This is a genomic window from Collinsella sp. TF08-11AT, from assembly GCF_003437035.1.
GTDB lineage: Bacteria > Actinomycetota > Coriobacteriia > Coriobacteriales > Coriobacteriaceae > Collinsella.
The window spans coordinates 385-58,055 of the sequence record NZ_QSRL01000012.1; the positions used below are offsets into that span (position 1 = coordinate 385).

The following is a 57,671-nucleotide window of genomic DNA, read 5'->3' on the forward strand; positions in this document are numbered from 1 at the left end:
TCGTAGCCCGAGACGGTCCCGGGCTGACAATTTCGACTGTAATGGACGTTCTTAAACGACTAGTCAAACAACAAGAACGTCCCCAACAACTACTTATAAACGGCAGACTATCCACTCTCATTCTGCGAGCACTCATTTAAGTCTGTCCCCAATGAGTGCCCTGGAGCAGGACAACTCCGCAGGTAGAGGACGGACAGCGAGCGCCGTCCAGAGCGTACAAGTTGGCATGAAAAAGGCAGGGCATTGACCTTCTGGTCATGCCTTGCCTTTTGAATGACAAATTGTCGCTCTGGGCGGCGCGCAGCGTCGAGCCGTTACGCGGGTTGGTAAACCCGCGTAACTAAACACGCTCCGCGATCTCGTGGATCAGATAGTCGGTCTTTTCCCAGCCCAGGCACGGGTCGGTGATCGACTTGCCAAAGACGCCGCCGTCGACCGGCTGGTTGCCATCCTCCAGGTAGGACTCGATCATAAAGCCCTTGACCAGTTTGGAGATGGATTCGTTGCGGCGACAGCTGTCGAGCACTTCCTTGCAGATGCGATACTGCTCCAGCGGGCGCTTGCCCGAGTTGTCATGGTTGCAGTCGATAACCGCCGCCGGGTTGGCGTAGCCGGCGTGCTCGGTATAGCGCTCGGCAAGGCGCTCCAGGTGCTCGTAGTGGTAATTGGGGTAAGTGCGACCGTCGAGACCGATGTAGCCGCGCATGACGGCGTGCGCGAGCGGGTTGCCGTCGCACTCGACCTCCCAGTTGCGGAAGATAAAGCTCTGGTGCGCCTGGGCGGCGTAGATGGAGTTGAGCATGACGGTAGTGGAACCGGCTGTAGGATTTTTCATGCCCACCGGCACCGAAATGCCGCTCGACACCAGACGGTGCTCCTGGTTCTCGACCGAACGCGCACCCACGGCGACGTAGCTCAACAGGTCGACGAGGTACTGGTAGTTGGACGGGTAGAGCATCTCGTCGGCAGTGAAGAAGCCAGTCTCCTCGATGACGCGCAAGTGCATGTGGCGAATGGCCTTAACGCCTTCGAGCAGATCGTCGGGCGCCTCGGGATCGGGGTTGTGCAGCAGGCCCTTGTAACCGGTGCCCTTGGTGCGCGGCTTGTTGGTGTAGACGCGCGGGATGATGATGAGCTTGTCCTTGACCTCCTCGGCGGTTTTGGCCAGGCGGTTCATGTACTCGAGGACCGAGTCCTCGCGGTCGGCAGAGCACGGTCCGATGATGAGCACCTTGCGCGCGTCCTCGCCGGTAAAGACCTTGGCGACCTCGGCGTCGAATGCCTGCTTCTTAGCAGTAAGCTCAGCGGACAGCGGCATTTCCTCGCGGATCTCCATGGGGATCGGCAGCCTGCGTTTAAATTCCATGGCCATGCGGGGCCTCCTCAATCAAAGAAGTCTAAGCTTGAATCGTCGAATGCTCGGCATTATCCGCTGTCGCACGCTAAAGTGCAAGCACGACCAACCAAAAAGGGAATGGATAACGCGCGGGTCGCTTACCACGAGAGTGGATAATCTCCCGTTTTTGGCCTAGGATCGCGCTGAAAGTGGGAGATTATCCACTCTCGTCGAGCAAGCGTCCGAAAATCCTCGCTCGTGGCCCCTTTTCCTCCGTCCCCGAGGGAACGGGACTCGTCTGCCGAATGATTGATGCGGCGACGGCGCGCCCATGTCACACTCAGAGGTGGCCTGACCCACCTTGGAAGGAGCCTCCATGAGCCTTGACAACGTAACCCTGCGCGCCGCCACGCTCGACGACCTGGCTGGCATCGCCGCCATCTACAACCAGCTGTGGTGCAACACGCTGCGCAACCGCGGTGACGTCGAAGCTGCCGATTTCTGCGCGCGCTTTAACATCACCATGCAGCTACAGCGCTCACCTATCGCGCTTGTCGCCGAGGCCGAGGGCCGCATTATCGCCGCCTGCTGCATCGGCATCTTCGAGGACGGCAAGCCGCGTACCAATCCCACGTGGGTGCCCTGCTACGACGAGATGTTCGCCCAGGCAACCGAGATGGCAAAGACCGCCGACGCCAAGCTCGAGGGCTCGCTCTTTGGCGACAGCCGCGAGAAGGCCACGGCCGACCGCTTTGCCGCCACGGGCAATGAGTATGCCCAGGGCCAGCTCAACCTCATCATCATCGTGCCCGAGTGGCAGGGCAAAGGGCTCGGCCGCGCGCTCATCGACCTTGCCCGCGCCGAGCTCGCCCGGGCAGGCTGCACCAAGTTCTTCCTGATGAGCGACTGCAACTCTGACTGGCAGTTCTACGAGCACCTCAACATGAAGCGCATCCTAGAAGATCACAGCCAAGACACCGGCGACGGCTTTATCGTCTACATGTACGGAGGCGACACGCAGGATTAGCCTGTGTGCCGCCTCATGGGCTTTCTCCAAGACAGCCCAAACCGGTCAGCCATACCAAATAGAGACCTGCCAAAAAGGGACAGGTTTATTTTGGCAGGTTTTATCTGGGAAAACACCAAGGCCGCCGCGAGGGAACTACTTTCCCTCGCGGCGGCCTTCTAACAGCAAAAACCAAGTGAGTAGATTTTTTGCAGGAATCCGAGCACACGCCAAATCGCCACAGCGCTGACCTGCAGTTTTACCGAGCATTTGTCGCGATGTGCTCGGTAAATCCAAAAAAGTCTACTCACTTGCATCTGAGGCGCACCGGATCGGCAAAAAACCGCCGCGAAAGGGATCCGGACCCTTCGCGGCAGTTGTTAATACGCCGAACTTGTTATCGCAAAAGCCAATCACGCGCCGAGACCACGCTACAGTCTTTCGACTCATACGTTGAATCCACGCGGGCCACAACATAGCGCGCATCTTTTGCAATGTCGATCTCATCGCATACAGCCTGTAAATGGCGGGCGTACTTATCGTGATACGTTCTGGATGATTTTATTTCGATAGCCTTGGGACTCCCTGAGTTTGTGCAGTCGAGCAAATCGATTTCTCGCTTGCCGTCGTCCCTATAGAAATACAACTCGGGATTCTCGCCCACGTTGAGATGGCTCTTCGCCGTTTCGGAAACGATGAGGTTTTCGAAAACTGCCCCCAGATAAGGGCTCTCCAAAAGTTGCTCCAGTGATCCAATTTTGAGCAAGTAGCAGAGCAGCCCCGTGTCGTAAAAATAAAGCTTGGGCGTTTTAGTCAAACGTTTCCTGGCATTTGCATAATAAGGCTGCAGTGAAAACGTCAGGTAGCTCTGCTCCAGGATAGACAACCAGCTTTTAATGGTCGATACGTTCACACCCGTATCTCGAGAAAGCGAAGATATATTAATGAGAGCACCGGCGCTCTGGGCAATTATGGACAGTAACTTATGAAACTCCGCTTTATTGCGCACGTCAAGCAAGCCCACAACATCGCGCTCAACATAGGTATCAATATAGCTGGGGAAATAAACCGAGGACGGCATTCCGGCGGAACGCAGGCGAGGGTATCCCCCTTCGAGCGCAAACAAATCCACTTCCAACTGCCCCTGCTGGCCCCTCTCCGCTTCTCGAAACGAAAATGGCAGCAATTTTAAGATCCCGACTCGCCCGGCAAGAGACTGGCCGATGCTTTTCATCATCAAAAAGTTTTGCGATCCCGTAAGGATGTATTGACCGGCATCTCCCCGCTCATCCGAAACAACCTGGATCATCGAGAACAAATCCGGGGCGTATTGCGCCTCATCGATGATGAGTCCGCCCTTTCGGTTGCGGATAAAACTCACCGGATCCTCCAAGGCCGCGCGCCTCGTTTGGGGGTCCTCAAGCGTGACATAGGAATAGTCGGGAAAGGCATGCCTAACCAGCGTAGACTTTCCGCTCTGCCTAGGCCCCGTCAACGACACAACAGGAAACCAACCCGCCATGCGAATGAGCAACTCATGCAAATCCCTGTTAATGTACTCGGCCATATCAACGCCCCTTATAACGCTGTTACCATAATCGTATAGTATCATTTGCCATAATCTCGCAGTAGCGTTTTCCATAATCTTGTAGTAGTGTTTTCCACAATCTTATAGTAGCCCAGTTCAAAACGTTATTTATAGAGCCGAAATCTCAGACCCTAAATAACAATAGCCACCACAATGGGAACTGTCCCCATTGCGGTGGCTTGCAGGCGAGTTGACTTATTCGACTATCGCGGGCCGGCCGTGTCCGAGTCTAGAGCGTGGCAAGTCGCTTGGATTCGCGGACGGCGAGGGCGATGGAGATAAGACCAGTGATGGCGTCAGCCGCCACCAAGGCAAACCAGACACCCTGAACGCCCATCATGTTGCCAAGCAGGTACATAAGCGGCACGGAGCAGATCACGTAGCGGAGCAGACCGGTGAACGTGGCGATACCCACCTTCTCAACCGCCTGGAAGTACATCGACATGGTCATGGCAAGATAGCCCAGGGCCACGGCCAGGATAACGATGCGCGTGGCGTTGGCGGCAACCTCGACGAGCGCCGGGTCGCTACCAGCAAAAAAGGCGCAGACCGGCGTTGCGGCCACCCATAGCACAGCAGACACCGCAGCAAGCGTCACGACCTGGTACTTAAGCGTGCAGGAGAGCGTTTCCTTGAGGCGCGCCCACGCCTTGGCGCCGGCGTTGAAGGCGGCAATGGGCTGCAGGCCGTACGAGAAGCACTGGGCGACCATCATGGTAATGTAGAGGATGTAGCCGTTGATCACACCAAAGGCCGCGATGTAGAGCGAACCCATGTCGCCGCCGAGCTGGCCAAGCAACGAGTTGGCAACGGTGTTGAAGATGAACGTGGCAGCTTGCACCAAAAAGAACGGGAAACCAATCTTAATGATCTGGCCGCAGATGGCCATGTCGAGTTTGAGGTCGGCGGCGCTGATCTGGAGCTGCGACTTCTTACCGCCGATGAACCAGAAGATACCGATGGCCCAGATACCGATGGAAAGACCGTAGTACACGCCAGCTCCCATAACGCCAAGCTTGAGCACAAACGTGGAAAGCGCAAGCCAGCAGATAGCGACGATGGCAGACACGGTCATGAGGTTGGCCTGGATCTGAACCTTCTCGTCCACACGCATGACGGCGGTGACCATCTGACCAATGACCGTGAGCGGCAGCAGCACGGAGAAGGTGCGCACGCCGGCAACGGTATCGGTCATGATGTCGGGCGTGGCGCCGAAGAATGCGCAGATGGGCTCGGTAAACACAGCCATCACCACAGCAAGCAGCACACTCACAATCGTGGTAAGCCAAAAACCCTGGCTAAACGCCTTGCTGGCGCCCTTAATGTCGCCGGCACCCAAAAGGTTGCCCACCACGGCGGGCACGCCGGTGCCAAACAGGTTGCCAAAGGCCAGGTTAATGTACTCGACCGACATGATGATCGAAACACAGGCCAGGCCGTGTGCACCCAGGCCCCAACCCATCACGAGGCCCTCAAGGACCACCATGATAATCTGGGCGAGCATACCCTGGCCGGTGATGATGGTGTACTTGCGCACCAGGCCGGGAATCGGCTGCGAGGCAAGCTCACGCTCCTCCTCAACAGCGGCGGTTGTCTCTTCTGCCATTGTTCTCCCCTTTCCATGAGAGATTGATGAATGGATGGATGAATGGATGGATGAATGGATGGGCGGCACGCACAGGCTGTGGCACCGCCCAGCGATGCAGCAGCCCCGCTAGGCCTCGTAGACCACCTTGCCGGCAATCATCGTGAGAGACGCCGTGGCCTCGAGGACCTCAGCCGGTTCGCAGTCAAAGAGGTTGCGGTCGAGCACACAGATATCAGCCTGTTTGCCGCATGCGAGCGTACCGATGCGATCCTCGGCATGCATGGCGTAGGCGCTGCCGTAGGTGTAGGCGCGCAGGGCCTCGGCCATGGTAATGCGCTCCTGGGGGAACCAGCCCTCGGGGTTGGAGCCGTCCTCGAGCATGCGGAAGACCGCGCCGTACACCTCCTCCATGGGCTCCAAGCCCACAACGGGGAAGTCGCTGCCCAAGTGCACCACGGCACCGCTGGCAAGCAGGCTGTGCAGGGGCCACGAAAGCGCTGCACGCTCGGGGCCCACGGCATCGTCCTTGGCAAGGTCAGCCATATCGAGCAGCATGTGCCACGGTTGCATGCCGGGGCATATACCAAGCTCCGCGTAGCGCGGCAGATCCTCGGGCTGAACCGTCTCGTTGTGCTCCATGGAGTGGCGGCAACCCCGCTTACCATGCAAGCGCTCGCCCTCCTCAAAGCAATCAAGCACAAAACGCACCGAGCGATCGCCGATCGTATGGACGCGCGTGTCAACGCCCCATTCCTGCGCCCTGACAATGGCGGCACGGATGCGCTCTGGATCCTCCGCGGGCTCACCGCAGGTATCGGGCGCATTGCTATAGGGTTCAAGCATCCAAGCGGTGTGGTCGGAGCACACGCCATCAAGAAACTGCTTAAAGCCGTGCCACTCGACCTGCGTACCCGAGAAGGCGTATTTCTCCTTGATCTGCTCGAGCGTTAAGGACTCGTTTTCGAACAGATCGGTGTACAGGAACACGCGCAGTGGCAAGTCGCCCTTGGCATTAAGACCTGCCAACACCGCATACGGGTTTTCCATGCTCACAAACGTAGGATTGACCATGCCGACCGTAGTGATTCCCAGGGCATTGGCGCGCCGGGCGGTTTTTGCAAACGACGCGTCAACAACCTCGGGCGCTGGGTCGTAGACCTCGTCCATAAAGAAGACGCCGGCGTTGTTGGAAAACACGCCCGTCAGATTGCCCTCGGCATCCTTAAGGATCTTGCCGCCTGCGGGATCGGGCGTCTGCGAAGTTACTCCCACCTTGTTGATGGCGCAGGTATTGGCACTAAAGGTATGCAGGTCAACCTGCTGCAGAAAGACCGGGCGGTCCGAGATGTACTCATCGATCATCGCGGCTGTGGGCATCTCGGGGACATCCCACTGGAACTGGATAATCTGGCAGCCCAGAATCCACTCGTTATCGGGATGGTCGGCCGCAAACGCCACGACACGTTCCATCGCCATCTCAAAACTGGTGCAGTCGATGAGGTTGACGGCAAAATCGGGGTCGGTCATAAACGCGCCCTGGGCAAAATGCGTGTGCGAGTCGATCAGGCCGGGCATGACGAGCTGGTCGCCAAAGTCGCGCACCTCGGTATCGGGACCGATAAACGGTGCCAGGTGAGCATCGTCACCGCAGGCAACAATCTTATCACCGCGCACGGCAACGCCGCCCTTAAACGGCTCGAGCCCATCGCCGGTAAAGACGGCGTTGCTCTTGATAACTACATCAGCCTTGTCCATGTGAGCCTCCTCAGGCATCTTTGGTTGCAACGCGGACGCACCGCCCGCGTGGGCACTCGGTTGGGAGCGTAGCGCTCCCGCATCGGCGCGTGCCTACAAGCCGTGCTCGGACGTCTGTCCCACGTCCGCGGCTTCGCGCTACACCCATTGATACACAGGGGCAAATCCGTGCCAAGGCCAGGGACCGCAAACGGTCAGTTTAAGCAGGTTTACACGCTTTACCTGCAGGTTTATTGTCTGAGATTATTACCGCGTCATTACGCCCAACGGCGTGCCCGCCCACACGGCAAGACCCGCATGCAAGAAAGAATAGGACTAGGAACGCCAAAAGGCATCTATGAGGTCATCTCGGTTGGAGACGCCGCTTTTAACGTAGATGCGATGCAAGTGTGCCTTGACCGTGCCAGGGCTGATGACCAACTCGCTGGCGATGTTTTGGGCGTCGTTGCCCTTCAGCACCAGCGTGAGCACTTCCTGCTCACGTCGCGACAGCTTGTGGGCATCGGCATAGATCACCACACGCGATGCGAGGTCGTCCCCAGAGCTTGCGCTCTGGGCCGCCACGTCCTCATCGGCACGCGGATGACGGGCATACACACGCAGGATATGGCTAAACTGGCAAAAGAGTTGGACCGCACATACCACGAGCAGCACGTTTTCGGAGATATTGCGCTCGGACAGATACCACAAAAAGAGGCTGATGACGGGGTTTTGAGAGTCGGGGCGGCAGAGCAAAATCATGTAGGTGTCCTCGGCGATTACGCAAAACGCAAGAACGAGTGCCACCTTCCAAAAGAGCTTTGAGCGGTCGAGGTCGAGTTTCTCAACACGCGTGGCCCTGTGCCGGTAATGCCAGGCGGCATAGGCAAGACATCCTACATTGCCCAGGTCACGCGTGAGCCAAAAGAGATACTGCTGCATCTCTCCGGCAGCACCGCTGCGAGGCACCAGCAGCAATTGCAAGATTGAAAACGGCACGATAGCAAGTCCGAGCATGCGCGACGTCGGCCTTTTGCGCAAGCGCGCAAACATCCATAGCACCACGCAGGCATAGATGGCAATACCAAGCACGCAGCGCAGCAAGGGGTGCTGCAGCGGCTCGCTAAAGGTAACGGCGTAGTCGTATTTGAGCCGATTGTACTCGTCAAAAAAGATGACCGACATATCGAGCATATAGAGCAAAAAACCCGCCGCGGCCACGAGGCTGTCGCGACGGCGCGTCATGAGCCAAACCACCAATGCCACGGCACTGGTCACCAGAGCCACACCCATGATAATCGTGGTGTAGATATAGAACGCGAAACTCATGCCCGCCTCCCCTGTCTAGATGCTGTGAGGATGTTGACAGATTCTTTGCCGCAAGATTAGACTCACCGATTAAACGTACTGTATCGTTTAGATAAACAAGCTGTGTCTCACCGATGAAAGGAGATGCCATGGCACCGATCGCTCTGCTCAAGATGCTCGTCGCGCCCGCCGCCAAGGCCATCACCCGACTCGGTTCTTCCATGACCTACGACGATGTCCCCTGCGCCGTTGAGGCGCGTTCGGACAGCTGCCCCTACCTGGGCCACGTCCCCTACTTTGCACCCAAGCTCGCATCTGATCCCGAGCAGCGTGAGCAGTAATCCAAGATGCAACTAGCGCCGCACAACTCGCGGCGCTACTGTTTTGGTGCAAAGCGACCTGTCCCCCTTGCGCCAACGCCGGGATTGTCGATGCTGCGGCCGCGGCGCGATATGAGGCGCGAAACCTCGCCCAGCAACACGCCGATCACCACACCCATGAGGATCGGCAACTTTGACATCTCGGCGGGCGAGCTGTTAAGCGGCACGATTGTCGCAACAATCGAAAGCACGAGCTCTACCACCGGCACCGCAAGCGCTACCGCAAGCACCTTGCCCTCGAAGGGCGCGCGGAACACACGCGGGCGACCGTCGTATTTACGCAGACGCCAAAACGCCGGGAACATCGGGATATAGCTCATGAGCAGAAAGACGACGTTCATCGAGAAGAAAACCCAAAAGACGTCGGAACCTTCGCCCAGCGGAATCTGAAGTAGCAGCACCAAGCTGGCAAAACAACCGTTAATGAGTGCTGAGCCGTTGGGCATGCCGGTCTTCTTGGACACCAGCGCAAAGGGGCGCGGCATGTTGCCGTGGCGCGCGGCATAGCTCGCCACGTTGTTGACGCCAAAACTCCAGCAGATCATGTTGGCGAACAGCGTCACCAAAAAGGCCACGCCCACGACCATCGTCAGCGGGTGAGCGCGCCCCACCATGGCGGCAACCGCGTCCACAATGCCCGAATCGAGTGAAAGCTGCTCGGTGGGAACCGCGGCTCCAATACCGACGCCACAGATAATGTAGATCGCCGCGATGGCAACGCCACCGGCGATAACCGCCTTGGGGATATCGCGCGATGGGTTCTTCATCGTGCTGGCAAAGGTCGCGACCACCTCAAAGCCCATAAAGTTGAATAGGATGATTGAAAGATACGTCAGTGAGTTAGTGTCTCCCAGATCGGGGACAAAGGTCTTAAACGACATATCGTTGGCAAAGCCGTTATTGCAGGCAAACCAGATACCGACGATTCCCACCACGGCGGTAATGAGCACCTTGATGACGGCGCCGCCATCCATGACCCAATCGGCCTCGGCCACCGGCTGCATTGCCATGACCGTGACGCCCCACACAAAGGCAAGCTCGATGGCAATTCGGACCCCAAGCGAAAATTCGATGCCCCATACCGCATTGATGACACTGGGGAACATGCAGGCGATACTTGCCACCCACAGTGGAAAGTTGACCCAATAGCACCAGGAGCAGCGAGCGCCCCAACGGTCGCCCAAGCCCAGGCGAGCCCAATCGTACAGACCGCCCTCGGAATCGAACGCCGTACCGAGCTCGGCCACCACCAGGCCATAGGGAAGCAAAAACGTAATGATGAGGAAGATCCACCAGAAGAACTGCACGTTACCCATGGCAGATGCCGGAGCGGCCGCCTCGATGGTAAAGACAACGCAGATAACCGAGAGGATGACCTCGAACAGGGAGAACTTTTTACCTGCCACGGCACGCTCCCCCTACAGCAAAAAGGATGGCATCTGTACCGAAGGCGCAGCCCAAGGTAGGGTTGCAGGCCGCGTCACCGGTGCAGGTGCCATCCCAAAGAGAAGAGAGGATGCAATTGTTGGACCAACGCTCGCGGAACAGGCGCGTGTAGATAACGATACGCTGGTACATAGATACTCCGATCAAAACGGTCGCGCTCGCAACCGGAAACTATCAGCAATTGAATACGCGTCTGACCTGGGAAATTCAAGCGAACAATTGGCCTAACCCGCAATAAATCCCAGATCAGACGCGTACTCAATCAAAGAGGCGGGCACTCCGAAGTGGAGGCAACGGAGTGCCCAAAGAAAAACCCAGCCGACCAAGACATCGAATAAACCGACCATCAATGCCCCGAGATGGTCCGATTCACCGACCGTCCGATTGATCGGCTGGGTTCCCGAAGCATCACGGCTCGGAAAGTCAGACGTTTACTCGGCGTGCTCAGGTGCGCCAGATTGGCGCGAACGAGGAGCGTAGCGTACTGACGCTACGTAAGCGACGAGTGAACGCCAAGGTGGCGTGCCTGAGTTACGCCGAGGGCTCCTGCTGGGTAATGCAGTGGATGTTGCCGCCACCGAAGACGACCTGCTCGGACTGGACGCCGACGCACTTGTAGACGCCCTCGCCCCAGACCTCGTCATAGATCTTCTGGAGCGTGTCGACGGCCAGCTGGTCGTTCTCGTCGCCGTACTGCGGGACGATGACGCCGTGGTTGGTGACCAGGTAGTTCATGTAGGACGCGATCAGCGGCTCGTCGGGGACGCGCGGCTCGGCGTTCTCGTCGGCGTCGATGGTGTCGCAGGAGGCCTGGTCCATGAACAGCGGGTTCACGGGCATGCAGAGCTTGTAGACCTTCATCTTGCGGCCCTTGGCGTCAACGGCGTTGGAGAGGGTCTCGTAGGCAGCGTGGCACTGCTCGTAGAACGGATACTCGGGATCGTCGGTCCAGATGCAGGCCATGACGCCCGGAGCGATGAACGTGGCAACGTCGTCGATATGACCGTTGGTCTCCTCGGGGTCGATGCCCTCCTTGACCCAGATGACCTTCTCGACACCCAGGTAATCCTTGAGGTGCTCGTCCATGTAGGCGCGAAGCTCCTCGCTCCAGGGCTCAAACTTCTTGTGGAACTTGGGCCAGATGGACTCGGGATCCTCTTCCTCCTCCAGAACCGCAGAGCAGGTGCGGCCCGGGGAAAGCAGGCACTGGTCGGTCACGACAAGGGTGCCCTCGCCGTCGACGGTGATGGAGCCGCCCTCGAGGATCATGTCGTCGGGACGATAGCGACGGCAGCCGGAGAGCTCAGCCATCTTGAGGGCGATCTGCTCGTCCTTGTCCCACGGGAAGTACAGGCCGTCGACGAGGCCGCCGTAGGCGTTGAAGTGCCAGTGGTTGGCGCGCTTCTCGCCCTTGCCGTTGATGACGTAGGTGGCGGCGGTGTCGCGGAACCAGGCGTCGTCGGTGGTCATCTCGATAACGGTGACGTTCTCGTCGTTCTCGAAGACGGCCTTGCAGTTGGCATAGTCGACCTGGTTGGCGCACATATAGACCGGGGTGAACTCGGAGATGGCGCGGGCGATGGCGGCATACTGCTTCTGAGCAGGCTTGGCGCCGTGGGCCCAGGTGTCGGTGCGGTGGGGCCAGCCCATCCACACGCGATCCTGCGGAGCGAACTCGGCGGGCATAAAGAAGCCGTCGGCCTTGGGGGTGGACTCGGACTCGGTGATCGTACGCATAAGATTTCCTCCAAATCGAACGATCGTTTGCCGCGGGCGGATTGCCCGCAGCCTAAAACCAAGAGATAGTGGGCGCCCGTCCCCCGGCAAAGGTCGGGGCGCCCGGTGCCGGTTTTCACGGAGCCGCACCGACGAGCGGCAACGTAACCAAGTGCGTGGAGACAAACGCACGAAGGATACGAGAGAGAGGTTGGGGCGGGCGGTGGTTACCGGAGCTATCGCTCGCACCCGCCCCAGGAAATAGTGAGCATATTTGTCGCTTTGGGCACGCCCTCGAAGAGGCTAGAGTGCCTGGAGTCGGGAGCGACAAGCCCGACGAAGCGTACTTTGGTACGCGAGGAGGGTTGGAGCCCCAGAACCGGGTGCTCTAGTTCTCCTCGGCCTCGGCGGCCTCCTCAGCGAGACGCTGAGCTGCCAGCTCGGGAGTGAGGCCCTTGTACTCGGTCTCGCGGCCCTTGGCGCTGACGACGCGGACAACCTCGCCGATGAGCAGAAGCACGATGAAGATAACGATCATCGGGAGCTTGTCGCCAATCTCGGCGGCGGAGAGCGGCACCAGCGTTGCAACGATGGCCAGGATCAGCTCGATGCAAGGGATGGCCAGCATGACCTTCATCATGGCACCCTTAAACGGGAACGTGAAGATGCGCTCGCGGTCGGGGTCGTTCTTGCGAAGGTTGAGGAACGCCGGGAACATCGGGATGTAGGTCAGCAGCAGGAAGACGACGGAGGTGCCGAAGAGCATCCAGAAGACGCCGTTGGAGATGGCGTCGATGGGAACGAGCTGCAGGCACAGCACCAGGGAGGCAACGACGGCGTTGACCAGGTTGGCGCCGTTGGGCATGTCATCATCCGAAATCATCGAGGCGAAGACCTTGGGCATGTTGCCGTGCTCGGCAGCGTAGCGGGCGACGGAGTTGACGCCGAAGGACCAGGCGGCCATGTTGGCGAACAGGGTGATCAGGAAGGCGATGCAGATGACCTTGAAGATCATGGAGTCGCCCACCATGGTCTGGACTGCGACAATCATGCCATAGTCGGGGTCGATGGAATCGGCCGGCACAGCAGCGCCGATGCCAAAGCCAGCGAACAGGTAGATCACGGCGATGGACAGGCCACCGACGATGATAGCCTTGGGGATATCGCGAGCGGGATCGGCCATGTCGTCGGTCATGGTGCAGATGACCTCGAAGCCCATGAAGTTAAAGATGATGATCGACAGGTAGCCGAGAGCGTTGGTGTTGGTAAGCTCGGGCAGGAAGGTGGCAGCGGACATGTCGTTCGCAAAACCGTTCTCCATGGCATACCAAATGCCCAAAGCGCCAACGATAACGGCGACGGCGACCTTGATGATGGCGCCACCGTTAAGGACCCACTCGGAGTCGGCCGCCTTGGAGCGGCCCATGAGGTAGACGATCCACACAAAGGCAAGATCGATACCCATCTTGGCGATCAAGTTGAACTCGACGCCAAAGACCATGCCCAAAATGTCGGGGAACATGGTAGCCAGCGAGGCGATCCACAGCGGGTAGTTGACCCAGTAGTAGTACGAGATGCGGGCGCCCCATTTGTCGCCCAGGCCATCGCGTACCCAGTCGTAAATGCCGCCCTCGCCGTCATAGGTGGTACCGAGCTCGGCAACAACCATGCCGTAGGGAAGCAGGAAGGTCAGGATCAGGAAGATCCACCAGAAGAACTGCTGGTTGCCAATGGCAGCAGCAGGAGCGGCGGCCTCGCAAACGAAGACGACGCAGATGATGGTCGAAATGACCGTCAAGAAGGAAAGCTTTTTCTTTCCGTCGCTCATGATGAGCTCCTTCGCTCAGTCTTGGACAGATCCGAGGCCCTAAGGTATTAAGGCAATTGCTTGGGCCTCGGTGAGCGGGCGACAGGAGACGAGCATCCGCCGCCCGCAAACGTGCTTTTAGAAGCCTTGAGGCTTAGAGCTGCTCGAGAGCCTCGAGAGCGGCGTGGAGCTCAGCCTTGGCGGAGTACTCGACACCCTCGTCGTTGAGCGGGGTGCGCTTGCCCAGGGCGGCAAGGAGAGCACGGATGGAGTGCTTGCGGTTCTCGGCCTCGACCCAGCACAGGGAGCGCTCGGGATCGTCCATGACTTCGTCGACGACCTCCTCGTTGCGGGTGGCCGGCAGGCAGTGCATGAACTTGGAGTTGGGGCCGGCAAAGTTCATCATGTCCATGGTGACCTGATACTTGGGATAGAACACGTCCATGTAGTTCTCGCCCGAGACCTCCTCGTCGTACAGGCCATACCACACGTCGGTGTAGATGAAGTCGGCGCCCTTGATGCACTCGATGTCGTCGGAGATGACGACAGAGCCGCCGGAGACCTTGCAGTTCTCCTCGGCGATGGCCATCATCTGCTTGCCGAACTCGGCGCGCTCCTCGACGGTGCCAACGTGCAGGCCGCCGTCGGGGATCTGGTGGCCCTTAGGTCCAAACTGGACAAACTTCATGCCGACCTTGGAGGCGATGAACATGAGGGAGACGCAGACCTGGGTGGCGTCGCCGATGAAGGCCAGGGTGCAGTCCTCGATCTTCTTGCCCTCGGGGAGGTTCTCGAGCATGGTCATGAGGTCGCCCATCTCCTGCGTGGGATGGTTGAACTCGGACATGCCGTTGATGACGGGCACAGCGGAGCCCTCGGCGAGGCCGACGACGTCCTTGTGACGGTCAACGCGAGCCATCATGATGTCGAGCAGCGAGCCCATAACGCGAGCGGTGTCGCCCAGGGACTCGTGACCGCCGAGCTGGATGGTGCCAGGGCCATAGAACTGAGCATGGCCGCCGAGGTCGGTCATAGCGGTCTCGAAGGAAAGACGAGTGCGGGTGGAGACCTGCTGGAAGATCATGCCAAGGCTCTTGTTGCGGAGCAGGTGCGGATAATAACCGTCAACCTTGATGGCCTTCTTCATTGCTAGGCCAAGATCCTCGATAGCCAGGATCTGCTCTTTGGTAAAGTCGTTGGTGTCGATGAAATCCTTAGGCAGTGCCATGTCGATTTCCTTTCCGCCGGTCTTGCCGACTATTACTATGAGGCGCTCGAACATCACGCCTCGTGTTGACAAGACCATCATTCACCCGTATGCAATTTTTACCTAGTTTATTCGGGATTAAAGACCGTTCACGGAGTTACACCCCCTCTAAACCAATATAAACCCGCAGGTCAAGAGTTTACAGGGGGTTTACCATCTAGAACCGCGAACGGTATACGGCTATGCTGTATCTCGGCGCCTAATCCGCAATGAAACGAAGGGTTGAGACGTCTATATCCCACAAGGTATACAGAACTCGGCCATAGAATAAATGAGATGGGACGGTGACAGATGAACACCCTGATGTTCTTCTATACCCTAGCGATACTCGTGATCTGTATTGTGACGGCGGTGCTCTCGCTTGCCGCCTATGCCTCGTCCCGTCGACGCTTCTTTATCTATGGCAGCGGCGTATTTATCTGCTATGCCATCGAGATGACCGAGATTTTCTTTTTTGAATACACGCTGCAAAACCAGAGTTTTCCAGCCAGCGACTATTACTCAATTACCATGCCTGTGTTGCGGACCTTTGTGGCGACCGCTTCGCAGGCTTTTATTTGGCTCATTGCCATGGATTTGCTCGACAAGCATTCAAAAAAGCAGTTTGTCATTCCCGTCGCAACGTTCTTGCTGAGCGAGCTGCTGATTATCGTCGCTGTCCCCTACGGCCCCATTCATCAATGGCTCTACTACACGATGCGTCAGGTATTCCTTGTTTTCGTGGGGCTATATATCTTTTGGACGGCACGCAAGAGCACACAAGTCGAGCTGAAGGCACGCGTTAACAACCAACGAAAGCACCTGATTATCGGCGCTATTCTGGTCGGTTGCATCGTTGCCGAGGATTTCTACAACATTCTGATTGTCCCCATGAGTCTGGCGCCCTCTTGGCTGCAACTATATCTGTCCGAGCGCAACTTTAGCGAAAACGTCTTTGCCTGCTACTTTGCGATTCTGCTGATCATCTACTCCTACCACGTGCTTTCAATCCGCATGCAGGAGGCGCCCGAGGAAAAGAACGTCAGCGATCTTGATCGACACATCGAAGAGCAGATGCCCTTCTATCGCAACGCCTACAAGCTCTCCAACCGTGAGACCGAAGTTATGCGTCTGGTCGTACTGGGCAAATCGAACCAAGAGATCGCTGACGAGCTATTCCTTGCCGTGGGCACCGTCAAGACCCACATCCACAACATCCTGGTCAAAACCGAACAGCAAAACCGCACGACGCTCATCCTCCACTTTTGGAAGCGATAACCTGCCAAAAAGGGACAGGTTTATTTTGGCAGGTTTTATCTGGGCAAACGCCAAAAACCGCCGCGAGGGAGCTACTTTCCCTCGCGGCGGTTTTCTAGCAGTAAAACCAAGTGAGTAGGCTTTTGGCGGGATGCCGAGCACACCTCAAAACGCCACAGCCCTGACCTGCGATTTTATTGAGCACTTGCCGCGATGTGCTCGGCAGATCCAAAAAAGCCTACTCACTTGCATCTGAGATGCTCTAGATACGCAAAATACCGCCGCGAAGGGAGCTGGACTCCCTTCGCGGCGGTTATTCGCTCTGATTTTGCGACGGTTTTGCCCGCTTGCTACTCGCTGTAGCGGGTGGCGATGGCAGCTTGTACCATGCCGGCGCTCATGAGGTACGTCACCAGGAAGTAGCCACCGTATGCTGCCAGGAAGATTGCACAGGTGAGGCCCACGGTGCCGCCGATGCTCATATTTCCGAAAATGCTCACCAGCTCGATGATCACCTTAAGTGCCACAAAGGAGTGCGCCAGGCCCACTGCCAGCGGGAACAGGAAGAATACCGCTTGCTGCGCCATCACCGAATGGCGGATCTGGCGGTCGTCGCAGCCGATCTGTGCCAGCACACGATAGCTGCGGCTGCCGTCGGCCACATTGGAGAGCTGCTGGATCGACAGTATCTCCGCGCATGCAACGACCAATACAAAGCCGATGTAGATGGCTAGGTAGCTAATAAGACCGTTCATTTGCGCTGCTTGCGTGTACATCTCGGAGCGTGTGATGAAGGTTCCCCACACCCCCGGCTCTTTGCCGTCAACGAGCAGATTGTCGAGCAAAGTGTATTTAATGCTCTCGTCTGCCTCGGTCGTATCCATCCCCTGTTTGTAGTTAACGAGCAGGCTACTGGAATACGGCTGCAGATTAAGTTGGGACAACAGTTCGTCGGCAACGACGACGGTACCCGGATTACTGCCCATCGCCGAGTTGGCGATGGCCGCCGTATCTTCGTCCGACTTATCGGTTGCGGGCTTGAGCGTATGCCCGCCCAAGGTAAGGGCATGGCCGTCAGCCATATACTTGGTGTACAGCTCGACCAGCTCGCCGCCCATATCACACGTGAGCAGATACTGGTCGCGGCCAATGCTCACCGGCTCCTCGCCCATCATCTGACGCAGTTTGTTGTACTGGCTCGCCGGCGTCACAAACAGACCCATCGTATCGGCATTGCTACCCCCGAACGCCTTGGGAAGCTTTTCGCCCATGGTCTTGCACATCTCACTTGGGGTCACCGAAGGATTCGAGCCGCCAAATGGGTAACTCAGATACGAATCGATCTGCACATGCTCACCGGCAACATCGGCGATATCGACCTTCTTGCCGGTCTCGTCGTTGTTGTCCGCCGACTTGCCCTTGCCGTGCCATGCAGGGTACAAATCGACCGTTGTATCGGCCAACACCATGCGATCGGCCTCAGACGGATTGACATACCCTTTGTACCCTTTGTAGTAGTCGAGCGTATCGGGCGTGTAATAGACATACGTCTGAGACACGTCAACAGGGTTATAGCGCTCCAGGTTTTCATTCATCACGTTGGCAATTGACATACCGCACGTCACCGAGGTGATGGCCAAAAACAGGAGCATCGCGATGACGCCCATCGAAAAGCACACCGTATTAACCTTCGCCGCAAGCTGGCGCACGGTAAACATGTTGAGGCCGCGCCAATACACGCCGCGCAGGCTCTGCAGCAGCTTGATGAGCATGCCCGAGAGTCCCCAGAACAGGGCAAAGGTGCCCACGGTAACCATAGCGGTCGTAATACCAAACTGGTTCATGGCCTCTTGCAGCTTGCTGTCCGTCGCGGTTAGCGGGAACCCATCACGTAGCAGACGGTAATAGGCCACGCCCACCAGCACCGCGCCCACGACAAAGATGGCAATCGCTATCCAGGGGTTGCGTGTCTTGATGCTCTCGTTGCGACGCTCGGCACCCATAAGCTCGATGAGTTTGGTGCGACGCACGGCGCGAAGGTTCAGCAGTAGCGTGAGCACAAACATTACGAGCATGCAGACAAGGGTCAGATTGAACGCATGCATCGAGAAAAAGAAGTGGAAATTGGCGATCTGTGTCTTAAAGAGCGAGGCCGTAAAGAACGTCATGAGCTGGGAGAGTCCCACACCCAGCACAATGCCGGCGACAAAGGCCACCACCGAGACAATCACCGTCTCGAGCGCCATGATAGTGGCGACGCGCCCGCGCCCCATGCCGAGCACCTGGTACAGGCCAAACTCCTTCTTGCGGCGTTTCATGATGAAGTTATTGGCATACACCATTAAAAAGGCCATGACACCGGCCAAAAAGTACGTCAGGTCGCCGAGCATGCTGCCCATAACCTGCGCCAAGCCCTCTTCATCGATTCCGGCGATGTCGACCTGCATCGAGATGGTGTTAAAAGCATAGAAGACCGTGACGCCCAGGGTGAGCGTCAAAAGGTAGACGAGGTAGTCGCGGCCGGCGCGGCGGACGTTGCCCCAAGCGAGTTTACAGAGCATCGGAGCCCTCACCGCCCATCATGGCAACGACCTCCATAATGCGGTCGAAGAACTCTCGGCGGTCGGTGTCGCCGCGGCGCAGCTCGGTGAAGATCTTGCCGTCGCGAATGAACAGCACACGGCTCGTGTAGCTGGCGGCAAAGCTGTCGTGCGTGACCATGAGCACGGTGGCGCGTAGGCGGCGGTTAAGGGCCTCCAGGCTCTCGAGCAGCAGGCGAGCGCTCTTGGAATCGAGGGCGCCGGTGGGCTCGTCGGCCATGATCATGGTGGGGTCGGTAACGAGCGCGCGAGCCGCGGCAACGCGCTGCTGCTGACCGCCGGACATCTGGTAGGGATACTTGTCGAGCACCTGACTGATAGACAGACGCGCGGCTACATCCTGCACGCGGGTCGAAATTTCGGCCGAGTTTGTGCGGGCGATGGTGAGCGGCAGGGCAATGTTCTCGCGTGCCGTGAGCGTATCGAGCAGGTTGGAGTCCTGGAAGATAAAGCCGAGCTCCTCGCGGCGGAACTGCGAAAGCTTGGCCTGTTTCATGCGCGTCACATCCTGGCCGTTGATGCGAATGGTGCCACTCGTGGCGCTATCGATGGTCGACACGCAGTTGAGCAACGTCGACTTGCCCGAGCCCGAGGCGCCCATGATGCCGACGAATTCGCCGCGGTTGACGGTAAAGCTGACATCGTTGAGCGCGCGGGTCACGTTGCCCAGCGCTCCATATACCTTTTCGAGATGCGCGACCTCCAGTACCGGGGTCGCCGTTTGCGTGGTTTGCATACCGAGTCCTTTCTTGCGATTAGTCTACGGCATCTATAGTCGCAAGGAGCCGAGTCGGCTACCATCGATATGGCTTACGCTTGCCTTACCGTTGCGTAAGGTAAGCGTAGTCTGCCATGTGTTGATGTTGAGAGAGGGCTCCTGTTGAAGACTGTTCATGTTGCCGCTGGGATCATTCGCAAGGAAGGATCTGACGAGCTGCTTGCCGTGCAGCGCGGCTACGGCAGCATGCAGGGACTATGGGAGTTCCCGGGCGGCAAACTTCTGCGCGGCGAGACACCCGAAGACGCCGTGCGCCGCGAGCTTATGGAAGAGCTACAGGTAAAAGTCACCAACCTGCGTGATTTCTACACCGTTGAGCATGACTACCCCGATTTTCATCTCTCCATGGAGTGTTACTACTGCTCGCTCGCCGATGAATCCGATGAGCCCCAGAAACACGACCGCCAGCTTGATATCCGCTGGATTCCACGCACCTCGCTTGCCACGGTGGAATGGATGCCCGCCGACAAGGGGCTCATTGATGCTCTGATTGAGTTAAAGGAAGATCGGCTTGAGGCAAGCTCCGCCGATGACACCGCGCCCAACACAACCGACAAACCCGCCACCAAACCCAAGCGCGCACCTAAACGCCGCAGCAAAAAGCGTCCCAAGCCCGGTCTGCTCGACGGCATCGATACCTCGGACCTCTCCGCTGACGAGCGCGAACTGGTCCGCCGTCGCGCCGCCATCAAAAAGTCCATGAAGGGCAACAAGCGCGCCAACACCAAGCCCGAGCTGCTCGTACGTCAGCGCCTACGGGCCGCGGGCCTTACGGGCTATCGTTTGGAATGGAAGGTACCCGGCAAGCCCGACATCGCCTTCCCCGGCCGCAAGATCGCCATCTTCGTCAACGGTTGCTTTTGGCACCGCTGCCCCAAGTGCAACCCAAGCCAGCCCAAGCGCAACGTTGAGTTTTGGGAGGCAAAGTTCCGTCGCAACGTCGAGCGCGACCGTGCTGCTGTGGCAGCGCTCACTCAAATGGGCTGGACGCCCATAACCATCTGGGAATGCGAACTCAAAAAAGACCGCATCGACGCCACGATGGAAAAGGTCATCGAGCAGGTGCGCGCCACAGAGCCGCAGCGCTAACAGCGAGCATTCACACGCTACGCACGTCCGCGCCACATCCACGTCACAAACCTTAGAAAGCCCTTAAGCTCAAAACCTTTCAAGAATGTTACTCGATACCTCTGACCTGCAGCTTCATCGTAACACCAAACCAGGTTAAGCCTTTCTTTAGCGCTTCTTTGCGGCAGCCGCGGCATAATGTAGCCAGCGCACGGGACCTAGCAGCAAACCCCGAGCGCATCCTTTTGGTGGATATCGAGGAGGCCGCAAAAGCATGCATTCTTCCAATGACGCAGCACAGCAGCCATCCCTAAAACATGCAAACCTTTTCTCCTTCCCCCCGACACAGAGAAACGGCCTCCTCGACTCCCCCACCACAAAAACCAAGCGCTCAGCCGATCAGAGCCTCAACTTACGAGCATCCTTCGAAAAGCTCCAAGCATCCCTAGACAAGGCGTTCCCCGAACAGGCAAGAGCAATCTAAGCCCATCGCGCTTTATACTGATGCCATGCGAAACATGGATCACATAGAATTGCACCGCGGAGGACGCGAGGAAGCGTTTCCCGAGACCGCCGAAGACTGGCCCTATATTGCCGAACGCGCAGAATTCGCTCGCTATCCGGGCAATTCCGTCCCCTGGCACTGGCATTCCGAAGTTGAGCTTTTCTACATGGAGCAGGGAGCGATTGACTATCGAACGCACGCGGCTCATGAGCACGTACGCTTTGAGGAAGGGTCCGCCGGCTTTATCAACGGCGGCGTTTTGCACAGCACGCTGCAATCACCCAATTCGGCGCCAGCCATTCAAATGCTGCATATCTTTCAGCCGTCGATGCTCGGCGATCCCGCGGGACGTCTCCAAAAGCGCTACATCAACCCATTGCTTCAATGTCGAGGCGTCGATGTGCTCAAATGGTCGCCCACCAATCCCGACGATATGCCCTTTATCGATTTGCTGAAAAGCTCCTTTAGCCACGACCTTCAACGGCCGCAGAACGAGATGGCGCTTCGAAATAACTTGTCAGGGCTCTGGATTCAGATTTACGCCAAGGCCGAACCGCTCTTTTCCTCCGACAACGCCTCTTGGATGACCAGCCGCGACGTACAGTTCAAGGCAATCCTGGACTTTATCCGCGCAAACTATGCAGCCGCTGTAGATGTGCCCCAGATGGCATCTGCAGCCGGCGTAAGCGAAAGAGAGTGTTACCGCATTATCGAAGCTTGCGCAGGAACGACCCCGGCGGCATATCTGCGCGCATACCGCGTAAACCGTGCTTGCGAACTTTTGGCACACACCACGCGAACGGTCCAGACAGTCGCGCGCCAATGCGGCTTTGCGACAGCAAGCCATCTTGGCCAGGTATTTAAAGAACAAATGGGATGCACTCCTTCGAGCTATCGAGCAGCGAGGCAGAATCTCGATAGTACCAGGCAGAAATCCCGCTAGCCCTTCTTCTGTCACTGCATCAAACTTGCAGGCAAACAACAGAGAGGAGCAATCATATGAAGCACTTTGACCATATCGTATTTGACGTTGATGGGACATTGGCAGATACAGAAGAAAGCGTTCTATCATCGCTTGTCCAGATTGTCCAAGAAGAGACCGGCAAAACGCTCCCCCGACACGAGCTTGAATTTGCCCCCGGCATACCCGGCAAGGATGCCCTTGAGAAACTTGGAATCTACTCGCAGGCAACGTTGAATCGCTGGTGCCAAGTTGCTGCCAGTTTTAAAAGCACCATCAGCGTGTTTCCAGGCTTGCTTGAAGTCATCGCAACACTCGCCAACAACGGCTGCAAACTTGGCATCGTCTCCTCACGTGCGCGCGACGAATACACAGACGAAATTGCACCCCTTGGCTTCGATAAGTTTTTTGAACACATCATCCTTGTCGAAGACACAACCGAGCACAAGCCTTCGCCCGCACCCATGCTCGAATATCTCCGACGTACGGGCGCGAATCCTGGCAACGTCGTCTACGTTGGCGACACCGTCTACGACGAACAATGCGCAACTTCAGCAGGGGTCAGTTTTGCCAGAGCAGCATGGGGATCACACCAAGACATCCCAAACGCCACCTACAACCTCAAAACCCCCAACGACCTGCTAACCCTAACAACCAAGTAACCCCCGCGCCCCACCCTTTCAGCCCCAACGCCACAAGGGCGACGACCTCGAGTAGGTCAACCTGGGAGGGACGAGGGCTTAGTTCCCCAATCTTTCCGCAGGGGGCAAAAAGCCTCGCCGCACGAAGTGCGCAGCGAGGCTTTTTGCATGCCCGAGGACGATTGGGGAACTAAGCCCTCGTCCCTCCCCGGGATCTATTTTGAGTCGGAGTACCCTTGCTGTTACTCTGCTTTGCCCACAGAGTTGAGGTTGGTCATGCGGATCTTAACCAGCTCAGTGATCTCACGCATACCCTCCTTGGCCGGCTTCTTGGGATCGAAGCAGGCGGGGTTCTCGGCCATGTAGGCCATGAAGCCCTTGGTGTAGGCCTGACGCAGCTCGGTGGCGTAGTTAACCTTGCAGATGCCGTTCTTCACGGCCTCGGCAACCTGCTCATCGGGCACACCGGAGGTACCGTGCAGAACCAGCGGCACGTCGACGGCGTCGCGGATGGCCTTGACCACGGACTGCTCGATGTGAGGATCGCTCGTGTACACGCCGTGGCTGGTGCCAACGCCAATGGCCAGCGAGGTGCAGCCGGTGCGCTCGACGAACTCCTTGGCCTCGGCCGGATCGGTGTAGGGGCTCTCGCCCTCAACCGCGGGACCGTCGTCCTCCTTGCCGCCAACCTTGCCGAGCTCGGCCTCGACGGGCACACCCATGGCGCGGCCAGCGTCGGCGACCGACTTGGTCAGGGCGATGTTGTCCTCGAAGGACTCGTGCGAACCGTCGATCATGACGGAGGTGTAGCCAGTGCGGAAAGCCTGCATGCAGCGGTCATAGCCATCGCCGTGGTCGAGGTGCAGAGCGACGGGCACGGAAGCGCGCTCGGCAGCAGCCTTGACCATGCCGTAGAAGTAATCCAGGCCAGCGGTCTTGATGGTGCCCGGGGTGGTCTGCATGATGACGGGGGACTTGGTCTCCTCGGCGGCAGCCAGAACGGCCATAACAAACTCGAGGTTCTCGACGTTGAAAGCGCCAACGGCGTAGTGGCCGGCCTGAGCGTCCTTGAGCATCTTTTCGGTGGTAACAAGTGCCATGAGCGTTTGCTCCTCTCCCTCGCCCGCATCTGGACATCGGGCGTACGTGTCCGCAAGGCGTTTTACCTTGCGTTTTGCTTCGCTCATTGTATGAAATTCAGCGGCTCTGCACGTGCGAGATATTGAGCCCATGCAGGTCAATACAGTCGTTTTTGAAAAGTAAACGGAAGGAATTGGAGCTGAGTGGGCGTGTTCGATATTGAATTTTGGGCGTTCAGCGTCTTTCTTTTATAGAAAAAGTAAGTAATCGAAAGGCGTTTTCTTACTTAAAAAGAAAATGAACGAAAATGGACTCAACACAATTCCTGCAAATTTAGGTTGAGGATGGAGCAGCTATGGCCCACGCAACAACCCGGGCTTTCGCCGATGAGCGCCGCGCCGCCATCATGGAAATGCTCGAGCATAACGCCTCCGTTCAGGTGGCAGACATCGCCCAAACCTTTGGCGTGTCCTCCGTCACCGCCCGTGCCGACCTGGACGCCCTCGCGGAGTCCGGCAAGCTGCGCCGCACACATGGCGGCGCTGTGTCGCTCCACAAACGCCTAACCGTCTCCACGCAGGATCGCCGCATCAATGTCAACGTCGCCGCCAAGCAGGCCATCGCGCAAAGCGCCATCGAACTCGTCAGTGACGGCGACACGTTGCTCGTCGACTCGGGCACCACGGCGCTCGAGTTCGTCCGGCTCCTCGATCAGCGCGACGGTATCACCGTCATCACGGCCGACATTACCATTGCCGATTACATCGACGAGAGCATGCCCTCAGTCGATGTCGTCATGCCGGGCGGGGCGCTGCGCAAAGGCCATCGTTATCTGTACGGACCGCTCACTATGCAGGCGCTCCAAATGGTCCACGCCGATCTTGCCGTCATGTGCCCTGGAGCTTTTGTTCCCGGCTGCGGCTTTACGACCGACTTTCCGCAGATGGCCGAGACCAAAGCGGCTATGGTCGGTGCCGCCCGTCAAAGCGTCGCCCTTATGGACGCCAGCAAGGTTAACGGACGCGGCATGTACCGCTTTGCCGAGCTGACCGATGTCGACACCATCGTGATGGACCGTGATCCCGATGGCGCCGTCGCCACCTCAATCGCCGAGATCGTCGACAACGCCCGCCCAAATCTCCTCATCGCCGGCGCTTAAACAAAAACCACCACAAAGGTCTCCTTTGTGGTGGTTGAGCATCAGAAGTGAATGTGTCGCTACTTGGAAAGCTCGTCGGCGAGGGCCTCGATCTGAGCGCGCGAGGCGTCGTTGAGCGAGCCCAGCACGGTCACCTTGTTCTGCGCCAGGGTGATGTCCTTCATGCCCTCGAGCTCCTTGGTCATAACCTTGGCAGCGGTGGGCGCCCAGGAGCCGGCCTCAACGAGCGCCACCGTACGGTTCTGATAGGCGTGCTCGGCAAGCGTGTGGATGAAGGTGCTCATAAACGGGAAGATCTCGCCCTGATAGGTGATGGAGGCGAGTACCAGGCGGTCGTAGCGGAACGCATCCTCAACGGCCTCGGCCATATCGTCGCGAGCCAGGTCAAAGACGGAGACCTTCTGGCCGCGAGCCTCGAGCGCTGCGGCGAGCTCCTCGACGGCGGCCTTCAGATGGCCGTAGACGCTCGCATAGGCAATGGTGATGCCCTCGTCCTCGGGCTGATAGCTCGACCAGGTGTTGTAGGTGTCGAGGTAGTAGCCCAGGTTCTCGGTCAGCACGGGGCCGTGGAGCGGGCAGATAATCTGGATGTCCAGGTCGGCGGCCTTCTTGAGCACGGCCTGCACGAACTTGCCGAACTTGCCGACGATGCCAAAGTAGTAACGGCGCGCCTCGCAGGCCCAACCCTCGGGATCCTCGATGTCGTTGGCGCCAAACTTGCCAAAGCCGTCGGCACTAAAGAGCACCTTGTCGGTGGCCTCGTAAGAGAACAGCACCTCGGGCCAGTGCACGTTGGGAGCGCCGACAAACGTTAGGCTATGACTGCCCAAATCGAGCACGTCGCCCTCTTTGACGACCATCTTACGCTCGGGGAAGTCGGTGCCAAAGTAGTTGACCATCATGCGGAAAGCGCCCATGCTGGCCACAATCTGCGCTTGGGGATAGCGCTCCATAAAGGCGGCGATGCCGGCGGAGTGATCGGGCTCCATATGGTGAATGACCAGGTAGTCGGGCGTGCGGCCGTTGAGCACGGATTCGAGGTTACCAAGCCACTCATCGACAAAGCCGCCATCGACCGAATCGGCGACGGCAATCTTCTCGCCCAAGATAACGTAGCTGTTGTATGCCATACCGTTCTCGGACACATCGTACTGGCCCTCGAACAGGTCAATGTCGTGATCGTCGACGCCAACGTAGCGGATATCCTTGGTGATCTCCATCAGGCAAAGCCTCCTAGATAGACAAAAGAGCCCGTCTATCATAGCACTCGGCTACATCCCAACAGCTATCTACCGACATCCTTACCGATTGTTATTGAAATGCGATAAAACGCCGTTTATCAGCACAAACTATGCGCGCGGTATCGCCGTGCTATGTCGAATGATGAGTTGTCCGGGAATACGAATGGCAACAGTTTTGGCCGCCGTACCCGCCTCGGGGACCGCATGCTCGAATACCTCGCGTCCGCGCTGATGTAGATCGAATCGCACGGTCGTGAGCTCGTTGTGTGCGACAAAATCATCGAGCGAATCGTCGACGCCCACCACGCTCACGTCCCCGGGCACGCGCAGGCCGCTATCGCGCAGCGCCGCAATAGCGCCGTTTGCCATCTGGTCGTTTGCCGCGTAAATCGCCGTCATGGTGCGGTCGTGCTCAGCCAAGTACCGAGCGGCCTCGTAACCGCTGTTAGCAGACCAGTCGCCCTCGAGCGGCTCTGCCGGCTCGATGTGTTTACGCTCGAGCGCATCCTGCCAACCGGCGCGACGAAATTGCTCGTCGACCGAGAACGACGGGCCGCCAATATAGCGAATCTGCTCGTGCCCCAGCTCAAACAGATGGTCCATAAGCAACAGCGAGCAGCCGTAATGGTCGGAATCGACTGTGGTCACGCGCGGATGCGCGTACATGGTAACGATAACTGTGCCAATGCCCGGCAGTGGATCAAACGTCTCAAAATCGGGCGCCATGCGACTCATGCCGATGATGATGCCGTCCACCGGCAATGCAGCCATACGACGCGTTGCCTCGGCAAGCGAGAACTCCTCGGTCTTGGACATCTCGACCAGCGTGATGGCGCAATTACGCTCGCGAGCAGCGCTGGCGATGCCGTCGATCATTGAAAGGTTGCCAAACTTGGTGACATCGTTGATGCACAGGCCGACCGAATGGTAACGGCCATCGCGCAGTGAGCGACCGGCATAACTCGGACGAAAGCCGAGCTCTTGCATAGCGGCCTGCACGCGCTGGCGCGTCTGCTCGTTAACGTTGGGCAAGCCGTTGGCGACGCGCGAAACCGTCTGCTGCGAAACGCCAGCAGCGCGGGCGACGTCGGCCATGGAGACCGGACGCGTACCTGTATCGTTGGACGGGCGCCTTGCCACAGGATCACCTTCACCCTTGCGAGATCTGAATAGCGTGCATGCCGGCCCGGGCAGAAATGCACCCCGCGCCGAGGCCCGCTATCGTCGGACGCATGTTAACGTACTCTACTTTTTCTATCTGCATCTCTTCTGCTCTATAAGTCCATACAGCTGCACCGTTCGCGGCTGAAAATCTACCGATTACCAGATTCTCAAAAATAGATACACGTTGTGTTATGAGTACGTTAACATTGCCTTTAACGTGCAGCGCCATGAACGCTTCGTTTGTGGTGCTCAAAATTGTTAACGTACTCAAAACGACACGGGCCCATCTGTCCGGTGCCAAGGAAAGGACTCCCATGACCACCCCCGACGAAAAGACACTCGCCACACTCACCAAGCTGTTCGAGGAGGAGTTTGGCCCCATCGGCGATCGCCAGGTGCTCTATGTGCACGCGCCCGGCCGCTCCGAGATCAGCGGCAACCACACCGACCACGAGGGCGGCCACGTTATCGCCGGCTCGCTCGATGTCGCCGTTGACGGCATTGCCGTGGCGACCGAGACCAACAAGATTCGCGTCGCCGACGAGGGCTATCCTACGTTTGAGATCACGCTTGACACGCTGGATATTCAAGAGTCCGAGAAGGGCACGTCCGCAAGCCTCGTGCGTGGTATGGCCCACGAGGTCGCAGCGCTTGGTGTTGAGCCCCAGGGCTTCGACTTCGCCTTCACCTGCTCCGTTCCCTCGGGCGGCGGCCTTTCCAGCTCCGCTGCCGTTGAGGCCGCATACGGCCGCGCCATGGAGACACTCTGGGGCGCGCCCGCCATTGAGCCCGTCGCGCTTGCGCAGATGAGCCAGCGCACCGAGAACAACTACTACGGCAAGCCCTGCGGTCTGATGGACCAGGCCGCTGTGTGCCTGGGCGGCCTCGCCTACATGGACTTTGAGGATCAGGCTCAGCCTAAGACCCAGAAGCTCGAGCTCAACTTTGAGGATCACGGCTATGCGCTCGTGCTCGTTAAGGTTGGCGCCGACCATGTGGCGGCTACCGACGACTACGCCGCCGTTCCGCGCGAGATGCAGGACGTCGCCGCCGAGTTTGGCAAGGCACGCCTGTGCGAGGTCAACGTTGCCGACTTTGACGCCAAGCTCCCCGAGCTGCGCGCCAAGCTGGGCGACCGCGCTTGCCTGCGCGCCGTTCACTACTGGTACGAGAACGGCCTGGTCGACAAGCGCTGGGCAGCCCTGAACGCTGGCGACATTGACCAGTTCCTGGTCCTGACGCGCGAGTCCGGCGCCAGCTCTGCCATGTACCTGCAGAATGTTGTTGCCAAGCTGGGTTCCGAGCAGCCTTCCATGTATGCCCTGGCGCTGGCCGAGCACGTGCTCGACGGCCGCGGCGCCGTTCGCATTCACGGTGGCGGCTTTGGTGGCACCATCCAGGCCTTCGTGCCGCTCGATCTGGTCGACACCTTCATTGCCAAGATGAACGGCTGGCTGGGCGAGGGCTCTGCCCGTCACTACGCCATCTCTGACAAGGGGGCTTACGCGGCATGGCTGTAATGACTGACGTGCGCGAAGCCGCGCAGAACCTGATCGAGTACGCCATTCATCGATCGATGATCGGCCAGGACGATCGCATCTGGGCATACAACACCATTCTGGAGTGCATCGGCGCCACGGGCCCCGCACTCGACATGGCTTGGGCACTCAAGACCGAGAAGATTTCGCTCTTGCACCCCGATACACTCCCCGACTTTGACCTGGAGGGCACGCTTGCCGCGCTTTCCGAGGCCGCCGTTACCAACGGTGCCGCCGAGAACACGGCGTCAGGCCGCGACCGCATCGCCATGCGCATCATGGGTGCGCTCATGCCGAGGCCTTCGGTTGTAAACGAGGAGTTCAACGGACGTATGGGCGTCAACGAGCCCCGCGCCGCAACCGACTGGTTCTACGGCCTGTGCTGCGACGCCGGCTACGTGCGCCGTGCCGCCATCGCGCGCAACATCAAATGGAGCACCCCCACCAACTGGGGCGATCTTGAGATCACCATCAACCTCTCCAAGCCTGAGAAGGACCCACGCGATATCGCCGCGGCTGGTGCCGCAAAGAACACGGGCGAGAAGTATCCCGCCTGCCAGCTCTGCATCGAAAACGAGGGCTATCCCGGACGCTCCGCCGCAGCCGACGGCGGCGCTCACCCCGCTCGCCAAAATCTGCGCGTTATCCCCATCCAGCTCGACGACGAGCGCTGGGGCTTCCAGTACAGCCCGTACGCGTACTTTAACGAGCACTGCATTGCCATGAGCTCCGAGCATCGCCCGATGCACGTTGACCGCAAGGGCCTGACGTGCCTGCTCGATTTTGTGGACCTGTTCCCGCACTACTTTATCGGCTCCAACGCCGACCTGCCCATCGTAGGCGGCTCAATCTTGTCGCACGACCACTTCCAGGGTGGCGCGCACGAGTTCCCCATGATGCATGCCGCCGAGGTCTCGCAGTTTAGCGTGCCCGGATTTGACCAGGTCAGCGGCACCGTGCTGCAGTGGCCGCTCTCGGTGCTGCGCCTGCGCTCGCACGACCGCGCCCAGCTGCTCGACGCTGCCGAGAAGATTATCCTCGCCTGGCGCGAGTGGACCGATGAGTCGGTGGGCGTCATCGCACGCACAGCCGATGGCGTGGCGCACAACACCGTGACGCCCGTCATCCGCCGCGTCGACTCCCGCGGCAATGCTGGCGGCGAGATCTACGAGGCCTACCTGGCGCTTCGTTGCAACATCACGACCGACGAGCATCCGCTGGGCGTGTTCCATCCGCATGCCGAGTACCACCATATTAAAAAGGAGAACATCGGCCTGATCGAGGTCATGGGCCTGGCCATTCTGCCGCCGCGCTTGGTTCCCGAGCTCGGCGCTGTCCGCGAGCACCTGCTGGCGGCCAAGGCCGATGCCAGCTATGATCTTGCCGGCGCTCTCGAGAGCGACGACCTTTGCCGCAGTCACGCCGCATGGGCGGAGGACGTCTACGCCCGCCGTGCTGACGAGCTTACGGCGGATAACGCCATCGACATCCTGCATGAGGAGGTCGGCGTGGTGTTTAGCCACGTGCTCGACAACGTCGGCGTCTTTAAGTGGGACGAGGACGGACGCGCCGCCCAGCAGCGCTTTATCGACTCGCTGTAATGATCCCTTGGAGACGGAGGAAAACGGATCATTTCGTCTTCAAGACAACGGCGCCCGCCGGCAACATCGCCGGCGGGCGCCGGTTTTGAGTGTAGCCATTGGGGACGTTCTTAAACGACCAGTCATTAAAGAACGTCCCCAATGACTACCCCAAGTGACAACCACGGCGACGCCGATGTTTGGCAACGACAGACACTATGACCCAATCCAGGGGCACGGAAACGACAGGAGCCCCCGCTCGTGACCGCGGGTCGGGGCTGCGACAATGTTGTTGAAGTGCCAGAGGCGCAGCCGCGCCGCAACGAGGTTGGGAGGCTCCCGTGCCTAGATATTCTACCGCCTTCGGAATGGACGTACACCTCAGGTCCACCACCGTCTGCGCGCTCGACGCGGAGACGGGCGAGGCCGTGACGAGGAGGTTCCGCGGCAACCCCTGGGGCGAGGTCGCGGAGTGGATGTCGGGCTTCCCCGGCCCGTCGCTCGCCGCCTACGAGAGCGGCTACCTCGGCTTCGCCCCGCAAAGGGAGCTCTCCGGGCTCGGCGTCGACTGCGTCGTCGCGGCCAGGATGGCCAAGGCGATACTGTCGCACGACGTCACCCCGGTATGGGTGCCGTCCCCCGAGATCGAGGGGCTCAGGGACCTCGCCGCCGCCCACGACGCGGCGACCGCGAGGCTCGCGGCGGCGAAGCAGCGGCTCCTGGCGTTCCTAGCCCGCCGCGGCTATGTCTACGGCGGCACGACGCCGGCCGGCAACCCCCGGAAGTACTGGACGTACGGCTTCCTCAGGTGGCTCGACGGCATACACCCCGCCGACGACGGAGGCATCCGGGCGCTTGCGGCGCTGAGGAACGAGGTCGAGGCGGCCGACGAGACGAGGGAGGCCCTCCTCGCCGAATACAGGGCCGCCGTCGCGGCGGGCCCCCTCTCGGCCGAGGCCGAGGCGCTCCAGTCGATCAAGGGGTGCGGGTTCGCGCTCGCCGCCGCCTTCGCGTCCGAGGTCGGCGACTTCTCGAGGTTCCGCTCCGGCAGGCAGGTGACGGCCTACTTCGGCCTCGCCCCGAAGCAGAGGTCGAGCGCGGACTCCGTGCGCCTCGGCGGAATCAGCGGGGCCGGCAACGCGCTCGTCAGGAAGCTGGCTGTCGAGGGGTCCTGGTGCTATGCCCAGGCCGGCCACCAGCCGAAGCTGATGCCCAAGGGCTCCGGCGTGCCCCTCGAGATAAGGATGCACGGGAGGAAGGGGTCCGAGAGGCTCCTGCGCCGCCGCGAGGAGATGATCGCCCGCGGGATGCCGCAGGCGAAGGCGAACGCGGCCACCGCGGCCGAGCTCGTGAGGTGGCTGTGGGCCCTCGGCACGATGTGCCGGGAGGGCGCGGAATAGACATAAGCCCCCGTCCCGGCGAGCCGGGCAGCCTTCGGGGACACCCCCGTTCTCGCTGTGCGCGCGGCGGCCGCCGCATGCGCGAAGACAGACTAGGGGAACCCCGCCGAAGGAGAGGATTGCGGGCCGCCGGAGCGGTATCCGCGGATATGAGACTGAGCCGAAGGCGTCGATGACATGCCGGGGGCGGACCGGGACGGGTTTAACGGCAGGCCCCGCCGACCGATTGCAAGCGGTCGGCGGGGCCATTGTGGCCCTTGACAGTGGATTGGGTCATATGAGCGAGCGGGCCGCATTTGAGACAAGGTGACGCGAAACGAAAGGGCGCTGACCTTCTGGTCGCGCCCTTGAAGTTGAACGTCAGATTGTCCAAATGCGGCCCGCGCAGCGTCGAGCCGTTACGCGGGTTGGTAAACCCGCGTAACCTTAAAGCTCAGTTACCTCAACGTTGTTGAAGATTTCATCCCAGCGGTCCATGACCAGGTGGCCGGTCTTGGGATCCATGGCGTTGAGCTTGCCGCAGGTATTGGCGGTCTTGAGCACCGTGACATCGTCGGCACCAGCAGCAATGGCATGCGCAAAGCCGGCGATGGTCGAGTCGCCGGAACCCGTCGCGTTCACAGCCGCAATCGCGGGCGTCTTGGCGCGGAACGCGCGGCCCTCATGGAAGCCCACCGAACCGGCAGCCCCCATCGAAACGACAACCCAGGGAATACCGGCAAAGCGGCCATCGGAGGCAAGCGCCTCGCGCAGGGCATCGACATCGTCGGTCGTAAAGGACGTACCCAGCAGGCCGTTAATCTCGGTCAGGTTGGGCTTTACGAGCTCGGGCTTAGCGTCGGACTCCAGCGCGGCCTCCAGCGATGCACCCGAAGTGTCGAGCAGCACCTTGGCGCCCGCCTCCTCGGCAATCTTGACGAGCTCGGCATAGTAGCCGGCATCGACGCCACGCGGCAGCGAACCCGAAAGCGTCACAACATCCGCCTTCGCTGCAAGCTCGGCGAACTTTGCCGTAAAGGCCTCGAGCTCGGCGGGTGCAATCTGCGGGCCGCTCTCCAGCAGCTCAGTCTGATTGCCCTCGTGCAGGATATTCAGGCAAATGCGCGTCTCGCCGGCGATGGGCACAAAGTCGTTCTTGACGCCGTCGGCATCCATAAGCTCGGCCATATAGGCACCCATGTGGCCGCCGAGCAGGCCGGTCGCGAGCACATCGTCGCCCAACTGCAGCAGCACACGGCTCACGTTGAGGCCCTTGCCGCCAGCGGTCTTTTCAGGCGTCACGCGGTTCACGTCGTCGATGATCAGCTTGTCGAGCTGATAGCGCGTATCGATCGACGGGTTCATGGTAACGGTCAGAATCATATTGAACTCCTGTTTCCGGGGCACGACGTGTGCGACCCCAAACATACGATAGCTCTTTAAAGAATCTCGATCTCAAATCCGCGGGTGACGGTCTCCCCCGGCTTGGCAACCAGGCAGCCACGCTTGTGCTCCAGAATATCGTCCTCGTCGGAGCAGGTGGACAGGCCGCCCCACGGTTCCACGGCCACAAAGTCGCCCTCGGGCTTGCTCCACACAATCAGGCACGGCATATCGGGGAACGTCAGGCGCACGCCCTTGTCCTCGGTTTTCTTGGTCAGCGTAACCACGCGGCTGTCGAGCACGTCAAAGATGGTCTCCGCGAAGTCGAAGAGTTCGTGGGTCAGCGGCAGGTCGTGGCCGACCATCGGGTTTTTGCTGCGATGCTCGACATCAATCAGGCCCGTCGAGGGAACGGCGGTACAGAGCTCGGCGGCCTCACGCTGATCAAAACGAAGCTCATAGTCGTCATAGGACTCGCCCTCGTCGAGCGGGCACTTAAAGCCGGGGTGGCCACCCACAAAGAATGGCATATCCTCGGTGCCCTCATTGGTCACCTCGTACGACACGGCCACCTTAGCCGCATCGATCGTGTAGCGCGCGACGATCTTAAACGGATACGGATACTGCTCGAGCAGTTCGGCATGGTCGGCAGAGCTTAGGCTCAGCGCAACCATGTTGTCGCCCTGCTCCTCGAGCTTCCACTCCTGCTTGCGGGCAAAGCCGTGGCGGGCAAGCTTGACCTCGCGGCCGCCCATAGTCATCGCGCGACCGTCACGAAGGCCACCGCAGATCGGGAAACAAATGGGCGCCTGGCCCGACCAGACCGCCGGGTCACCCTGCCACAGGTACTCACGGCCGTTGGCCGCAATAGAAGTGAACGACCCGCCCGCCGTGGTCAACGCCACACGAATCAAACCGTTATCAAGAACAAACTCCATAGGAGCCTTCCCTTTCTTACGACAGCCCGCCAAGTCAATAGGGCTGATAGAAAACCGACCCGCGCCCCCTCACAGAAACGCGAGCCGTCAACGGACTAGTAAATTACGCCGGATACCCGCTAGTCATGGTATTCGCCGCGGTCCCACTTCTCGAGGAACTCGTCAAAGAAGTGCGGGTCGGCCTGAGCCTCGGCGTCGGCCTTGTTGCAGGCGTCGATCTTGGCGATCAGGGCATCGTGCTCGGGGGTCTTCTCGTAGGGCTCCTCCAGGAAGGCAAGCATGATATCGGCCATCAGGAACTCGCCGGTAATCTTGCCGCCAAAGCCCACGATGTTGGCGTTGAGCTCGCGACGGGCATACAGGGCGGAGGTCATGTCGCGAACCAGGGCGCAGCGGGCGCCGGGAACCTTGTTGACGGCGTTGGTGATGCCGATGCCGGTGCCGCACAGGGCCACGCCAAAGTCGGCCTTGCCGCTGGCAACGGCCTCGCCCACGGCCTTGCCGTAGATGGGATAGTGCGTACGGGTGTGGCTGTAGGTGCCGCAGTCGAGCACCTTGTAGCCAGCCTGCTCCAGGCGGTCGGCCAGATAGATCTTCTCGTCCGTAACGATATGGTCGCAACCGATTGCGATGGTCTTCTTCATCAGAACGTCCTTTCGTCTGAATTCACAAGTTGAGGTAGAAGTTCGAGTTCTCGGTGGCTCTCGTTAGGCCATCTTGTTGAGCATGTCGACACGGATCTGGTGACGGCCGCCGGCGTACTGGGCGCGCAGGAACTCGCGGGCGATCTTCTTGGCGACCTCGGTGCCCACAACGCCCGGGCCCATGGTGACCATGCGCGAGCCGTTGTGCTCGCGGGTCATGTAAGCGGAACGCTCGTCGGAAATGTTGGCGACGACCATGCCCTTGATCTTGACGGCGGCCATATAGGATCCGACGCCGTACTTATCGAATGCGAAGCCCTGGGAATCCTTGTGCTCCAGCAGGTCCTTGGCAACGGCGGTCGCGGAATCGACAAAGTCCGCGGCAGGGATCTCGGAATAGTCGACGACCTCGTGACCGTCGGCGATGAGCATCTCCTTGATGGACTCCTTCATCGACATACCGTCGGCATCGGAAGCGATTACAACCCTCATGACATCCTCCTTGAGAGATACGCAGGTGCGTAGTTTCTGTTTGGAAGTGTTGAATCGCGCTCAGGTCCGGGCATCTGAATGTGCGGTTCTTCACTGTTCATGTTTATTTGAACACATTCGAACACCGACTGCAACAATAATTTGTTTATCTTTGTTCTTTTTTGAACAAACACCATTCACGGATGATTGCTGACCGTTTGAGCCCGGCGCGGATGTAGCGCCCACGTGTTCAACAAACAAAAGGGCGACCGAGAACGTGTCTCGGCCGCCCTTCTCACGGTTGATCTTCCAAAGATCGCGTTGTCGCCTACTCAGACTGCCCGCTCTTCTTGGCATGTTTGGACGGAGCGCTCAGAAAACGGCCCGTCAAATAGTTCGCCGGGCCAGAGATATCGATCCCCAGCAGCACGTGTCCTAGCCATAGGAACGCCACGAGCACCAGTAGAGGAATCACACACGAGGTCACGATCATCACGATGACGCCTTCGATCAGATCGGTCACCTGCCGCACGATCTCGTCGGTCATCTGCTTGGCACTACTGGTTACCGACGTGACCAGGCTGGAGGCCCCGTCAGTCAACTGCTCGAGTACGTTTTTGGACTCCGTGGCCTCGGACTTTTTCTTGTTCGATTTTGAGCTGGTCTCGCCTGACTTGTCCGTGGTATCGGTCTTTTCCGCAGCGTCCGCTGCCTTTTGCTCAGCTTGCTCAATACTTACGCGATACGTTTCATCGACCTTCTGCGACACCCATACGCTTGCGGGCACAAGCGCCATGCCGATCATGGCGACTACCAGCACGCGGGTCGCCACGCGGCGCAGGACGGCACTCGTGCTCCAGCGTCCGTGAATGCCAAGCGAGACCGCAAAGAGTACCAACGCAAACGGGATTAAGATGCCCAAGCCAACCGACCACAAAATCGTGAGCAAGTATTTCTCTAGGTATAGCACGGCAAGCACGATACCGAGGTTGCCTGAAAGCTGTGCGAGCTGCTCGGCAACCGGCGTTCCCGTATCACCCGGCAGCGCCGTGATGCCCGCAGACAGGGCAACGCACGAGGTCGTGAGCGCCAAAACGTTGCCCTTCTTTTGATCGATAACCTCGATGGTGGAGTCCCAAGTCTTGGTATCGGCAAAATGTGGGCGTGCGACAAATCCCGACAGCAACGCCAGCACCACGAGCGCAACGATAAAGCCAATCTGCAGCTTTTTATTTGCGCACACGACATCGGACAGGCTGGGCTGCAGCTCGGTTACCGTCGTGTGCTCGGTTATCTGGACAGGACGCCCATGAGCCATCTCGTGCGCGTCTCTTTTTTGTATTGACCCGTTATCCGGCATTTGGATACCTCCTCAGTCCGGCGTTTAATGTGAAAGGAAGTATACCCACCCAGCGAAAAACCGAACGGCAAGACGAACGGGCACCAAGACTGTCCCCAATGACTATTTCGGGATGAGTTGCGGTGGAATAGGGATTGTTTTGCGCCCGCCGGTCCCTATTCAGTCCCTATTTCACCGCAACTTGGAGGAGTGCAGAAAAAGCCCTGCCGCGGGTAGCGGCAGAGCTTTTGGAAGGGGACTTGGTTGTGAGAGCTCGTTAGGCGAGCTTAGCCTCGAGTGCGGCGATGCGCTTATAGGCATCGATGGTAAAGCGGGTCTGCTTCTCCAGGATCATGGTGGTCATGAGAGTGTCCTGAGCGTGAGCCATGATGAAGGTCATCTCCATCTCGCCGCCGCCGGCCTCCTGCGAAAGCAGCTTGGTCTGCGTGTCATGGGCGCCGATAAGTGCATCGCTGGCATCCTTGTGCAGCTGCTCGGCCTTCTCAAAATCACCCTCGCGAGCAGCATCGAGCGCTGCAAGCAGATCGGTCTGGGCGTCGCCCGCGTATGCGACAATCTCGAATCCAACCATCGAGATTTCTTCTTTGGTTGCCATATTGCGTTCCTTTCACATATGAACCAACGGAGAGCATCGCGTCCGGGCATACGCGCTGCGCTGTGTATGGCAGGAACATTAACATTCAAACAAAAAAGAACAGCGCAAAACGTAATTTCGAGCTATGAACGGTTGCTTTTCGCCCGTGAACGGTTTTTAAACCAATCTGAACATTCTCGAACACAATTAGCGGCAACCCAAACAGGTCCGCACCCTAGCGTACATAGCGCACCGTATCGCCCTCGACGAGCACACCCGGAAACAGCATGTGCTCCACACCGGGTGCAGCGCCCTCGGCGCCGGCAATCTTGTCGACCGCCCACATGCCGACGCGCTTGTTGTCAAAGCGCACCGTAGTCAGGCGACGATCGGGCACGATATCGCCCAAACTATCGTCAACACCCACCACGCTTACGTCCTCGGGCACGCGCCTTCCGCACGACTCGAGCCCGCGAATGCAGCCGTAGGCCATGGCATCGTTGGAAGCATAAATGGCCGTACAGGTCGGATCGTCCGCCAGAGCCTGACCGGCAGCATACCCGCTCCGTGCCGTCCAATCGCCACGGACGAGTCGCGGCGGCTCAATACCATGCGCGCGCAATGTCTCACGCCAGCCCTCCTCGCGTTGCATGCCCGAAAGCGAGCGCTCGGGGCACGAGATAAAGTGCACGGTCCTGTGCCCCTGCTCCAACAAGTACTCGACCACCTGGCGCGAGCAATCGAACTGGTCGTTATCGACCGTTGAACAGAGCGGGTGCTCCAGCATGGTAACGAGCACCGTCTGCATGCCGGGCAGCGGCTCAAAGGTGCCAAAGTCCGCCGGCATGCGGTTCATGATCACGACCATGCCGTCCACCGGCAGTGCGCTCATGCGCGACGATGCGCTCTCGAGGGTATAGGGATGTCCATCTACTTTAGTAAGGGTGATGGCATAGCCGTGCTTGTCGGCGGCGGCGGCAAAGCCCTCCATGCGGTCGAGATTGCCGGTGCCGGTAATGTTGAACATGGCGACGCCGACGGTCTTGAACTTGCCGCGACGCAGCGAACGGCCGGCAAAGTTTGGACGATACCCCAGCTCGCGCATGGCGGCACGCACGCGCTCCTTGGTCTCGGGACGCACGCTGGGCGAATCGTGCACGGTGCGCGAGACCGTCTGCTCCGAGACGCCCGCGAGACGCGCCACGTCCTTAACGGAAACCGATTTTTTAACAGCGGCCATAGGTCGATCTTTCTATGTCAACGATGCCATCGCGGACATCCCAACAGACAAAATGAACGCCTCCAAGTATATCCAACGCCTCCCCGCAATACGCTTACCACCCAAAACCTACCGTTCACCGACAATCCCGCTTCCCCGGACGGCTTTTGTCGTCCAAATGTTAACGTTGCCATTGCGCAAACACAGGGCCACCGGGCGGCTCAAACGTTCACGCGTAAGGAATCGATGGTTCGCAGGCACAGGAACCACCGGTTCGCGTCTTTTTTTGTGTCGCAAAATGGCAACGTCAACATTTTGGCAACCGAACGCCAAGAGCTACCATCGTTGCTAACCCACCGACTCTTAGGAGCATTGTATGGAGCAACTCATCGCCATCATCGAAAAGGGCCAGCCCTTTTTCAACGCGATCGCCCGCAACAAGTACCTCAAGGCGATCCGCGACGGCTTTATCTCCGTCATCCCCATCATCATCTTCTCGTCCATCTTCTGTCTGGTAGCCTCGGTCCCCAACATCTGGGGTTTCTACTGGCCCGATGACATCAACAACGCCCTGTGGAAGTGCTACAACTACTCCATGGGCATCCTGGCCATCGCCTGTGCCGCCACCACGGCCAAGCACTTCGCCGACGCGCAGAACCGCGACCTGCCCAAGAATAACCAGATCAACTTTATCTCGTGCATGTGCGCGGCCATCATCGGCTTCCTGCTCCTTTCGAGCGACACGATCGCCACGGACGCCGCCAGCGGCTTCAACACCACCTACCTTGGTTCCAAGGGCCTGCTGACCGCCTTCATCGCTGCGTTTGTGACCGGCATCATCTACAAGTTCTTCATTAAGCGCAACATCACCGTCAAGATGCCCGAGCAGGTTCCGCCCAACATCTCGCAGACCTTTAAGGACATCATCCCCTTCTCCGTCTGCATCACCGTCTTTTGGGTCTTTGACATCGTCTTCCGCGCTGCCTTTGGCTTCTGCTTTGCCCAGGGCGTCATCCAAGTGTTCCAGCCCCTGTTCACCGCTGCCGACGGCTACATCGGCCTCGCTGTGATCTACGGCGCTATGAGCCTGTTCTGGTTCGTCGGCGTCCACGGCCCCTCGATCGTCGAGCCCGCCATCGCCGCCGCCCTCGTTGCCAACATGACCGACAACCTAGCTGCGTTCCAGGCTGGTCAGCACGCTTCCGCTGTCCTGACCCAGGGTGCCCAGTACTTCGTCGTCTGCATGGGCGGCACCGGCGCCACGCTCGTCCTGGTCTTTATGTTCTGCTTCCTGGCCAAATCCCAGGAGATGCGTGCCGTCGGTAAGGCAGCCATCGTCCCCGTGTGCTTTGCCGTCAACGAGCCGCTGCTGTTCGCCGCACCCATCGTGCTCAACCCCGTCTTCTTTGTCCCGTTTGTCTTTGCTCCGATCGCCAACATCTGGATCCTCAAAATCTTTATCGACTTCTTGGGCATGAACGGCTTTATGTACACCCTGCCTTGGACCGTTCCCGGCCCCATCGGCACCATCATGGGCTTGGGCTTCCAGCCGCTCGCCTTTGTGATGCTCGCCCTCATCTTGGTCGTCGACTTTGTCCTGTACTATCCGTTCTTCCGTGCCTATGACGCCCAGAAGTGCGCCGAGGAGGCCGAGATCTCCCAGGAGGAGCTCGCCGCCAAGAACGCCGAGAAGGCCGCCAAGCTCAACGACGCCTTCCAGGGCAAGGCCGATGCCAAGAGCGTTGCCGCCGGCGCCGCAGCCGAGGCCGTGAAGGCCAACGCCCCCACCGCTTCCACAGCACCCGCTGCCGAGGCAACGACCGCCAGCGACCTCAACGGCAAGCGTGTGCTCGTGCTCTGCCAGGGTGGCGGAACCTCGGGCCTGCTCGCCAACGCGCTGGCCAAGGCTGCCAAGGAGCGCGGCATCAATCTGGAGACCGCTGCCGAGGCATATGGCAACCACGTCGACATGCTCCCCGACTTTGACCTGGTCGTCCTGGCCCCGCAGGCAGCCAGCTACCTGGGCGACCTGCAGAAGGATTGCGAGCGCGTGGGCAACAAGTGCGTCGCCTGCCGCGGTAAGCAGTACATCGAGCTCTCCCAGAACGGCGACAAGTCTCTCGCCTTCGTCTCCGAGCAGCTTTCGAAGTAAGTAACGCCTAGGGCCAGCCGACCATCCAAGACCGGCTGGCCCTTCGATTTAGACGATTGGATCATCATGTCCGTTAACCCTGCTAGCGTCACCAACCCGCCTGCGCAGTTTCCCGAGGACTTTGTCTTTGGCGGCGCCACTGCTGCCTACCAGGTAGAGGGCGAGACCCGCACTCACGGTAAGGGCAAGGTTGCCTGGGACGACTTTCTGGAAGCCCAGGGTCGCTTCTCTCCCGATCCCGCCTCCGACTTCTACAACCAGTATCCGGTGGACCTGGAGCTGTGCGAGGAGTTTGGCATCAACGGTATTCGCCTCTCCATCGCCTGGAGCCGCATCTTCCCCGAGGGCACCGGCAAGGTGAACCCCGAGGGCGTGCAGTTCTACCACAACCTCTTTGCCGAGTGCCACAAGCACCACGTTGAGCCGTTTGTCACGCTGCATCACTTCGACACGCCGCTGCCCCTCTTTGAGAAGGGCGACTTCCTCAATCGCGAGACCATCGACGCCTTTGTGGACTTTGCCACCTTCTGCTTTAAGGAGTACGCCGACCAGGTAACCTATTGGTTCACTTTTAACGAGATCTGGGCGGACGCCTCCAACACCTACATCGAGGGCACCTTCCCCGGCGGCGTCAAAGCTCATCTGGCCGAGGCCTTCCAGTGCGAGCACAACATGATGCTCGCCCACGCCAAGGCCGTGCTGGCCTTCCACAACGGCGGTTTTAGGGGCAAGATCGGCGTCATTCAATCGCTGGAGTTTAAGTATCCGCTCAACGAGAACGACCCCGCCGACATCAAGGCCGCCAATAACGAGCACGTGCTGCAGAACCAGTTCTTGCTCGACGCCACCTTCCGCGGGGACTATGCTCCCGACACCCTCGAGTGCGCCAACCGCCTGGCTGCCGTCTCGGGCGGCGCCATCGAGATCCTGGACGATGATCTGGAAATCATGCGCGAGGCCGCGCTCTACAACGATTACCTGGGTGTCAACAACTACCAGTGCCGCTTCCTCAAGGCTTACGACGGCGAGAACGACCTGCACCACAACGGTACGGGCGAGAAGGGCACCGGTCGCTGGCGCGTTAAGGGTATTGGCGAGCATGTGAACAAGCCCGGTATCCCCACCACCGACTGGGACTGGATTATCTATCCCGAGGGTCTGTTCGATCTGCTCGTCTACATTAAGCAGCGCTACCCCAACTACAAGCAGATCTTCATCACCGAGAACGGCATGGGCTACAAGGACCCCTACAAGGACGGTTTTGTGGACGACCAGCCGCGCATCGACTACATCGAGCAGCACCTGCGCTGGCTGCTTAAGGCCATGGAGGTGGGCGTCAACGTGGGCGGCTACTTCCTGTGGAGCCTGCAAGATCAGTTCTCCTGGACCAACGGCTACAACAAGCGCTATGGCTTCTTCTACGTAGACTTTAAGACCCAAAAGCGCACGCCCAAGGCGAGCGCCTACTGGTACAAGCACGTGGCGGAAACCCGTCGCCTGGACTAGTGCCTTGCGGCGAGCGAGATGCCCCGCTCACACAACCTGCCCCCATTTCTCAGCCGGGGGCGGCACGTCACACGGCGCGCCGCCCCCGGCCTTTGTGTTTGGGCGAACCGGGAGCCGTTTGTCTCAATCTGTAACATCTAGCCGAGCTTTCCGGTCCTAACTGTTACAGATCGAGATGAACCGGGGAACCCGAACCGAAGTGTCTCAATCTGTAACATTTAGCCGGCGTTTTTGCTCCCAGCCGTTACAGATTTAGACAAACGAACCAGTCAATCCCCTCAATCTCGATCTGTAACACCTAGCCGAGTTTTTCGGTCCCAACTGTTACAGATCGAGACAAATGAAATAGACCGGGCTGACAATCTCAGCCGCATGCCCCCTTTTGGCCGCATGCCGTCGATCAGATAAAGATCGTCATATACAGAGGTAGATATATCCTATGCCCTTCAGCCCTGAGCTGTTTTGGGTGAAGGACTATCTCTTCTCCGACTCGTCGTTCGAATCGTCTGCCGAAATCGTCAAGCGAGATTGTTGAATACGATTTGGAAGATTTAACTTCAACAGGAGTGATCCGCGGTTTTCCAGCCGCGTCTTCAAAGCCGCGCGAAACAAGAAAATCAATTTCACGCGTTCTGGGCCGACTCCCCTCTGTTTTGGAAGGCTCCTGCCAGCTGTAATAAAAAAGCGAATGCCCCAGACTCTTAAGCTGCTGCGCCACGATGTTCTCGATTAGCATTCCTTTATTAATTGAAATTCTTCCAAATTGAATGTCTCTATGAACATCCATAAGGTCCGGACCATCATCAAACGCCAAGCTCACGAGCAATCCCGTGTCCGCCATATAGCATTTAAGCGAAGACGCGTCCTCGTGCAGGCGGTAACCCACGCTCGGATCACTGCATAAATAGCAACGGTTAATCAGTCGCGCATCCTCAAGCCAGATTAACGCCGACTCATATGTCTCAAAACGGGACCCCTTCTCCAAGCTGTCAAATTTGAACCGTTTATTTGCCGCAGATAATTGACCCGGAATATCGTCATAAACCGCCCGCGCACGTCTAGCGTCCGAACCTCCAAACTTGGCAATGTCCTCCCTGTACAGTGCGATAATCTGCCGTTTAACCCTGTCGCATCCTCTAAAATCATTCTCTGCCACAAAGGAGTCGACCGACTGAGGCATACCACCGACAAGCATATACTCATCAAATAATCTCATGCACGTCGCATGAACGCCGTCCGGAAGCGCGGTCCGAGATTCGCGCGCTTTACGGATCTCTTCTGCATAAAGATCTTTTCCGGTCGCCCAAAGATACTCCTCAAAATCGAGGGGCTCGAGAGGGATTCTTTCTTCCTCTGACGGTATGACAATGCTATCGACATTCTTTTTGATGGAGACAAGAGAGCCTGTCTCGATGTAATCAAATCTGCCGTCTTCTACAAGATGCTTTATGTATTCGCGCGCGATGGGAAACCGCTGCACTTCATCAAAAATGACCAGCGACTCTCTCGGTTCGAGGGCCTTACCATACTGCAGCTGAAGCATGCGTAAAAAAAGATCGACATCTTCACGATGGTTCAGAAATATATCGAGCGTGGCTTTGCTAGCAGCCGAAAAGTCAATGTACAGATAATCCTTGTATTCATTTTGCGCGAAGCACTTGACGAGCGTCGTTTTGCCAACGCGTCTTGCACCCTCAATAAGCACCGCAGTGCGCCCTTGCGAGCGTTCTTTCCACTCCTGCAGACGATCATATGCCTTCCGTTTAAACATAATCTCACCTCAGCATAATTTACGTGCTAGTTTACAAAAATACCGACCTTCAGATATATCTAATAATACAAAAATACCGAGCTTTAAATGAGCTTATAGCTACAAAAATACCGACCATTGCAATGGTCACAACAAACAATATCTCCGGCAACGCTCGCTAGCAAATGACCTGCGTGTGCTCCTCGATGGCGGCGCGGTCCTCGTCGGCAATATCCGGCTCGCACACCACGGCGTCCAAGCTGTCCAGGCGGCAGAAGGTGTAGAAGTCGCGTTTGCCGATCTTGCTGGAGTCGGCGATCAGATAGCGCGAGTCTGCCTTGCTAAAAGCGAGCTGCTGGATACGGCCCTCGTCCATGTTGGACGTAGACACGTCACCGTCCAAGATGCCGTTGGCGCCGATAAACGCCGCATCGATGCCCAGCGCGCGCAGGGTATCCTCGGCCGTTGGTCCCACAAAAGCGGCGGTGCGGCGACGGTACATACCGCCCACGAGGCACAGCTCGCAGTCTTCGCGCGCCTCGAGCAGGTTAAACACCGAAAGCGAATTGGTCACAATGCGCAGGCGAAACGTCGGCAGCATCGAGGCCATCTGCTCAACCGTGGTGCCCGTGCCCAAAAAGATGGTCGAGCCCTCCTCGATAAGCTCCACAGCACGGCGCGCAATCTGCAGCTTTTCCTCGGCATGCTTAGTGCGCTTTTCGCTGTGCGAATACTCATGGCGCAACATAGCGTGGGGACGGCCCTGTGCACTGCGGGCTCCGCCGTGCACGCGCTCGATCTCGCCTAGGCTCGCAAGTTCTTCGAGGTCGCGGCGGATCGTCATGTCCGAAACGCCCAGCGCATCCGAAATCTCTTTGACCGAGACCGTGCCCTGCTCCTCGAGCAGCTGACGAACCTTATCCTGTCGCTCTGCCTTAATCACGATGAATCCTCGCCGTTCTTTGCGCGCATATCATTCAAACAGTAACGAACAAATTGTATCAGACTCGTACGCGTCAAAAATGAACGCCCGCACAGCTCCAATCATCACTTTTTTGAGAAAAATACCCCCAGCTTTAGTGGGGTGTAGTGATAATCTCGCCTGTTCGCGCTACAGTTTGTCCGAAATATCTCGATGTTAGGAACCAAATGATCACTTCCGAGCTTTTCGGCACCGCGCCGTGCGGTACCCCCGTTCATCGTTACACCCTCAACGGGCCCGAGATCTGCGTTCGCATTATGGACTATGGCGCCACGGTGCTTGGTATCGATGTGCCCGACATTCCCGGCAACGTGCGCGATGTGGTGCTTGGCTTCGATAAGCTCGAGGATTACTTTGACAACCCCGCCTGCTTTGGCGCGACCATCGGCCCTGTGGCAAACCGCACCGCTGGCGCCACGATCGCCATCGACGGCACGGACTGGCATATGCCCGCCAACGAGGGCGCCAACAACCTGCACAGCGACCTTGAGCACGGCCTGCACAAACGTGTGTGGGATGTTGAGCTCGACGAGGTCCATAACGCCGTGCGCATGACCACCTCGCTTAAGGATGGCGAGCTGGGCCTGCCCGGCAACCGAACCTTTACGGCCGTGTTTACCGTTACGCGCACCGGCGTCTTCCGCATCGATTATGGCTGCGAGAGCGACCGCGCCACCTACGTGTCCATGACCAACCACACGTACTTTAACCTTGCAGGCCATAACGCCGGCATGGACTGCGAACATTTCTTTGTCGCCAACGCCGCCCACTACCTGCCCATTAACGAGCAGAACATCCCCACCGGCGAGATTGCTCCGGTCGAGGGAACACCGTTTGACTTTCGCGAGCTTCGCCCCGTCGCACCCGGCATGGAGGCCGACGACCCGCAGATCAAGCAGGCCCGTGGCTACGATCACTGCCTGTGCATCGATGGCTATCAGTACGGACGTAATCTGCGCCGCGCGATGCACGTCGAGGAGATGTGGACCGGTCGTGAGATGGACTACTACACCACTGCCCCGGGCGTGCAGCTCTACACCGGCAACTGGCTGGGCGACGAGCACGCCAAGGACGATGCCAACTACGGCTGGGGCGCTGGCTTTGCCCTCGAGGCCGAGATGTACCCCGACACACCACACCAGCCGCTGTTCCCGCAGGGCATTGTGGGCCCAGGTCACCCCTACAGCAATGTGATCGAGTACCACTTTATGAGACACTAAGCCCATAACGCAGCATATCGCACAGCGGCGCCCGCCGGCACACCGCCGACGGGCGTTTTTCTACCTAGTCATTGGGGACGTTCTTGGATGACTAGTTGGATGGGATCGGGGTCGGAGCTGGGGAGTAAGCGGATTTCTAGCTCTATGCCTAGTTCTCGCAGTTCTTCGAGGGCGGCGATGTCGGTATCGTCTATGGCAACGGCAGGCGTTACAGAGCGCTTTCCCTCCCCTGCCTGCATATGGCCAATGCTGATCTTGGTTATTGGCACACCACCCTTAACCAGCGCGAGCGCATCAGCGGGTGAGGCCACCATAATCAGAATCCATTGACGCGGCGTTGCGCTATGAATGATGTCGATGGTCCTTTGCACCGAGAAAAACCGCGTCCAAACGCCTTCTGGCACCGCCACCCTCATTGGTGCCCATTGGCGCGAATCCGCCGCGATCTCATCGTTGACGATTAGGACAAGGTTGGAACCCACGGCTTCGTTCCACAGCTCAACGTCTTGCCCGTAAATGAAACGGTCATCGATACGCGTAAGAAGAATCTTGGGTTGAGCCATGGCTGCCCCATTCTGTTTGAGACCCATACGAGCGGGACGTCGACCACCAACTCAACAGCAGGTCAAGTAACAAATGGGCACTGCAGACATCACGCCTCTAATATTAGTGCATTTAAAGTGAGAAAAGCCGTCAGAACACTTGCGCGGATGTGTGATGTCCCGTATCATAGACAGCCGTTGACGCCTCAGTTGCGTCATCATATGGCCGCCAGCGTAGCTCAGTTGGTAGAGCACCGCTCTCGTAAAGCGGGGGTCACCGGTTCGAGCCCGGTCGCTGGCTCCATTACACAAGATAGCCGCCTTCGGGCGGCTTTTTTGTTGCCGATTTTGAGTGCGTGCGCGCCAATCCAAACATCGCCACGTCAACGGCGACCCACTCGGTGGACTTCGGGTTTAATGCTTAGGGGCGGGGATTTACCAAAGTGAAATCTTAATGAAAAGAAACCCAGCTGCAACAATTGCCATGGTGAGGGCTCAAATTGGCCATATAGATCTAAAATAGTCACAATATACAAATGTCGAGAGATATTGGCGATATAGATGAAAAGAACTAAGGGTTTTCTTTTGTTGGTAATGATGCTGCTCGGACTGTTCTGCCTGAGTGGCCCTTCTTGGGCCGAGGCTGCCTGTCCTGAAGGTGAGCCTCAGCAGTCTTATACGGGCAGCCTGCTGATAACTGCTAAGGAGGGCGATGCCGACTCTCAGTCTGGGGTAAATCCCCTTGCCACTTTTGAGGGGGACGGCGGAACGGTCAAGCTTGACCATATTGGTAGCGGGATTTTGAGGTGGCAAGTTCTTCCGGACAAAATTGCGAACGATCCCTTCTCTTTTGCTGGAACGATATATCTATACAAGGTTGTGAGCGGAAAACAAAAATACGTCGATTGCTATCCGACAAACGGGTCTGGAATTGCATTCACCGGCATTTCGGGGCAGATTGATACACATGTACGAAAGGGAACCTATGTGGTGCGTTGGGTTGGAGCTGCTGCAGGCCCGATATGGATTGCGGTCTTGCGCCCCGATGTCCAAATAGGTTTCTCTCTCTAGACGGGAAGTTGCTCATGGACGCCATATATGACGGAGATGACTGGGTCGATCATTATACTTGGCGCCTGGTCGGCTCGAACGACAATGGGGATGTGGTGTTTGATGGACTATGTCCAAAGCATCTCCATCCTTTTGTCTCGTCGTTAATTGAGAGTTCCGCTCGTGTTGCCCCCTACAGCTCGGCATCGCTTCATGATACGGACGTTTTGAAGACCATAAGGGAATCAATTGACGAGGGAACGATGAGCGGCCCGCTGTTTTCTCAGCTTGTGGGGCTAGATGAGATTGGCTCGAAACGACTGCTTGCGGGCGAAAAAGTGGAACTCACTTATCGGTCGATGATTTCAATCCTGCGGCTAGCCGATGTTCTTCGCAAATAAATGAGGCTTCCCTATTCAAAAAACCGAAAACCCCGCCAAACGTGATTTCCCTAGGGAAAAAACGCTTGGCGGGGTCCTGGCGTGTTTTCCCTAAGGGGATCACGCCATCAGACGAGCAGCTCAGCCGAGCAGTTCGCTACTCCTCCCAGTAAGCATCTGCAAGCAGCTTAAAGCAAATCTTCTTGACCGGCTGTGCGCCATCGCCCGGGAACTCGAGCGTGGGCATGTGAGGCTCGCCGGCAACGAACAGTGCAAACTTATCGTCGGCAAGATCGCCGGCGATCGAAGCGTCGGAATCGACCAGATCGTAGTCGTCCTTCTCGTCAAACTCCTGAACCAGCGTCAGGCTGCCCGTGGCGACCTTAAAGGCCTCGCGACCCTCGACGTCGATCTGCAGGTCGTGATAGCGCTGATGCGTCTCATAGTGAGCCTCGGCCTCGGGACGCGTCGTGGGAGACATGACGTTCGCAAAGACCTTCTCACCCAAAATCGGATGGCTGCCGACCTCGAGCTGTGCCGGGTCGTTCTCCTCGAGCCAGTCGATCAGCACGTCGAGGCCCTTGAGCATTCCGCGGTACTCCTCGATATCGCCCAATGCACCGTAAATCATCTAAATCCCCTCTCGGATCGCTTCTTTGGCGGCTAATCGGCAAACGCGTTACCGATGCTGTTGCCACCCACATACGCCTCGACCAGGGTAAGGTCGGGATTGAACACGACAAACTCGGCGTCGCGCCCCAGCATAATGCTACCGCACTTGTCGTCGACATGAGCTAGCAAGCAATGCCGGGGCCGACGCCCAGGCTTTTACAGCTCGGTCACGACAACGCCGTTGTAGACCTCGTCCCAACGGTCCATGACCAGATGGCCGGTCATGGGATCCATGGCATTGAGCTTGCCGCAGGTGTTGGCGGTACGCAGCACCGTCTCGTCGTCCGCGCCAGCAGCAATGGCATGCGCGAAGCCAGCGATAGTGGAGTCACCAGAGCCCGTGGCGTTAACGGCAGGGATATCGGGCGTCTTTGCGCGGAACGCACGGCCATTGTGGAAGCCAACGGAGCCGGCAGCGCCCATGGACACGACGACCCAGGGGATATCGGAGAAGCGGGCATCAGAGGCGAGCGCGGCGCGGAGCTCGTCCACATCGTCGGTGGTAAAGCTCGTACCCAAAAGGCCGTTGATCTCGGTCAGGTTAGGCTTGACCAGCTCGGGCTTAATTTCGGACTTAAGGGCGGCCTCGAGCGAAGCACCCGAGGTATCGAGCAACACCTTGGCACCGGCGTTCTCGGCAATGCCCGTGATCTTGGCATAGTAGTCTGCCTCGACACCGCGGGGCAGCGAACCCGAGATGGTGACGACGTCGGCCTTGCTCGCAAGCTCGGTAAACTTGGCGGTAAAGGCATCGAGCTCCTCGGGGGCAATTGTCGGGCCGCTCTCGAGCAGCTCGGTCTGGTTGCCGGCGTGGAGGATGTTAAGGCAAATGCGGGTCTCGCCCTTGATGGGCACAAAGTCGTTGTTAATACCGTTGGCGTCCATGAGCTCAGCCATGTAAGCACCCATGTGGCCGCCGAGCAGACCGGTTACCACGACGTCGTCGCCCAGCTGACCCAGCACACGGGCCACGTTGAGGCCCTTGCCGCCGGCGGTCTTTTCGGGCGTCACACGGTTGACGTCGTCGATAACGAGCTCATCGAGCTGATAGCGCGTATCGACAGACGGGTTCATCGTAACGGTGAGGATCATTTTTAGCTCCTTATCTCGCAGGCTCCTAGTGCCTCGCGATACGAGTCGACAAAACGGAATTACAGAATCTCAATCGTGAACGAGCGAACGACGGTCTCCTTGGGCTTGGCGACAAGGCAGCCGCGCTTATGCTCAAGCACGTCATCCTCATCGGAGCAGGTCGAAAGGCCGCCCCAGGGCTCAACTGCCACAAAATCGCCCTCGGGCTTACTCCACACGATGAGGTACGGAAAGCCCTCGAAGCTCAGGCGAACGCCCTTGTCCTCGCCCTTTTTGGAAAGCGTGACCTGACGACTCTCGAGTATGTCAAAGATGGTCTCCGCAAAATCGAAGAGCTCGTGCGACAGGGGCAACGTCTTCCCCACCATGGGGTTCTTGGAGCGGTTTGCCACATCAATCAAGCCAGTCGAAGGAACGGCGGTGCAGAGCTCCGCAGCCTCGTCCTTCTCAAAGCGCAGCTCGTAGTCCGTATAGGCCTCGCCCTCGTCGAGCGGGCACCTAAAGCCGGGGTGTCCACCGATAAAGAACGGCATGTCCTCGGTGCCCTCGTTGGTCACCTCATAGGAGACGCGCACGGTATCCCCCTCAAGCGCATAACGAGCGACAAGCTTAAACGGGTACGGATAATCGCTCAGCAGCGCGGCGTTATCCTCCGAAGCCAGGCACATCGCCAGCTCGTTCTCGCTCTGGCTCAGCAGCTTCCACTCCTGTTTGCGCGCAAACCCGTGGCGAGCGAGCTTCACATGATGCCCGGCAAACGTCATGGCGCTACCATCACGCAGGCCTCCGCAAATCGGGAAGCAAATCGGTGCCTGGCCGGACCACACGGCGGGATCACCCTGCCACAGGTACTCGCGACCTCCAGCCTCAATCGAGGTAAACGAGCCGCCGGCCGTGGAGACCTTGATAGAAATCGAATCGTTGGAGAGAGCGTATTCCATTGTCCATCCTTTCGAACAACTGCTTTTTGCTCGCAAGAACCCGTCTCGGCCCTGACCAAAGGACAAACCCGCACGTTCATCGATGCGTCCGGTATCCCAGCCATGCAACGGGGTACCATACAGACATTGATGCAATTACAGCTGAAAGGCCTTCTTATGCGAACCATCATCCTTTATGCCTCACGCCACCACGGCAATACGAAAAAGCTCGTGGACGCCATCGTCGAGGCGCACCCCGAAATCGATACCCTCGACGTGAAGTCACTCGGTAAAAACGAGTACCCCGACCTGCACGAATACCATCTGATCGGCGTCGCCACGGGCATCTATTACTCCGAGATCGACAAGGACATGGCACGCGTGCTCACGAACGTGCTGCAGCCGCAGGACAAGGTGTTTGGCCTTATGACCTACGGTGGCAAAAACAAGTGGTACGGCAAGGATATCGATGGCATCTGCCGCATGAGGCAGGCCATCTTTATGGGCGTCTACGGCTGCCCCGGCTTTGATACGTGGGGGCCGTTCAAACTCACCGGCGGTGTCCAAAAGGGGCACCCGAACGCTGAGGAAATTAAGGGCGCCGTCGACTTCTTCGACAAGATCGAAGACGAGTATGGCGACATCATCGTCGAAGAGTATGCCAAGCGCGAGAAGCGTCTAGCCTACGAAAAGGAGCATCCTGCAGGAGGCCTGGTGGCCGGCGTTAAGCGCACGGCAAAGAAGATCGCTAACAAGCTGTAACTGTAAAGGTGCTTTTGAGCGTTTAACCCATACGGCGGGTCCGAGCAGATTCGGGCCCGCCGTCTTTTTCTATCGTTACTCGGTAAAGGCGTTACCGACGCTCTGACCGCCAACATACGTCTCGACGAGGGTGAGCTCGTGGTCGAACACGACAAAGTCGGCGTCGCGACCCGGCATGATGCTGCCGCACTTATCCTCGATGTGCGCGGAGCGTGCCGGCACCTCGGTTGCCATGCGAATGGCGATATCGGCGCTGGCGATGCCCCAGTCGACGATGTTCTTGACACCCTGGGCAAGCGTGAGCACCGAGCCGGCAATGCTCTTGCCGTCGGCGAGCCAGCACAGGTTGTCCTTCATGATGACGTCCATGCCGCCACTGGTGTAGCTGCCCTCGGGCATGCCGCCGCAGCCCAGGCAGTCGGTGATGAGTACCGTGTGCTGCCAGCCCTTTGCCTGCAGCAGCGCCTTGATGGCGGCAGGGTTTACGTGCTTGCCGTCACAGATGATCTCAGCGTAGGTCTCGGGCGTGGACATGGCAGCACCCACGACACCGGGCTCACGGTGATGCAGCCCGCGCTGGCCGTTATAGGTATGCGTAAAGCAGCTGGCACCGGCGTTGATGGCGGCGATGCACTCATCGTAGGTGGCGTCGGAGTGACCGATGCTGGTCACGACGCCCTTCGCGTTGAGGGCGGCAGCATAGGTGGCAGCGCCATCGCGCTCAGCGGCCATAGCGCTCTTGACGATACGTCCGCCAGCAGCCTCCTGCCACTGGTCGAAGACCTCCTCGGAGGGATCGATCAGGTAAGCGGGGTTCTGCGCGCCCACGTGCTTCATGGTAAAGAAGGGGCCCTCCAGGTAGATGCCCTGAATGCGAGCACCGCAGAAGTCGGGGCCGCGACCCTCGTCCGCCTGGGCGATAGCGGCGCAGGCGTCCTTGATCTGCTCGACGCCATCGGTGAACGTCGTGGGCAGCCAGCTGGTGGTACCGCGACGGGCGAGCTCGGTCGAGCTGATATCAATGCCCTCGGGATCGTTATCGGTAGTCGAGTGGTTATAGAAGCCATGAATGTGGGTGTCGACCATACCCGGTGCGATCCACGATCCCGTGTAGTCCTTAATCTCGCAAGAGGGCTCGTCGGCCTGCCAGGCGCCAAAGACGCCATCCTCGACCATAAGATAGCCGCCCAGTTGCGGGCCTGCCGGCAAGAAGAACTTGTCAGCCTTAATTGCGTACGTGCTCATATGCACTCCTTGCTTCTAAAGCAGTTGACTGTGGTGATGCTTATACCCAGCTCAGGTAAAACAAAAAGCGCCCGCCCGCCGTTATGAGCGGACGGGCGCCCTTACAGGGGGACGCGATTAAGCGGTGAAGGGGTGAATTGTCACGCCCTTAACCACGCGGTTGACCGTGCCGGTGGGGCTCGGCGTATCGGGCGTGTTGCCCACGCGCACGGAGTTGAGCAGGCTGATAGCCTGGGCAAACATCACGAACGGCAGGGCAAGGTAGCCCTCGGGAAGCGCCTCGTAGCCCTTAAAGGTAAAGGACTCGCCCTCGTAGACGGTAGCGCCATCCTGCTGAACGGCAACGGTGTGCTGAGCGATCTTGTCGCCACCGATCTCGTTGAGGATGTCGATGTCGTACTGACGGGTGTAGGCGTCGTTGTTGACGAACACGAAGACGAGCGTCTTATCGTCGACGAAGGACTTAGGTCCGTGACGATAGCCCATGGAGGTGTCGTAGGAAGTAGCGACCAGACCGTGAGCAAGCTCGAGAATCTTAAGCTGGCTCTCCTGAGCAAGGCCGCCAAAGGAGCCGGAGCCCAGGTAGGTCACGCGATTGAAGTCGCCAGCGAGGTAATCGGCAACCTCGGACTCGCGAGCGATAACCTCCTCGCCCATCTTGGCGATGGTCTCGACCCACTCGGCCTTCTGCTCGTCAGAGGCAGTGTCGAAAATAAGGGTGGAGAGCAGGGTCATGCAGGTGTAGGAACCGGTCATGGCGAAGCCCTTGTCGTTGGCGCGCGGGATGAGCAGCGTCAGCGCATTGGGATCATCGGCGGACTCGACGGCAAGCTTGCCCTCGGGAGCGCAGGTGATGTTGAGGAACTTGACGTTGTGGACGAGCTCCTTGGCAACGGCAACGGCGGCAAGGCTCTCGGGGCTGTTGCCAGAGCGGGCAAAGGAAACCACGAGCGTGGGATCCTCGGCGCGCAGGAAGTCGCGCGGAGCGCTCACGATGTCGGTCGTGGCGATGGGCTTAAAGTCGTAGAGATCAGTGTTGCCAGCGTGACGCAGGTACGGGGCGCAGGTATCGCCAACGTAGTCGGACGTACCGGCACCGGTGAAGACAACGGACAGACGGCCCTCGCCCATAGCGCGAGCCTTGGCCAGGAAGGCCTCGATGGCCTCCTTGTTCTCGCGATAGATGTTGAGCGTATCACGCCAAAGCTCGGGCTGCTGAGCAATCTCGGCCGTGGTGATCTGGGCGCCGAGCTCGGTGAGCTCCTCGACACTCTTCTCGAACATTTCTAATACCTCTCTCTAGAAGTAATCCTCTGACGTGCAATTATACACTTCGGTTGGTTATCTGGTAGTAACCAGTTAAATACAAAGAATTATCATATGGAAACGGTGCAGACACTAATCGCTACGCTGGTGGTAAACCTTGTATTTAAACTGATCGGCACGAGCAACCGAGAGCGTATACTCCACAACCTCGTTTGACTCGTTATACGTAGTCCTAACCAAATCGAGCACAGGCGAGCCCTCGACGATTTCCAGAAGGTGGGCATCGGTGGGACGGGCTATGCTCGCATAGAACTCCTCTTCGGCCACGCGTATTTTTTGCTTAAAGTCTTGCTCAATCACATCGTAAAGCGGCTTACGCTCCAGCAGCGGTCGCTTTAGGGACAGAAATTGACGAACCGGTAGATAGCTACGTTCGACCATCATGGGCATGTTGTCGGCAGAACGAAGGCGCTTGAGCTTAAAAATGCGATCACCGATACGTAATCCCATATGCTCGGCCAGATTCTTATCGGCCTCCATCTCGCAAAAATCGAGAATCGTGGTCTCGGGGTCGCGACCCATCGCGCGCATCTGCTCGGTAAAGCTGTAGGACTGCATAAGATTGGTTGCCTTTGCCGAACGGTCGGTCACAAAGGTACCGCGACCGTGCTGCCGAACCACCAGTCCTAAACGCTCCAGTTCCTGCAGAGCCAGGCGTACCGTAGTGCGCGAGAGACCATAGCGCTCCGAAAGTTCGCGCTCGGAAGGAATCATGTCACCGGCGCGATATTCATGGTCAATCTTTTCGGTCAGAATATCGACCAGCTGATCGTACAGCGGTTGCTTGCGCGCTCCGATCGCCATCCTATCCTCCCTTTTGCTCAAACTAGGCTACTACCTTGGGTGTTTAGCATTATCTGTCTGCCACACCCGAATCATCAAGAAAACAAAAGCCGCGCGCTCTTTCGAGCACGCGGCTTTTAACATACACATGGCTTAAGGGGTCGGGGTGTGAGCCGCGTAGGGACACACCCCTCAAGCTAGAGCCTTACCAGATGCTCGGCCAGAGACCAAGCGGGCCAGCGCCCAGGATGCCCAAGACGAAGAGCAGCAGAATGCCCTTGGTCGGGGTCCAGCTGTGCTTAGCGAACATGTAGTAAAGCAGCAGCGTAAGCATAAGCGGGACGAGCTTCGGGACGATGGTGTTGAGGGTGTCGGCAACGGAGAAGTTGACCGGATCCTCGGTGACGGTGCCGTAGGTAACGGACTCCATGCCGTTGCCCAGATCGGTGACGCCGCACTCGACAGCGTTGCCGTCGGCATCGGAAGCGGTGAGGGCGTTGCCGTCCTCATCGGTCATGGCGATGGTACCGGCCTCAGCGGTCTCGGTATCGATGCCCTCCATACCGGTGAAGTTCTCGGCCTCCTTCTCGGAGACGATCACGGTAGTAGCGGAGAGGCCACGGGTGGTGCCGTTGGGGATCTGGAGGTTGATCTGGGTGCCACCCATGGTGACGACCAGGCAACCGACGACGAAGACGCCCATGATGGAAGCGGCACGCGTAAAGGCCTGCATGTTGGCAGTCAGAGCGTCAATAGCGCTGGTGCCAAGCTTGTAGGACCAGTTCATGAGCCAGAAGCGCAGAGCGAACTGGACGACGTTGAAGATCACCAGGAAGATGATCGGCGCAGCGGCGTTGCCGTTGATGGCCATGTTGGAGGTGATGCCGGCCGTGATAGGCACGAGCGTCAGCCAGAACAGGGCGTCACCGATACCACCGAGCGGGCCCATTGCGGCGACGCGGACGGCGCGGATCGTGGGGATGTCAACCTTGTTCTGCTCGAGCGAAAGCACGATACCCATAACAAAGGTGACGAGGAACGGGTGGGTGTTGAAGAACTCCAGGTTGTGGCTCATGGAAGCCGCGAGGTCGTTCTTGTTGGTGTGGATCTTCTCCAGACCGGGGATGATGGAGTAAAGCCAGCCAGCGGCCTGCATGCGCTCGTAGTTGAACGATGCCTGCAGGAAGCAGGAGCGCCAAGCCATCTTGTTGAGGGTCTTCTGGTCGAGCTGCGGAGCAGGAGTGAGATCCTCGTAGTGCTCCGGGATCACATACTCATTAGATGCCATCTTCGAAGTCACCTCCGTCAGAAACAGCTGCACCCTTCAGCTCGGTCTGCTGCTGGAAGTCCCAGAAAGCGATGCCGAAGCCGATGAGAGCGAGGATGAGCAGGGCAGGGGTTGCCAGAGAATCGTTGGCAACGGTGATGAGCGCGAGGCCAAAGCCCATGAGGAAGAAGCCCCACATATCGCGGTTCATCATAACCTTGAGCAGGACGGCGAAGCCGACGAAGCGCATCATGCCGCCTGCAGCGGACAGACCGGTCTGCAGCCAAGTCGGGATGGCGGAAGCGATGGTCTGACCGATGGTAGCGCCAGCGATGAAGAACAGGGTGACGACGACAGCGAAGATCAGGCCGAGCAGAGCCATGGCGAAGTAGTTCAGGCGCTCGATGCCCTTGGTGTCAGCGTTATGAGCCATGTTGTCCGCGGAGGACATGAGAGGCGACATAAGCGTGAAGACCAGGGTAACGCCGAGCTGACCAAGCAGAGCGAACGGAATGGCAAGGCCGACTGCCGCGTTGGGCTCGAGGCCCGTAGCAATAGCGAGAATGGCTGCCATGATGCCGCCGATGACGGCGTTAGGCGGCTGAGCGCCTCCGATCGGCATGTTGCCGATCGTCATGAGCTGATAAGTACCACCCACGAGAAGACCGGTGTTGAGGTCGCCAAGGATAAGACCGATGACGGCGCCGGTGACGATGGGCTGATAGAGAGACTCGAGGAAGTTGAACTGGTCGATTGCCGCGACGAACGTGACGATGAAGACCAGAGCGACCTGGATGATCGAGTATTCCATCTTGCTCCTCCTTTCAAAATGTATGTACGCACTTTGGATTTCACGTACAGAATGTCAGGGTTTCATTCCTGACAACGTGGATCATGAGGATTACGAGAAGAGCTTGCTCGTGTCCTCAACAGGCGTGCTCGGAACGCGCCTGATCTCCAACTCCACCCCCAATTCCTGCAGCTCTTTAAACGCAGCGACATCCTCGTCGTTAACTGCGACGGAGGTGGCGACTTGGCGCTTTCCTTCCGACATGTGCATGTTGCCGATGTTTACCTTCTTTATAGGCACACCGCCCTTGACGAGCGTAAGCACGTCTTCCGGTGTTTCGGCCACGATGAAGATCTTCTGGCGCGGGCTCGCCTTGCCAATGACGTCGATGGTCTTCTGCAGGGAGAAGAAACGCGTAGCGACGCCGGCGGGAGCGGCCATCTTCATGAGGTTCTGGCGCATGGTGTTGGTCGACACATCGTCGTTGGCGACGAGGATAAGGTTGGAGCCCAGGGTGGAGTTCCACTGGGTGGCAAC

At 58.5% G+C, this 57,671-nt stretch carries 50 protein-coding genes and 1 tRNA gene (1 of these 51 running past the window's edge); 17 read left to right on the top strand and 34 right to left on the bottom strand.

Going from position 1 to position 57,671, the window contains the following annotated elements:
- Positions 1-340: 340 nt before the first annotated feature.
- A complete protein-coding gene (locus DXC79_RS07810) occupies positions 341-1,372 on the bottom strand; it encodes a 3-deoxy-7-phosphoheptulonate synthase (protein ID WP_117635771.1) in 1,032 nt (343 codons plus the stop codon).
- A 340-nt stretch (positions 1,373-1,712) separates the two neighbouring features.
- Between DXC79_RS07810 and DXC79_RS07815 the strand changes: the two genes are divergently transcribed.
- On the top strand, positions 1,713-2,363 hold the full coding sequence (locus DXC79_RS07815) for a GNAT family N-acetyltransferase (protein ID WP_117635772.1): 651 nt from the start codon (positions 1,713-1,715) through the stop codon (positions 2,361-2,363).
- A 376-nt stretch (positions 2,364-2,739) separates the two neighbouring features.
- Here DXC79_RS07815 and DXC79_RS07820 read toward each other — a convergent pair whose 3' ends face one another.
- From DXC79_RS07820 to DXC79_RS07835, 4 genes are all read right to left on the bottom strand, one after another.
- On the bottom strand, positions 2,740-3,909 hold the full coding sequence (locus tag DXC79_RS07820; protein ID WP_197032249.1) for an ATP-binding protein: 1,170 nt from the start codon (positions 3,907-3,909) through the stop codon (positions 2,740-2,742).
- Positions 3,910-4,159: 250 nt separating this feature from the next.
- Entirely contained in the window at positions 4,160-5,536 is a 1,377-nt protein-coding gene (locus DXC79_RS07825; protein WP_117635773.1) for an MATE family efflux transporter, read from the bottom strand.
- A 108-nt stretch (positions 5,537-5,644) separates the two neighbouring features.
- Positions 5,645-7,273, bottom strand: a complete 1,629-nt coding sequence (locus DXC79_RS07830) for an amidohydrolase (RefSeq protein WP_158550994.1) — start codon at positions 7,271-7,273, stop codon at positions 5,645-5,647.
- A 315-nt stretch (positions 7,274-7,588) separates the two neighbouring features.
- Complete coding sequence (locus DXC79_RS07835; RefSeq protein ID WP_117635774.1) at positions 7,589-8,581, bottom strand: helix-turn-helix transcriptional regulator; 993 nt, start codon at positions 8,579-8,581, stop codon at positions 7,589-7,591.
- A gap of 128 nt (positions 8,582-8,709) precedes the next feature.
- Between DXC79_RS07835 and DXC79_RS07840 the strand changes: the two genes are divergently transcribed.
- On the top strand, positions 8,710-8,901 hold the full coding sequence (locus DXC79_RS07840) for a hypothetical protein (protein ID WP_117635775.1): 192 nt from the start codon (positions 8,710-8,712) through the stop codon (positions 8,899-8,901).
- A gap of 35 nt (positions 8,902-8,936) precedes the next feature.
- Here the strand turns inward: DXC79_RS07840 and DXC79_RS07845 are convergent, their stop codons facing one another.
- The 5 genes from DXC79_RS07845 to ptcA all read right to left on the bottom strand — a co-directional run bounded on the left by DXC79_RS07845 (position 8,937) and on the right by ptcA (position 15,137).
- A complete protein-coding gene (locus DXC79_RS07845) occupies positions 8,937-10,346 on the bottom strand; it encodes an APC family permease (protein WP_117635776.1) in 1,410 nt (469 codons plus the stop codon).
- Positions 10,336-10,518 carry a hypothetical protein gene (locus DXC79_RS10005; protein ID WP_147327489.1) on the bottom strand — a complete coding sequence of 61 codons (183 nt, stop codon included), beginning with the start codon at positions 10,516-10,518 and terminating at the stop codon, positions 10,336-10,338. The genes DXC79_RS07845 and DXC79_RS10005 overlap by 11 nt, the downstream gene beginning before the upstream one ends.
- A 399-nt stretch (positions 10,519-10,917) precedes the next feature.
- On the bottom strand, positions 10,918-12,123 hold the full coding sequence (locus tag DXC79_RS07850; RefSeq protein ID WP_117635777.1) for an agmatine deiminase family protein: 1,206 nt from the start codon (positions 12,121-12,123) through the stop codon (positions 10,918-10,920).
- 367 nt (positions 12,124-12,490) lie between these two features.
- Positions 12,491-13,930: an APC family permease gene (locus DXC79_RS07855; RefSeq protein ID WP_117583531.1), complete on the bottom strand. Its 1,440-nt coding sequence runs from the start codon at positions 13,928-13,930 to the stop codon at positions 12,491-12,493.
- 133 nt (positions 13,931-14,063) lie between these two features.
- A complete protein-coding gene (ptcA, locus tag DXC79_RS07860; RefSeq protein ID WP_117583532.1) occupies positions 14,064-15,137 on the bottom strand; it encodes a putrescine carbamoyltransferase in 1,074 nt (357 codons plus the stop codon).
- 330 nt (positions 15,138-15,467) lie between these two features.
- Here ptcA and DXC79_RS07865 point away from each other — a divergent pair, with 330 nt between their 5' ends.
- Positions 15,468-16,433: a response regulator transcription factor gene (locus DXC79_RS07865; RefSeq protein WP_117635778.1), complete on the top strand. Its 966-nt coding sequence runs from the start codon at positions 15,468-15,470 to the stop codon at positions 16,431-16,433.
- Between the two features lie 329 nt (positions 16,434-16,762).
- On the opposite strand, the gene DXC79_RS07870 is transcribed toward DXC79_RS07865, so the two are convergent.
- Together DXC79_RS07870 and DXC79_RS07875 are read right to left on the bottom strand one after the other, a co-directional pair.
- Positions 16,763-18,973 (bottom strand): ABC transporter permease, encoded by a 2,211-nt coding sequence (locus DXC79_RS07870; RefSeq protein ID WP_117635779.1) that lies wholly within the window; start codon positions 18,971-18,973, stop codon positions 16,763-16,765.
- Positions 18,963-19,748 (bottom strand): ABC transporter ATP-binding protein, encoded by a 786-nt coding sequence (locus DXC79_RS07875; RefSeq protein ID WP_089572375.1) that lies wholly within the window; start codon positions 19,746-19,748, stop codon positions 18,963-18,965. The genes DXC79_RS07870 and DXC79_RS07875 overlap by 11 nt, the downstream gene beginning before the upstream one ends.
- A 144-nt stretch (positions 19,749-19,892) precedes the next feature.
- Here DXC79_RS07875 and vsr point away from each other — a divergent pair, with 144 nt between their 5' ends.
- The 3 genes from vsr to DXC79_RS07895 all read left to right on the top strand — a co-directional run bounded on the left by vsr (position 19,893) and on the right by DXC79_RS07895 (position 22,986).
- A complete protein-coding gene (gene vsr / locus DXC79_RS10215) occupies positions 19,893-20,879 on the top strand; it encodes a DNA mismatch endonuclease Vsr (protein ID WP_233503074.1) in 987 nt (328 codons plus the stop codon).
- A gap of 497 nt (positions 20,880-21,376) precedes the next feature.
- Complete coding sequence (locus tag DXC79_RS07890; protein ID WP_158550995.1) at positions 21,377-22,306, top strand: AraC family transcriptional regulator; 930 nt, start codon at positions 21,377-21,379, stop codon at positions 22,304-22,306.
- A gap of 56 nt (positions 22,307-22,362) precedes the next feature.
- Positions 22,363-22,986: an HAD family hydrolase gene (locus tag DXC79_RS07895; RefSeq protein ID WP_117635781.1), complete on the top strand. Its 624-nt coding sequence runs from the start codon at positions 22,363-22,365 to the stop codon at positions 22,984-22,986.
- 221 nt (positions 22,987-23,207) lie between these two features.
- Here the strand turns inward: DXC79_RS07895 and DXC79_RS07900 are convergent, their stop codons facing one another.
- Complete coding sequence (locus DXC79_RS07900) at positions 23,208-24,065, bottom strand: class II fructose-bisphosphate aldolase (RefSeq protein ID WP_022095149.1); 858 nt, start codon at positions 24,063-24,065, stop codon at positions 23,208-23,210.
- A gap of 335 nt (positions 24,066-24,400) precedes the next feature.
- On the opposite strand from DXC79_RS07900, the gene DXC79_RS07905 reads away from it, so the two are divergent.
- Positions 24,401-25,204 (top strand): DeoR/GlpR family DNA-binding transcription regulator, encoded by an 804-nt coding sequence (locus DXC79_RS07905; RefSeq protein WP_117635782.1) that lies wholly within the window; start codon positions 24,401-24,403, stop codon positions 25,202-25,204.
- A 59-nt stretch (positions 25,205-25,263) separates the two neighbouring features.
- Here DXC79_RS07905 and DXC79_RS07910 read toward each other — a convergent pair whose 3' ends face one another.
- Together DXC79_RS07910 and DXC79_RS07915 are read right to left on the bottom strand one after the other, a co-directional pair.
- On the bottom strand, positions 25,264-26,424 hold the full coding sequence (locus DXC79_RS07910; protein ID WP_233503076.1) for an FprA family A-type flavoprotein: 1,161 nt from the start codon (positions 26,422-26,424) through the stop codon (positions 25,264-25,266).
- Between the two features lie 129 nt (positions 26,425-26,553).
- Complete coding sequence (locus DXC79_RS07915; protein WP_117635784.1) at positions 26,554-27,540, bottom strand: LacI family DNA-binding transcriptional regulator; 987 nt, start codon at positions 27,538-27,540, stop codon at positions 26,554-26,556.
- Between the two features lie 383 nt (positions 27,541-27,923).
- On the opposite strand from DXC79_RS07915, the gene DXC79_RS07925 reads away from it, so the two are divergent.
- The 3 genes from DXC79_RS07925 (at position 27,924) to DXC79_RS07935 (ending at position 32,127) form a co-directional block, all read left to right on the top strand.
- Positions 27,924-29,129, top strand: coding sequence for a galactokinase family protein (locus tag DXC79_RS07925; RefSeq protein WP_117635786.1), 1,206 nt, complete (start codon positions 27,924-27,926; stop codon positions 29,127-29,129).
- A complete protein-coding gene (locus DXC79_RS07930) occupies positions 29,120-30,748 on the top strand; it encodes a UDP-glucose--hexose-1-phosphate uridylyltransferase (RefSeq protein ID WP_233503082.1) in 1,629 nt (542 codons plus the stop codon). Before DXC79_RS07925 ends, DXC79_RS07930 begins: the two co-directional genes overlap by 10 nt.
- 320 nt (positions 30,749-31,068) lie before the next feature.
- A complete protein-coding gene (locus DXC79_RS07935; protein WP_147327490.1) occupies positions 31,069-32,127 on the top strand; it encodes a transposase in 1,059 nt (352 codons plus the stop codon).
- Positions 32,128-32,553: 426 nt separating this feature from the next.
- Here DXC79_RS07935 and DXC79_RS07940 read toward each other — a convergent pair whose 3' ends face one another.
- The 7 genes from DXC79_RS07940 to DXC79_RS07970 all read right to left on the bottom strand — a co-directional run bounded on the left by DXC79_RS07940 (position 32,554) and on the right by DXC79_RS07970 (position 38,716).
- On the bottom strand, positions 32,554-33,489 hold the full coding sequence (locus DXC79_RS07940) for a hexose kinase (RefSeq protein ID WP_117635788.1): 936 nt from the start codon (positions 33,487-33,489) through the stop codon (positions 32,554-32,556).
- Between the two features lie 56 nt (positions 33,490-33,545).
- Positions 33,546-34,427 carry an aldose 1-epimerase family protein gene (locus tag DXC79_RS07945; protein ID WP_117635789.1) on the bottom strand — a complete coding sequence of 294 codons (882 nt, stop codon included), beginning with the start codon at positions 34,425-34,427 and terminating at the stop codon, positions 33,546-33,548.
- A gap of 119 nt (positions 34,428-34,546) precedes the next feature.
- A complete protein-coding gene (gene lacB, locus DXC79_RS07950; RefSeq protein WP_006234831.1) occupies positions 34,547-35,071 on the bottom strand; it encodes a galactose-6-phosphate isomerase subunit LacB in 525 nt (174 codons plus the stop codon).
- A 63-nt stretch (positions 35,072-35,134) separates the two neighbouring features.
- Entirely contained in the window at positions 35,135-35,563 is a 429-nt protein-coding gene (gene lacA / locus DXC79_RS07955) for a galactose-6-phosphate isomerase subunit LacA (protein ID WP_117635790.1), read from the bottom strand.
- Positions 35,564-35,870: 307 nt separating this feature from the next.
- Positions 35,871-36,860 carry a hypothetical protein gene (locus tag DXC79_RS07960; RefSeq protein ID WP_117635791.1) on the bottom strand — a complete coding sequence of 330 codons (990 nt, stop codon included), beginning with the start codon at positions 36,858-36,860 and terminating at the stop codon, positions 35,871-35,873.
- A 298-nt stretch (positions 36,861-37,158) separates the two neighbouring features.
- A complete protein-coding gene (locus DXC79_RS07965; RefSeq protein ID WP_089572387.1) occupies positions 37,159-37,497 on the bottom strand; it encodes a PTS lactose/cellobiose transporter subunit IIA in 339 nt (112 codons plus the stop codon).
- A gap of 214 nt (positions 37,498-37,711) precedes the next feature.
- Positions 37,712-38,716, bottom strand: a complete 1,005-nt coding sequence (locus DXC79_RS07970; protein WP_117635792.1) for a LacI family DNA-binding transcriptional regulator — start codon at positions 38,714-38,716, stop codon at positions 37,712-37,714.
- A 355-nt stretch (positions 38,717-39,071) separates the two neighbouring features.
- On the opposite strand from DXC79_RS07970, the gene DXC79_RS07975 reads away from it, so the two are divergent.
- Both DXC79_RS07975 and lacG read left to right on the top strand, forming a co-directional pair.
- On the top strand, positions 39,072-40,847 hold the full coding sequence (locus DXC79_RS07975) for a PTS lactose transporter subunit IIBC (protein ID WP_117635793.1): 1,776 nt from the start codon (positions 39,072-39,074) through the stop codon (positions 40,845-40,847).
- A gap of 66 nt (positions 40,848-40,913) precedes the next feature.
- Positions 40,914-42,353, top strand: a complete 1,440-nt coding sequence (gene lacG, locus DXC79_RS07980; RefSeq protein WP_117635794.1) for a 6-phospho-beta-galactosidase — start codon at positions 40,914-40,916, stop codon at positions 42,351-42,353.
- A gap of 400 nt (positions 42,354-42,753) precedes the next feature.
- Here lacG and DXC79_RS07985 read toward each other — a convergent pair whose 3' ends face one another.
- Both DXC79_RS07985 and DXC79_RS07990 read right to left on the bottom strand, forming a co-directional pair.
- Positions 42,754-44,124, bottom strand: a complete 1,371-nt coding sequence (locus tag DXC79_RS07985) for an ATP-binding protein (protein ID WP_117635795.1) — start codon at positions 44,122-44,124, stop codon at positions 42,754-42,756.
- Between the two features lie 157 nt (positions 44,125-44,281).
- Entirely contained in the window at positions 44,282-45,046 is a 765-nt protein-coding gene (locus DXC79_RS07990; protein ID WP_117716302.1) for a DeoR/GlpR family DNA-binding transcription regulator, read from the bottom strand.
- Positions 45,047-45,252: 206 nt separating this feature from the next.
- On the opposite strand from DXC79_RS07990, the gene DXC79_RS07995 reads away from it, so the two are divergent.
- Positions 45,253-46,305 (top strand): aldose epimerase family protein, encoded by a 1,053-nt coding sequence (locus tag DXC79_RS07995; protein WP_117635796.1) that lies wholly within the window; start codon positions 45,253-45,255, stop codon positions 46,303-46,305.
- A gap of 68 nt (positions 46,306-46,373) precedes the next feature.
- Here DXC79_RS07995 and DXC79_RS08000 read toward each other — a convergent pair whose 3' ends face one another.
- Positions 46,374-46,868 carry a PTS sugar transporter subunit IIB gene (locus DXC79_RS08000; RefSeq protein ID WP_117635797.1) on the bottom strand — a complete coding sequence of 165 codons (495 nt, stop codon included), beginning with the start codon at positions 46,866-46,868 and terminating at the stop codon, positions 46,374-46,376.
- A 207-nt stretch (positions 46,869-47,075) separates the two neighbouring features.
- On the opposite strand from DXC79_RS08000, the gene DXC79_RS08005 reads away from it, so the two are divergent.
- The 3 genes from DXC79_RS08005 (at position 47,076) to DXC79_RS08015 (ending at position 48,298) form a co-directional block, all read left to right on the top strand.
- Positions 47,076-47,151 (top strand) — tRNA-Thr (locus DXC79_RS08005).
- Positions 47,152-47,408: 257 nt separating this feature from the next.
- On the top strand, positions 47,409-47,918 hold the full coding sequence (locus DXC79_RS08010; protein ID WP_117736086.1) for a hypothetical protein: 510 nt from the start codon (positions 47,409-47,411) through the stop codon (positions 47,916-47,918).
- 14 nt (positions 47,919-47,932) lie between these two features.
- Positions 47,933-48,298: a hypothetical protein gene (locus DXC79_RS08015; RefSeq protein ID WP_117635799.1), complete on the top strand. Its 366-nt coding sequence runs from the start codon at positions 47,933-47,935 to the stop codon at positions 48,296-48,298.
- A gap of 136 nt (positions 48,299-48,434) precedes the next feature.
- Here DXC79_RS08015 and DXC79_RS08020 read toward each other — a convergent pair whose 3' ends face one another.
- From DXC79_RS08020 to DXC79_RS08035, 3 genes are all read right to left on the bottom strand, one after another.
- Entirely contained in the window at positions 48,435-48,908 is a 474-nt protein-coding gene (locus DXC79_RS08020) for a YhcH/YjgK/YiaL family protein (RefSeq protein ID WP_089572396.1), read from the bottom strand.
- A gap of 197 nt (positions 48,909-49,105) precedes the next feature.
- Positions 49,106-50,041: a hexose kinase gene (locus tag DXC79_RS08030; protein WP_117635800.1), complete on the bottom strand. Its 936-nt coding sequence runs from the start codon at positions 50,039-50,041 to the stop codon at positions 49,106-49,108.
- A 59-nt stretch (positions 50,042-50,100) separates the two neighbouring features.
- Positions 50,101-50,982, bottom strand: a complete 882-nt coding sequence (locus DXC79_RS08035) for an aldose 1-epimerase family protein (protein WP_117635801.1) — start codon at positions 50,980-50,982, stop codon at positions 50,101-50,103.
- A 156-nt stretch (positions 50,983-51,138) separates the two neighbouring features.
- On the opposite strand from DXC79_RS08035, the gene DXC79_RS08040 reads away from it, so the two are divergent.
- A complete protein-coding gene (locus tag DXC79_RS08040) occupies positions 51,139-51,723 on the top strand; it encodes a flavodoxin domain-containing protein (RefSeq protein ID WP_233503083.1) in 585 nt (194 codons plus the stop codon).
- Positions 51,724-51,798: 75 nt separating this feature from the next.
- Here DXC79_RS08040 and nagA read toward each other — a convergent pair whose 3' ends face one another.
- From nagA to agaV, 6 genes are all read right to left on the bottom strand, one after another.
- On the bottom strand, positions 51,799-52,968 hold the full coding sequence (nagA, locus tag DXC79_RS08045; RefSeq protein ID WP_117635803.1) for an N-acetylglucosamine-6-phosphate deacetylase: 1,170 nt from the start codon (positions 52,966-52,968) through the stop codon (positions 51,799-51,801).
- Positions 52,969-53,085: 117 nt separating this feature from the next.
- Positions 53,086-54,252 (bottom strand): SIS domain-containing protein, encoded by a 1,167-nt coding sequence (locus tag DXC79_RS08050; RefSeq protein WP_117635804.1) that lies wholly within the window; start codon positions 54,250-54,252, stop codon positions 53,086-53,088.
- A gap of 114 nt (positions 54,253-54,366) precedes the next feature.
- Positions 54,367-55,098, bottom strand: coding sequence for a GntR family transcriptional regulator (locus DXC79_RS08055; RefSeq protein WP_117635805.1), 732 nt, complete (start codon positions 55,096-55,098; stop codon positions 54,367-54,369).
- Between the two features lie 184 nt (positions 55,099-55,282).
- Complete coding sequence (locus DXC79_RS08060) at positions 55,283-56,365, bottom strand: PTS system mannose/fructose/sorbose family transporter subunit IID (protein WP_022094609.1); 1,083 nt, start codon at positions 56,363-56,365, stop codon at positions 55,283-55,285.
- On the bottom strand, positions 56,355-57,155 hold the full coding sequence (locus DXC79_RS08065; protein ID WP_089572403.1) for a PTS sugar transporter subunit IIC: 801 nt from the start codon (positions 57,153-57,155) through the stop codon (positions 56,355-56,357). The genes DXC79_RS08060 and DXC79_RS08065 overlap by 11 nt, the downstream gene beginning before the upstream one ends.
- Positions 57,156-57,245: 90 nt before the next feature.
- Positions 57,246-57,671 carry the 3' portion of a PTS N-acetylgalactosamine transporter subunit IIB gene (agaV, locus tag DXC79_RS08070; RefSeq protein ID WP_089572404.1) on the bottom strand. Its footprint extends 57 nt past the window's final position, so 426 of the gene's 483 nt are visible here — the last part of the coding sequence; its start codon lies beyond the right edge, outside the window; the stop codon is at positions 57,246-57,248.

Coding starts and splice junctions, on each gene's coding strand:
- DXC79_RS07995 (WP_117635796.1), top strand. CDS start 45,253: ATGATCACTTCCGAGCTTTTCGGCACCGCGCCGTGCGGTACCCCCGTT.
- DXC79_RS07960 (WP_117635791.1), bottom strand. CDS start 36,860: ATGGCTCATGGGCGTCCTGTCCAGATAACCGAGCACACGACGGTAACC.
- DXC79_RS07870 (WP_117635779.1), bottom strand. CDS start 18,973: ATGCTCTGTAAACTCGCTTGGGGCAACGTCCGCCGCGCCGGCCGCGAC.
- DXC79_RS07965 (WP_089572387.1), bottom strand. CDS start 37,497: ATGGCAACCAAAGAAGAAATCTCGATGGTTGGATTCGAGATTGTCGCA.
- DXC79_RS07975 (WP_117635793.1), top strand. CDS start 39,072: ATGGAGCAACTCATCGCCATCATCGAAAAGGGCCAGCCCTTTTTCAAC.
- DXC79_RS07855 (WP_117583531.1), bottom strand. CDS start 13,930: ATGAGCGACGGAAAGAAAAAGCTTTCCTTCTTGACGGTCATTTCGACC.
- DXC79_RS08065 (WP_089572403.1), bottom strand. CDS start 57,155: ATGGAATACTCGATCATCCAGGTCGCTCTGGTCTTCATCGTCACGTTC.
- DXC79_RS08040 (WP_233503083.1), top strand. CDS start 51,139: ATGCGAACCATCATCCTTTATGCCTCACGCCACCACGGCAATACGAAA.
- DXC79_RS07875 (WP_089572375.1), bottom strand. CDS start 19,748: ATGCAAACCACGCAAACGGCGACCCCGGTACTGGAGGTCGCGCATCTC.
- DXC79_RS07940 (WP_117635788.1), bottom strand. CDS start 33,489: ATGATTCTGACCGTTACCATGAACCCGTCGATCGATACGCGCTATCAG.
- DXC79_RS08010 (WP_117736086.1), top strand. CDS start 47,409: ATGAAAAGAACTAAGGGTTTTCTTTTGTTGGTAATGATGCTGCTCGGA.
- DXC79_RS07850 (WP_117635777.1), bottom strand. CDS start 12,123: ATGCGTACGATCACCGAGTCCGAGTCCACCCCCAAGGCCGACGGCTTC.
- lacB (WP_006234831.1), bottom strand. CDS start 35,071: ATGAAGAAGACCATCGCAATCGGTTGCGACCATATCGTTACGGACGAG.
- DXC79_RS07915 (WP_117635784.1), bottom strand. CDS start 27,540: ATGGCCGACGTCGCCCGCGCTGCTGGCGTTTCGCAGCAGACGGTTTCG.
- lacA (WP_117635790.1), bottom strand. CDS start 35,563: ATGAGGGTTGTAATCGCTTCCGATGCCGACGGTATGTCGATGAAGGAG.
- DXC79_RS07820 (WP_197032249.1), bottom strand. CDS start 3,909: ATGGCCGAGTACATTAACAGGGATTTGCATGAGTTGCTCATTCGCATG.
- DXC79_RS07895 (WP_117635781.1), top strand. CDS start 22,363: ATGAAGCACTTTGACCATATCGTATTTGACGTTGATGGGACATTGGCA.
- DXC79_RS07835 (WP_117635774.1), bottom strand. CDS start 8,581: ATGAGTTTCGCGTTCTATATCTACACCACGATTATCATGGGTGTGGCT.
- DXC79_RS07910 (WP_233503076.1), bottom strand. CDS start 26,424: ATGGAGATCACCAAGGATATCCGCTACGTTGGCGTCGACGATCACGAC.
- DXC79_RS07900 (WP_022095149.1), bottom strand. CDS start 24,065: ATGGCACTTGTTACCACCGAAAAGATGCTCAAGGACGCTCAGGCCGGC.
- DXC79_RS07840 (WP_117635775.1), top strand. CDS start 8,710: ATGGCACCGATCGCTCTGCTCAAGATGCTCGTCGCGCCCGCCGCCAAG.
- nagA (WP_117635803.1), bottom strand. CDS start 52,968: ATGAGCACGTACGCAATTAAGGCTGACAAGTTCTTCTTGCCGGCAGGC.
- DXC79_RS08020 (WP_089572396.1), bottom strand. CDS start 48,908: ATGATTTACGGTGCATTGGGCGATATCGAGGAGTACCGCGGAATGCTC.
- DXC79_RS07985 (WP_117635795.1), bottom strand. CDS start 44,124: ATGTTTAAACGGAAGGCATATGATCGTCTGCAGGAGTGGAAAGAACGC.
- DXC79_RS08055 (WP_117635805.1), bottom strand. CDS start 55,098: ATGGCGATCGGAGCGCGCAAGCAACCGCTGTACGATCAGCTGGTCGAT.
- DXC79_RS08060 (WP_022094609.1), bottom strand. CDS start 56,365: ATGGCATCTAATGAGTATGTGATCCCGGAGCACTACGAGGATCTCACT.
- DXC79_RS07825 (WP_117635773.1), bottom strand. CDS start 5,536: ATGGCAGAAGAGACAACCGCCGCTGTTGAGGAGGAGCGTGAGCTTGCC.
- lacG (WP_117635794.1), top strand. CDS start 40,914: ATGTCCGTTAACCCTGCTAGCGTCACCAACCCGCCTGCGCAGTTTCCC.
- DXC79_RS07830 (WP_158550994.1), bottom strand. CDS start 7,273: ATGGACAAGGCTGATGTAGTTATCAAGAGCAACGCCGTCTTTACCGGC.
- DXC79_RS07810 (WP_117635771.1), bottom strand. CDS start 1,372: ATGGCCATGGAATTTAAACGCAGGCTGCCGATCCCCATGGAGATCCGC.
- DXC79_RS08000 (WP_117635797.1), bottom strand. CDS start 46,868: ATGGCTCAACCCAAGATTCTTCTTACGCGTATCGATGACCGTTTCATT.
- DXC79_RS08015 (WP_117635799.1), top strand. CDS start 47,933: ATGGACGCCATATATGACGGAGATGACTGGGTCGATCATTATACTTGG.
- ptcA (WP_117583532.1), bottom strand. CDS start 15,137: ATGGCACTGCCTAAGGATTTCATCGACACCAACGACTTTACCAAAGAG.
- DXC79_RS07945 (WP_117635789.1), bottom strand. CDS start 34,427: ATGGAGTTTGTTCTTGATAACGGTTTGATTCGTGTGGCGTTGACCACG.
- DXC79_RS08030 (WP_117635800.1), bottom strand. CDS start 50,041: ATGATCCTCACCGTTACGATGAACCCGTCTGTCGATACGCGCTATCAG.
- DXC79_RS07930 (WP_233503082.1), top strand. CDS start 29,120: ATGGCTGTAATGACTGACGTGCGCGAAGCCGCGCAGAACCTGATCGAG.
- DXC79_RS07970 (WP_117635792.1), bottom strand. CDS start 38,716: ATGGCCGCTGTTAAAAAATCGGTTTCCGTTAAGGACGTGGCGCGTCTC.
- DXC79_RS08050 (WP_117635804.1), bottom strand. CDS start 54,252: ATGTTCGAGAAGAGTGTCGAGGAGCTCACCGAGCTCGGCGCCCAGATC.
- DXC79_RS07890 (WP_158550995.1), top strand. CDS start 21,377: ATGGATCACATAGAATTGCACCGCGGAGGACGCGAGGAAGCGTTTCCC.
- DXC79_RS07925 (WP_117635786.1), top strand. CDS start 27,924: ATGACCACCCCCGACGAAAAGACACTCGCCACACTCACCAAGCTGTTC.
- DXC79_RS07815 (WP_117635772.1), top strand. CDS start 1,713: ATGAGCCTTGACAACGTAACCCTGCGCGCCGCCACGCTCGACGACCTG.
- DXC79_RS10005 (WP_147327489.1), bottom strand. CDS start 10,518: ATGTACCAGCGTATCGTTATCTACACGCGCCTGTTCCGCGAGCGTTGG.
- DXC79_RS07865 (WP_117635778.1), top strand. CDS start 15,468: ATGAACACCCTGATGTTCTTCTATACCCTAGCGATACTCGTGATCTGT.
- DXC79_RS07905 (WP_117635782.1), top strand. CDS start 24,401: ATGGCCCACGCAACAACCCGGGCTTTCGCCGATGAGCGCCGCGCCGCC.
- DXC79_RS08035 (WP_117635801.1), bottom strand. CDS start 50,982: ATGGAATACGCTCTCTCCAACGATTCGATTTCTATCAAGGTCTCCACG.